Source organism: Brucella sp. NBRC 14130 (genome assembly GCF_040371715.1).
GTDB classification, from domain to species: domain Bacteria; phylum Pseudomonadota; class Alphaproteobacteria; order Rhizobiales; family Rhizobiaceae; genus Brucella; species Brucella intermedia.
This window is the reverse complement of sequence record NZ_BAABTE010000010.1, coordinates 114,895-160,918: the sequence shown is the minus strand read 5'-3', so window position 1 is coordinate 160,918 and position 46,024 is coordinate 114,895. Positions and strand designations below refer to the sequence as shown.

Sequence of the window (46,024 nt, the reverse complement as noted above, 5' to 3'; positions counted from 1 at the left end):
AATCCTGTCAGCGCCTCGTCTGCGGTGCCGGGCTTCTAGATCAGTCAAACCAACCTGTCAACCACTTTTTTCGAAGAAAATCACAAACTTAATCGAAGTTCTTTTCTTCTAACATCAACAAGACTCATTGCCCCGTCAACGCCGCCAGCCTACCAACACCCAGCATCTCTGCCAGACACCTTCAACCAACTCCAAGGACGCATCAGCCTGCCGCTTGCGGCGCCGCCGCCCTCGTTGTGGCGCCATATAGACCCCACCAAACAAAACTGTCAACGACCAATCATAACTTTTTCCAAAAATTCTTTCCACAGGCATCAAAGAAAAAAGGGCCGCTCAAAGCGGCCCTTTTTCAAAAGTATGTAGGAATGCGATATGCTAATCAGGTTCGTATTCGCGCGCACCATCATCCTTGGAGAACAATACGCATGGTCCCTGGGAACCGCGGGGATCATATGCATAGCCTTTAGACGCAAGCGCTTGGGTCATGTCCCGAATGCCAGCCAGTCCATAGAGATGGTCGTGCAATTCAAGGAAGATGCGCTCCACGCCTGTCAAATCCGCGTTTTGCAGCAGATCACGCTCGGCGCCCTCGATATCCATAACGAGGACATTGATGCCGTGGTGAGCGATGAATTCGTCAATATTGGTCGAGGACAGTTCTATGGCATGTTCGTAAGGCCCCTGATTCTCGTCCATGGACGACATCCAGAGATCACGCCGCACATAAAAGCGGAACGAACTGGGCTCACCCGCAGTCAGTATCCCTTGTGACAGCACCACATTACTGAGACCGTTGGCGCCGACAACACGCCGGGCCAGTGCCGCTGTTGCCGGGTTCGCCTCGAAAGCCCAAACCGACACATCGGCTATCCTGGCAATAATGGAGGTGATAATTCCGATGCCTGAACCGAGTTCCAGTACACGATCCCCTGGCTTGACCGCCTTGAAAATCGAACGTGCTTCCTTGGCCTCATAGCTGCCACTTGTCAAAGCCTGCCAGATAACCGGCGAAACTTCGTCAGACGTTATCGGTACGTTAATCCCATGTACTTTCAGCAATTCCTGCGCCCCGGTTCCCCACGGAACGTCTTGTTCGAATGAACGAGCAAAGAGTTCCCACATATTGATGTATTACATCGCAATCTAATTTTGCGCTGCAATCAGCGTATGAGCATAAACTGATTTGTGCCTTTGAAGCCAGTTGCAACGCGATGATATCATCAACGATTGGAAGCCAGACCGACTGTTTTCAAGTCTCGCCGGTGTCCGTGGAGATGTTTGAGCTTCGAAGCGGGCATCGGCTTACCAATGAGATAGCCTTGGACCTGATCGCATCCTAACCGCTTGAGGCATTCAAACTGCTCCTCGGTTTCAATGCCTTCCGCGATCGTCACCATTCTGAGGCTGCGCCCTACGCCGGTTACGAGTTCGACAATCGCAAGTGCGTCGGGCCGTGTGGTCACATCGCTCACGAAAGTACGATCAATTTTGATCTTGTCGAAGGGAAATCCGCTGAGACTGCCAAGCGAAGAATAGCCTGTGCCGAAATCGTCCATGGCGATCTGAATACCCAGTGCTTTCAGTTGGCGCAGCGTGCTCAAGGTCTGTTCGTTCTTGTCCAGCAGCACCGATTCCGTAATCTCAAGTTCGAGCCGGTCCGCGCCAAGCCCGCTTTGGTCCAGCGCATCAATAACGCTCTGAATAAGGTTCAGACTGCGGAACTGAACAGGAGAAAGGTTGACCGCGATCTTGAGGGGCTTGTTCCAATGTGCGGCCTCCAGACAGGCCGTCTTGAGCACCCAGTCCCCCAGTGCATGAATAAAGCCTATTTTTTCGGCGACTGGGATGAATTCGGCTGGTGAAACCGAGCCTCTGACCGGGTGCGTCCAACGAAGCAGGGCCTCATAACCGCATATTTCACGCGTTACGGTGCAGGCCTGCGGCTGATAGTAGACCTCCATCTCACGGTTCTCCAACGCCTTCTGAAGATCGGCTTCGAATGATTTCTTTTCCCGCAAGCGTGTCTGCATCTGGGATTCGAACACACTCGCGTGACCGGGTCCAAGCGCCTTTGCTTCGTAGAGCGCAAGATCGGCGTGTTTGAAAAGCTCTTCCGTATCGGGCTCGCCTTGAGAGATCGCGACGCCGACGCAAGTTCCGATTTTTATTTCCAGTTCGCCCACATGATATGGCTCACTGATGGCCTCCATCAGGCGGTCTGCAAGTTCCAGGGCCTCATCTTCGTGAAGTCCCGTGGAGAGCAAGGCAAACTCATCGCCCCCCAACCGGCAGACCATGTCGCCTCGCGCGCCCAGTTTGGTGAGTCGCCGCGCGACAGCCTGCAACAACGCATCGCCGACATCATGTCCAAGTGTATCGTTGACGTCTTTGAAACCATCAAGGTCCAGAAGAAGAATGACCGCCGACTGGCCTCCGGCATGTGCGGCTTCCAGCCTTTTTTCCAGATCCTGCCGGAACAAAACACGATTGGGCAAACCGGTCAGAGCATCGTGGTGCGCATCATGTTCAAGCCGAAAGTTCTGGGACTGCAGTTCCCCAGTCGCCTGTCGAAGATCGCTCGTCAGGCGCTGCATGCTGCCATGCGCCCTATCAAGAAGCTTGTTGTGGCGAAGCAGAAGGATAACCAGCACCACCCCGCAAATGATGAGGCCCGCCGCCAAACCGGTGTAGATGAGATGCAGTTGACGCACTTCCGCCTGTGCGGCATCGATAAGCCCTACGTCATATTCGACGGCCGTCGAGGCAAGCGCTGTCATCGGTCCATCAAGCATACTCATGGAGTGCAGGACCGTTTTGATACTGTCTATGTCCAACTTATCGAACTGACGATCAAGCGCCTGCAGAACATCGCTCAGTTTCAAAAACAGATCACGACGCTGCGGATCGTCCTGAATGAAGGATCGCAGATTGCCCTGTTGCAGCAATTCCAGTCGACCCAACATAATATCAAGACGAAGCCGTAATTCGTCGCGGCTTTCTTCGTTCATGTTCAGGGCATATCCAGCCAGAACATGCTCGAGCCGCATATATTCGGACACCGTCTGCCCGACGGCCCAGGAATCGTTATAACGGGAGAATTTCTGAAGCGCTGTCTGCCGTTCGGCAATGACATAGGCGATATACGCCGTTGCCACCACGAAACAACAGATAATAACGCCTAGAATTCGTCTCACACTTGCCTCTATTCAACTATCAGCTTGGCAACCTGCCAGGCAGAACGTGTGTAATAGGTCTGAGTTTGAAGTTGTGGGTCGCTGTCATAAGGGTAAATTATAAACAATGGTCCTTTGTCACGAACCGGCATGTAATTCCCATCCCGCTTCATGGCAAGAATAACATTGAATCTCTTGAAGTCCTCCAACGGCAACGAACTAACGTAATCGTTCAAAGCAACTGCGGTCACCTTCGTTCCCTTCGCGCCGACGAGCGACATAAGCTTGTCCATCGACACGCCCTCGAAACGCACGCGACCGTCATACCAAGGATTTGCCGTTTCCACGGTGACCAACCCCATCGCTTCCAGCATGTCCCGATCAAACTGGGCCGTATCGCCAACATTCGTATTCGAGATTTTGCCGGATATGACGAGAATCGGCTTACCGGTCGGCTTCGCCAAGGGTTCAGCAGCTGCCCCGGACAACCAGGCAAGAGGCAAGACCAGGCAGAAAAGGGCTCGGATAAGTTTCATTGCATTCTCCATAATAAACTAAACCATTAAAGAGAATTGCCTAAATCAACGTGAAGATCGCACCAGTTTTGTACCTTTTCATGCTTATCTGCAATAAAAATGAAATATCAAAAGCTCCCCTGACGCAACGTAACTTCAAAGGGTCGCAGTTGGAGAACCATCTTAATATTAGATAGCTTTCATATAACGGTCGCATTTTAACATGCCATGCCCGATAATCAGTTGACGCTGGAGTGTCGATCCATACCAAAACAGGGCAACGTCATGACGCCGCCTGTAGAAATAATCGATATGGATCGTTGATTCAGCCTGCCAGTTTTCCACCTGTCATGGCTTTCGGAACGCCCGTTGTGCTTGGAAAGCTGATGGGCAGGCCGCGCAGGACACGTACGGCCAGAAAAGCAAAACATTCCGCTTCCACGGCATCGCCCCGCCAACCAAGCGTTTCGACTGGAACAAGTTCCACTTTCGCGCGCTCAACCAACATGCGCATCATTGTCGGGTTACGGCGTCCACCCCCACTGACTGCAAGGCGCTGAGGTCGACAGGGGAGAAGGTCCAAAGCCTTGCCTACTGCCGAAGTCGTGAACGCGGTCAGCGTGGCCGCCCCATCTTCCTCATCCAGACCATCAGCCATTGCATCCGTAAAATCGAACCGATCCAGAGATTTAGGATATGGCGCGGCCAGATAGGGGTGTTTGAGCAGTTCTGCGAGCCGTGCCTCGTCCACGCTGCCCTTCGCCGCCAGCGCTCCGTCGCGATCCATTTCCCCCAAGCCCCGTGCTTTCACGAAATCGTTGATGGGCGCATTGGCTGGTCCCGTGTCGAATGCCACAAGCGCATCCCCACCATCCCACCAGGTGATGTTACCGACACCGCCGAGATTGAGAATCGCTGTACTGCCGCTCGGATCCACGCTGCGCAGCAAGGCAGCATGATATATGGCAGCAAGCGGAGCCCCCTGCCCGCCAGCACGGATATCTGCGGTGCGAAAATCATAGGCGACCGTGGTCCCCAGGAGTTCGTTCATAAGCCTTCCGTCGCCGAGTTGCCTCGTGTCTCCGATTCGACCGGCTTGCGGCGCGCGATGCAAAACCGTTTGCCCGTGGAAGCCGACGACACCGATATCCGGCATCGAGAGCCCGCTTTCCTCTACCAATTCGCGGACAGCCGCAGATTGCGCGCGCGTCAGCGCCTCTTCCGCCTCGGCAAAAACCTTGGGCTCCGGCCCTTCGAAATTCCAGATGCGTGCTTCGGCCTGTGCCTGTTCCAACAGGTCGCGAATCCAGCGTGGATAAGGCTTCAGCGCATAAGCTCCGAATTCCGTTACCGTTTCCCCATCTGTTTTCAACAGAGCGACGTCGATGTTTCCGTCAAGAACTGTGCCGGTCATCAGTCCGACGGCCCATATTGGCTGCATAGATGTCTCCTATCCCAATGAGATTGCGTCACCAACGCCCTGACGCAGTGCCAAGATACCGCTGTCGAAATGACGGGTGGGATGAATGCGGTTGGTGAGCAGGGTCCATGCCCGGCCTGCTTCAAAATCGATCCATAAGCCGGTTCCGGTAAAGCCGGTATGGCCAATCGTATCCTTCGAATTGAAGCTGCCGCCCGACCAGCCATCATAAGGCCTTTCCCAGCCATGCGTGCGGGTTGCGGATAATGGCTGACGCATGTGGGCGATCACGTTTCGCGATGCTCCCGTTCCGTCAAGCAGACCAAGCGCGAAATCGAGTATGGATGCGGCAGTACCGAACAGACCGGCATGCGCGGCTCCTTGCAATGCCGAGCAATTATCGTCGTGTACTTCGCCGCAAAGTACACGACTGCGCCATGTGCAGTTTTCCGTCGCTGCACTCATTTCCGGCTCCGCGGAAAAGGCGAAGCCCTCGCCGGGCTCCATCTCGCGAATGGTCTTGCCGTATAGCCTTTCCAACACAAAGCCGAGCAGGATGAAATTGATGTCCGAATAAACCGGTTCGCATTTGCGCCATTCGCGCTGCAGAACGAATGCGCGCAACAGTTCCGGATCACGCCCGTAAGTGTAGATCGGTTCGACGGACGGAAAAGGCGTCTGGTGACCAAGGCATTCACGGAACGTGACCTTGCGCTCCCAGGCGTCATTATCATACTGCCGAAGATCGGGTAGCAAGGTGATCAATGGCGCATCGAGATGAATGACGCCATCCTCAGCCAGCGCAAGAATGCGGGGCGTCGTGAAAATGACCTTTGTCAGCGAAGCAAGATCGAACCACGTATCGATGGTCATTGCCCGTCTGGTCGGGACGATCTGTGCAAAGCCGGTCGCCCTGACAGCGCGGCTGCCAGAAAGATCGACCATCCCAAGAACACCGCCGGGAATGCGATAAGAGTCGCAAGCGTCTTTCACCAGAGCGAACGCTTTTTCAAAGCGAGCCGTAAAGGCGGTATCGGGGCGGGGAATATTTGATTCTGCCATGATAATTATGCCTCGGTCCGGGCCATGTGATCCTGGCCATATGTCTGCCAGTTTGCCGGCTCCGGCTCATAACCCAGCGGGCGCACAAGCGAGGGCACTTGCCGTGTGTCGAGGGCGAAATGTTCGTTGCGCCGATCAATACTGGGAACAGCAGAAATCAGCCGCTTCGTATAAGAGTGTTTCGGCGCAGAAAGGATTGCTGCGGCATCGCCGATTTCCACGATTTGCCCGGCATAGACAACTGCTATGCGATGCGCGATCCGCTCAACCACTGCCATGTCGTGCGATACGAACAAGTAAGCAAGGCCACGCTCCTTCTGGAGGTCGATCAGCAAGTCCAGAACCTTGGCCTGCACAGATACATCCAGCGCGGAAACGGCTTCGTCCAGAACTACGACCGCTGGGTTCAGCATCAGCGCGCGGGCGATACAGAGCCGCTGGCGTTGCCCGCCCGAAAACTCATGCGGGTAGCGCTCCAAGCTGTTGCCGGGGAGCCCGACGCGGTCAAGCAGTTGTAGCATCTTCTGCCGCGTCTCCGGTCCGTCCCGCCCGCCAGCTGCGATAACCGGCTCGGCAAGGATACTGTCTATGCGCAGGCGCGGATTGAGCGATGCGTAGGGGTTTTGAAAAACCATCTGCACTGAAGAGAAATTTCGCGCATTGTTGGTGCTAGCCGCACCAACTTCAAACTTTCCGCGTGAAGCTTTGACAAGCCCGAGAATGGCTCGCGCAGTTGTCGATTTTCCCGAACCGCTCTCCCCCACGATCGCAAGCGTTTCACCGGGAATGAGATCAAGATCGACGTTCTCCACCGCATGAACTGCCCCCAGCCTGCGACCCAGAAAGCCGCCTTTGACCGGAAAACGGACCGTCAATCCTTTCACCGACAGGATCGGTTTTGTTCCCGATAGCGTGGTGCGCACGGTATCGGTTCGCACCGCTTTGCCGCTTTCAAAATGCGGAACGGCCTTCAGGAGATGTTGTGTGTAGGGATGCTGAGGCCGGTCGAGAACAGTGCTCAGCTGTCCCTGTTCAACCGCCTTGCCATGCTGCATCACCATGACCTGGTCGGCCATTCCTGCGACCAGACCAATGTCATGCGTGATGAAGATCATCGCCATGCCGGTTTCTCGCTTCAGCTCTGCGAGCAGCGCCATGATCTGCGCCTGCACGGTAACATCGAGCGCAGTCGTGGGCTCGTCGGCAATCATGAGGCGCGGATTACATGCAAGCGCCGTGGCGATCATCACCCGCTGCAACATGCCACCGGAAAGCTGGTTCGGGCAGTATTTGAGTCGCCGTGCAGCGTCTGGAATACGCACGCGATCCAGCGCGTCCTTGGCAGCGGAAGCTGCCTGTTTTCCTGTGAGCCCGCGATGGAGACGAAATGATTCCTCAATCTGCGTGCCTATCGTCAGCACAGGATTGAGCGATGTCATCGGCTCCTGAAAGATCATACCGATTTCTGCACCGCGGATTTTCGTCAGCTCTGCTTCGTTCGCAGTTACGAGATCGATTGTGCTACCGTTCGCGCGATTCAGCTTGATTGATCCGTCGATGACTTGACCGCCGCCAAAATCCACCAGACGATTGATCGACAGGGCCGTTACAGATTTGCCGGAACCACTTTCGCCGACAATTGCCAGTGTTTCGCCCACAGCGAGATCAAAACTTACGCCACGCACGATCTCGTTGGCTTCCGGATTGCGACCGAATCCAACGCGAAGACTCGAGACAGAAAGCAGCGTGCTCATGCCATCGCCCTCCGCATCTTCGGGTCGAGGATGTCGCGCAGGGCATCACCCAGAAGGTTGAAGCCAAGAATGCCGATCATGATCGTTAGTCCCGGAAAGGCCAGCAGCCATGGCGCGGTCTCCATGAGATTGCGCGCATCGGCCAGCATGAGACCAAGTGACGAAGCGGGTGGCTGTGTACCCAGACCCAGAAAGCTCAGGCCTGCCTCCGTCAGCAGCGACCAGGCGAGCGCCAAGGTGATCTGCACTGTCAAAGGGGCCACCAGATTAAGCAGCAGATGGCGGGAAAGGATATAACGGTTGCTGCTGTGGAACGTACGCGCCGCATCAACGAATTCGCGTGTTTTGATCGACAAGGCCGGGCCGCGTACAACCCGGGTGAAGATCGGGGTGTAAACGATGGCAATGGCGGCGACACTTGTTCCTGTTCCCGGCCCGACAACGGCAATGATGAGAAGCGCAAGCAAGATTGCCGGAAACGCCAGAAGCACATCCATGATGCGCATGACGACACCGTCCCACCAGCGCCCAAACCACGCCGCAGTCAATCCCAGAACAGTCCCCGCAAAAGCGGCAATTCCGACTGCCGAAAAGCCCACCATGAAGGATTGCGCGACACCAGCCATCAGGCGGCTCATGACGTCACGTCCGAAAAGGTCGGTTCCCATCCAGTGGGCAGCACCTGGAGGACGCAGCCTGTCTATCCGATACTGCATCAGCGGATCATGCGGCGTGAAGCCGAAATAGCCGAGACAAGCCACAATCAGATAAACCAGAACGATGAACCCGCCGATACGGCCGCTCGGATGAGCGAAAACAGAACGCAATATCTGCATCAGCTTTCCTCCAGACGAATGCGCGGATCGAGCGCTACATACAGGAGATCAACCAGCAGATTGACGATCATGAAATTGAAGGCAATGAAAAGAATGCTGCCCTGCACCAGAGCATAATCGCGCTGGAGAATGGCGTCGAGCACCATGCGTCCAAGCCCCGGCAGAGCATATATCTGCTCAACCAGCACAGCTCCGCCCAGAAGATAGCCGAACTCCACTCCGCTCAGGGTCACTACTGGTATCAGCGCATTAGGCAATGCGTGCCGCCAGATGACAGAGCGAGCCGATGCTCCCTTGCTGCGAGCCGTGCGAACGTAATCGTCGCTGAGAACGTCCAGCATGGCCGAACGCGATATGCGTGTGACCGATGCCGCAAAAGCAAAGCCGAGCGTCAGGGCCGGCAAGATCATCTGCAGGAAATTCTGCCACGGGTTCACCCAGAAAGGTGTAAATTCGCCCATCGCAGGCAAAACCCCAAACCCCGCCGACAGTATATAAATAAAGAGGAGACCGAGAACGAAGCTCGGAGTCGACTGCCCGATCATTGCGAAAATGCGCACCACCAGATCGGATTTTTTCTCGTTGCGCGTTGCCGCATAAACGCCAGCAGGGAGTCCAACGAGCAAAGCGATAAACATCGACATCAATGCAAGTTGGAGTGTCAGCGGAAAACGCTCAAGGATAACCGTCAAAACCGGCTTTCCGAATGTCACCGAGACACCAAGATTACCTTGCAGCACATCACCCAGCCATCGCCAGTACTGGGTGGTCCAGCTTTGGTCGATACCGAAATATTGCGCCAGCGCCTGCCGCTGTTCCGGGGTCAACAACCCTGCCTCCGTTCCGAGCATGGCAGTGATGGAATCACCCGGCACCAGACGGATCGCAACGAAGACAAGGATCGACACCCCCAGCATGACCAGAGGAAATGTCAGCAGCCGACGTGTCAGATAATTCATGTCAGATTACTCACGGCCTGCCGTTCCGGAAGGCACTTGCAAGCCACGCCTTCGCAGGAAGACGTGGCGGATTTCGTGACATCACTGCCCGATCTGCAGCTTGGTTATGCCGAATAGCGATCCGGTTGCGCGAGGCTCGAAACCGGTAACGTTTTTCTGGTGAGCAACATAAGTGTTAGCCGTATAGAGCCATACCCACGGAGAAACTTCCGTTATGTGCTTATCGAAGTCGGCAAAAATCACCTTGCGCTTTTCAGGGTCCGTTTCGGCTCTCCCCTTCTGCATCAGATCGTCAAGCGTATCGTCGATATACTGCGCGACCTTCTGAAGGTTGCCCGCCTTGGTCCAGTATCGGCCATACATCGTATAGGGATCAGCCGAACCGCCGTTCAACGCCACCGCCATGTCGAAGTCCCCCTTCAGCCACGTATCGACATAGACGTTCAGTTCCATCATCCGGATATCGAGCTTGATGCCGATTTCGGCGAGTTGCGACTGAAGCACCTGCGCCTCGGCCGCAGCGGTCGCAGGCTCTCCATTTGCCGCGATGATCGTTGCCGAGAAACCGTCCGCATAGCCCGCATCCGCCATCAGCTTCTTCGCTTTTTCAACATCGGGCTTATAGCAGAAAAGCGTGCTCGGGTCGCTTGCATAGGCGGGCATTGTCAGCGGGCCCGTCACCTTTCCTTCGCCGAGCAAGGCCGTGTCGAGAACATCCTGCCGGTCAACGGCGCAGGAAATAGCCTGACGCACGGCCAGTTCCGTCATGGGCTTGCGCGACGGGTTCAATTGCAGGACATGATAAGCAAGCGCCGGCGTGCGCACCAGTTCAAGAGCGCTTTCGTTCGGCACCATCGTTGCGACCAGCGGGTCGTTGAGAAGCGCGAAATCGATCTGCTTGGCGCGAAGCGCGGCGAGAATCGCCGTTTCATCTGGCAGAACACTGATGTCGATTCCGTCGACCGCTACCTTACCGCCGGCCCAATTAGGATTGGCTTTCAGTACTTCCTTGGAATTCGGTTCCCAACGTTCAAGGACAAACGGGCCGGATCCAACGGTTTTTGTACCAATATTGCCCGCCTTGATCTCGCTTTCAGGAAGGACCGCCGCATTGATGCTGGCAATGGCCGCCAATAGCGGGACATCTGCCTGCGAGAGTTTGAAGACAACCGTTTCGTTGTCCGGCGTCTCAATAGCGGCGATGGAACCGAAATTGGCACGCGCCACCGCACCCGTCTTTTCGTCCAGGATACGCTCGAAGGATGCCTTCACATCGGCTGGCGTAACCGGTTGGCCATTGTGGAATTTTGCATTCGGGTCGAGCTTGAATGTCAGAACCTTGCCGCCATCGGAAAACTCCCAACTTTTCGCAATGGCAGGCGCGATCTGAAGATCGGAACCGAGACGAACGAGCGGCTCGTAGATGAGTTCAAGCAGCCGAATCGATGAAAACGCCGGCTGCTTATGCGGATCAAGACCGGTGGCATCCTGTGACCAGGCCATGCGAAGCGTCGCGGCAGAAGCCGTAGACAGGCCCAGCCCGCTGAAGCTCCCAATGCTCAATGCCAATGTGGCGGCGCCCGCAATCAGGCTTCTTTTGAAAATCGCTCCCATTTTCTTCCCTCGCAAATCACTGCAATGCTGATGTCCGACCGCTTCCCCGCTTCGGCTCACGCTTTATTGGCATTTATTGCCTGTCTAAGAAATCCCCCAGCATTCTTTAATGCCTTTCTTGCCTCATCCACTGGCATTCCGGTTATCGTGATGAGGATTGCAAGCTTGACGTCATTATCCGTCAGGGCGAGAACGCGTTTTGCCTCCCCCGCCCCGCAACCGGTTGCCTGCATGACAATTCTCGATGCACGTGCGACAAGCTTGTGGTTGGTGGCACTGACGTCCACCATGAGGTTCTCATATGTTTTTCCTATCCGGATCATGCTTGCCGTCGTCAGCATATTGAGCACCAGCTTCTGCGCCGTGCCGGATTTGAGGCGCGTCGAACCAGTCAGTATTTCAGGCCCTACAACTGGCGATATGGCAATTTCAGCCATAGCCGCAATCGTAGAGTTCGGATTGCACGAAAGCGCCACAGTCGTAGCACCAATTGTTGCCGCGTAAGCCAGCCCTCCGATCACATAAGGAGTGCGTCCACTGACCGCGATTCCCACGACGACATCCTTTGAGGCCAGACTCACATTGCGCAGATCTGCCTCCCCCAGCGAGGGATCGTCCTCTGCGCCTTCGATTGCATGTTGCAGCGCATCGGCGCCACCTGCAATCAAGCCCACCACCATTCCTTCCGGTACGCTGAATGTCGGTGGGCATTCCGAGGCATCAAGAACGCCAAGACGTCCGCTCGTTCCAGCGCCCAGATAAATCAGCCGACCGCCACTCCGAAAGGCGTCAACAATTCTGTCGACCGCCTGCGCGACCTGAGGCAGGACTTTCTCGACAGCGGCGGGCACCAGATGATCCTCGTCGTTAATGCGGCGCACGATAGCAAGACTGGCCAGCAGATCGATATCCATCGTGCGCGGATTTCGCTCTTCTGAAACCAGCTTATCCAGTTCAGATAACAACGCCTGTTCTGTCATGCTCTGCCTGCCTGTCGAGCGGCGTTCAAATGCGCCTTTATGGTTAATATACTATGATTGAAAATTCTTTTCGTCAATTCCAATATGGAATATTTTATTCCTTACCTTCACCGAGGCAAGGTCCAATCGGGTACACCACAACTGATATACACTGCCGGATTGCCATTAGCGGAAGGGGGTGAATTCTGCCGATATCGAATCTAATCGCGAGCTATCCGCTGAAGCGTTCCGGCCCCCGCGCCGCATTCCACACATACCGTTGGGCAATTCCGCATAATCGTTTATGCTGGAATTCTGTATTCCAAAGCAAATCGAATTGTCTTACGACCGGGGCAATCGAGTATCGAACCTTCCGGCACCGGAATCGGGAATAATTACATATGTCGATTCTACAAAAGATCAGCGCCAAACTGAACGAACTGACCGTTGCGGATCGAAAGATCGGCCAGTTTATCGTCGACCATCCGGAACAGGTGTTGAAACTTTCTTCCTCCGCGCTCGCGGCGGCGACCGGACGCAGTCAGTCAAGCGTGGTCAAGTTCAGCCAGAAATTCGGATTTGACGGCTATCAGGAACTCAAACTCGCCGTCAGCGAAGCCCGGGCCAAGGAATGGCAGGTTCCAGCAGGCATGGTGCACGGCTCCATCGAAACCGGAGATAGTTACATCACCGTTCTGCAGAAGCTTATCGGCAGCAAGCTGCAGTCGATGCAACGAACGGTTTCCGCCAACAGCGAGCAGGATATCGACGATGCATTGCAAGCGCTGATCAGCGCGCGACGTATTCACCTCGCCGGTGTCGGCGCATCGTCACTCGTGGCGCGCGATTTTTCCTATAAGCTGATGAAACTCGGCCGCAACGTGATGCACGATAGCGACAGCCATATCCAGATGGCCAATGTTTCGACCTTGCACGAGGGCGATGTCCTGTTTGCCCTCTCCTATTCGGGAACGAGCATTGAAACCCTCCGCATCTCAGAAGAAGCCAAAAAATGCGGAGCGACCGTAATCGCTGTTACAGGCCTCCACAGGAATCCGCTTAATGAAATTGCCGATATTCGCTTGTATACCGTTGCGGATGAAGAGCGGGTTCGCTCATCATCGATAACCGCACGCGACGCGCAACTGATTTTGACGGACCTGCTCTTTATCTTGCTGTTTCAGCGACAATCAGATGCCAGCGATTACGTGCATAATAGCGAAGCGGCAGTGTCTTCGCTGAAACTATGAACGACAAGATCAATCGATAATAGCTGCAGCGGCGAGGCTCGCAAAGGCAGCAACGAATGCTACGGCGACAGCACCAACTTTTGTGAAGAGATTGAATGTGTCACCCGGTGTTTCACGATTCGACATGTTGAGATAGACGAGCGCCGCCACGACAATAACAACCGAAAAGCCAAAAGCGGAAACCCACTGCCATACCTCAGGCATGAAACCTCACAGACGCTAACCCAATTTGAAAACTGCGGTTTCTTACCCAAATTTTGTTACCACAGTGTGACCCAGTTAGTGCTTTCTGTTCCAGCGCACAATGTACGGCGCTGCCCCTGATCATCATCTATTTGTGATTAGCCGACACTTCCAGCACTCCCGTGGCCCGTTTCGCAGGCTCGCTCACGGCCCTAGCACCGCCATTTAACTGCAACTGCACAAGCTTCTGGATCAAGGCTGAAGAGATGACTACCGAACGGCAAAAGCCGTGATATATCTGCCGGCGAGCAAACAGCCGTGCGCAGAAACGACAACTTTAAGGTATGCATTATGACTTCGCCATCATCACCACCGCAAATCGAACAGGAAGAGCGTCTCGAACGGCTGGCATCGTTGCAAGGCAAGTTGAGAGAGCGGGGTATCGGCGGGCTTCTGCTCGGGCCGACAGCAAGTTTGCGTTATTATACCGGGCTGGTCTGGCACATCAGCGAACGTTTTCTGGGCGCCCTCGTTACGCCTTCGGAGGTAATTTACATCGTTCCCGGCTTTGAGCGGAGCCGCGTCGAAAGCCTGCCGCATCTGGAAGGAGAAATCCGCATCTGGCAGGAGGAAGAGAACCCAGCCGCGCTGATCGCATCGCTCCTCCCGGCAGGTACTAAACTTGCGGTCGATGACGCCATCCCGCTGTTTTTCTATAATGCTCTCAGGCAAGAGATCCAGCCGGGCCAGCTGCTCGACGGCGGCGAGCTGATCCGGGAACAGCGTATCCGCAAGTCGGTCAAAGAAATTGCGATCATTCAGTATGCGATGAATCTGACGCTTGAAGTCCACCGCCGTGCGCATGCAATGATCAAGCCCGGCATTGCCGCAAGCGAAGTCGTGCGTTTTATCGATGAACAGCACCGCGCACTCGGCGCGAGGGGTGGCTCGACATTCTGTATCGTCTCATTTGGGACTGCGACCTCACTGCCGCACGGCGCGGACGGCGAACAGTTTTATCAGCCGGGTGATGTTATCCTTGTGGACACAGGCTGCCGCATCGATGGCTACCATTCCGATCTCACGCGCACCTATATGCTGGATGAGCCTACAGCAGAGTTTTCGCGCATATGGGCGATCGAACGCGAAGCCCAACAAGCCGTTTTCGACGCGGCGAAGCTCGGCGCTGCTTGCTCAACCCTTGACGATGCAGCGCGCGCTACGCTCGTGAGGCACGGATTGGGACCGGATTATGCCCTGCCCGGCCTTCCCCACCGCGCTGGCCACGGCCTTGGCCTGGAAATTCACGAAGCCCCCTATATCGTCCGCGGGAACTCACTCCCGCTTGCGGAAGGCATGTGCTTCTCCAACGAGCCGATGATCGTGGTCCCCGACCAGTTCGGCGTCCGTCTGGAAGATCATATCCATATGACGGCAACGGGACCAAAATGGTTCACCCAGCCAGCGAAAGGCCCAACGCAACCTTTCGCATAGGCCTGCACTTGCTGTTATCGGATGGCTGGAATACCCGCCCAGCTTTCTGATCTCTTTTCGCCAATACCGATCAGGTCGATGGCCCGCGCCGCGATCTGATCGGCCACCTCGTCGACAGATTGCGGCTTGAAATAAAAGGCCGGAACCGGCGGCATCACAATCGCACCCAATTCCGTTACCGTGCACATATTGCGCAAATGGACCAGATGCAGCGGAGTTTCTCGTGCAATCAGAACCAGCTTGCGTCGTTCCTTCAGATGAACGTCGGCCGCGCGGGTTAACAGGTTGTCGCTGTGTCCCGTTGCGATCGCTGCAAGTGTACGCATGGAGCATGGCGCAATGATCATACCTGCGGTTGCGACCGATCCGCTCGCGATAAGGGCACCTATGTCGCCGACAGAATAACTTCTATTCGCGAGCCTGTGCAGAAGGGCATAACCGTCAGGACCCAACTCGTGGCGCAAGGTCTGCTGAGCGGCGTCCGACACAACCAAATGGGTTTCGACATCACTCAAGGCGGAAAGCTGTTCCAGCAGCTTGAGCGGGATGAGAGCGCCTGATGCACCCGAGATGCCGACAACAATCCGTTTCATCGCGTGGTTTCCTTATCCAGACCCAGTTCGCCCCACATCGCATCCACACGGGCAATCACGTCATCGTTCATCTTCAGCACGGCACCCCATTCCCGCTCGGTTTCAGCCCCGATCTTATTGGTCGCATCAAGTCCAAGTTTCCCACCCAAACCCGAACGAGGCGACGCGAAGTCGAGATAATCCACCGGTGTGTCAGCCAACGTGACGACGTCTCGGCTCGCATCGAAACGCGTGGCGAGCGCCCACATGACATCATCCCAGTTGCGGACATTTATGTCTGGATCGACTGCGATTATAAGTTTCGTGTAGCTGAACTGCGGCAACATGGACCAAAGCCCCATCATCACTCGACGGGCCTGGCCGGGATAGCGCTTGTCGATCGAAACCACCATTGCGCGGTAGGAACATGCTGCCGGAGGCAGCCACAAATCGACGATTTCCGAAAACTGTTTCCGCACAAGCGGCACAAACAGTTCGTTCATCACTTCGCCAAGTCTGGAGGGTTCATCTGGCGGACGACCCGTATAGGTCGAGAGGTAGACGGGATTCTTTCGCATGGTAATCGCCGTCACCTGCATCACTGGAAATTCCTCCACACTATTATAGTAGCCGGTGTGATCGCCATAGGGCCCTTCCGGCGCGGTAGCGGATAAGGAAACTCGTCCTTCCAGGATGATTTCGGCATTGGCGGGAACGCAGAGCGGCACAGTGCGCGCACTGACCACCGAAGTCCTCCGCCCGGCAAGCAGGCCCGAAAAGGCAAGTTCGCTCATTCCTTCAGGCAAAGGCATGACGGCCGAGAGAATTGTCGCGGGATCGGCACCGATGGCCACGGCAACAGGCATATCCTCGCCGCGCCTTTGCCACATGCGATGATGGCGTGCACCGCCCCGATGGGCAAGCCAGCGCATGATGAGCTTGTCGTGTCCAAGCTTCTGCATCCGATAAATCCCGACATTGATATCGGATGGATCGTCCGGCGGCTGCGTGATGACCAGCGGCCAGGTGACAAGTGGGGCGGGTTCGCCGGGCCAACACCACTGGATAGGCAGCAGATCGAGATTGACGGCTTCGCCCTCGAGTACCTCCGCCTGCACCGCCGCATGGCGGACATGCCGGAGGCGCATGTTCAATGCGGCCTTTGCCAAAGGCAGCTTGCTCCATATCTCGCCCGCCGAACGCGGCGGCTTTGGCGCGCGCAGTTCCGCAAGCGTCTCGGCAAGGCCGGAAATTTCTTCGACAGAACGGCCAAGCCCCAACGCGATACGCCGCCTTGAGCCGAAAAGATTGGCTAACAGAGGAATTGAATGCCGACGCCCTTCTGCGTTGACGGGCTGCTCGAAAAGCAGCGCCGGGCCATCATCCTCAAGCACTCGCTTATGGATTTCGGTTATCTCCTGGACGAGCGATACCGGACGCCTGATCCTGACGAGATCATTGCGACGTTCAAGCTCCAATAAGAAGCTTTGCAGGCAGTCGTAATATGGTGGAAAAGATCGGGCCGTTTTCATAACCCATTTTTGAATATCGAATTCTTTCGCCGTCTTTGATCTGAATCAAACTGTCCTTGTATTGAATCGCCTAATTCTGGTTTCACCTTGTAAGGCTCACCGGAGCTGGATGATGATGAAGATACCCTCGGCTGTGGCTGCTCCAGCCCGGCTTGTTCCACCGTTTCTGATCGCCCCGTTCGTCTCGCGCATATTCTTTCACGTGATGCGGGCCCACCCGGGGCTCTTCGAACGTCTCGGGGATTATGCGACGAAGCGTTTCCGTTTTCACCCGTCCGACATTCCGTTTGCTTTTGTGATTGAGCCGGACAAGCCACGCATCACGATCATGCGCGAAGATCAGGCGACATCGGTCGATGCGGGCATAGAAGGACCGCTGGTTATGTTGCTTGCGCTCCTCGAGGGCAAACTTGATGGGGACGCGCTGTTCTTCTCCCGGGACATTACCGTGACAGGCGACATGGAAGCCATGCTCGCGCTTCGCAATGCGCTGGACGACTGCAACATAGATCTTCCATCCGATCTCGGCACCGGCGCCGGGCCATTTGCGCCGATGGTGCGCGGAATCGCAAATTTTGTGCGAAGCAAAGCCTTGGGCAAGGAAACTGACGGATGGAACTGATCTGCCCTGCAGGCACGCCGTCGGCCTTGCGCGAAGCGGTAAGTGCCGGAGCGGATGCCGTCTATTGTGGTTTTCGCGATGAAACGAATGCGCGTAACTTTCCCGGGCTGAACTTCAGCCGCGATGAGCTACGCGACGCAATCCAGTTCGCCCATTCCCGCAAAACGCAGGTTTTCGTTGCTATCAACACGTTCATGCGCGCGGGCGATGAACACATCTGGTATCGCGCCGTGGACGATGCCTCAACACTCGGCGCAGATGCGGTGATCCTCGCCGATTTTGGACTGATGGCCTATACGGCTGATAAACATCCAACGCAGCGGCTTCACGTATCCGTACAAGCTTCCGCTTCCAACGCAGATGCAATCCAGTTTCTCGTTGATGCATTCAAGGCAAGGCGTGTCGTGCTGCCGCGCGTGCTGACAATCCCCGACATTGCGAAACTGGGCCGCAAGATCACTTGCGAAATGGAAGTCTTCGTGTTTGGAGGATTATGCGTCATGGCCGAAGGGCGCTGCTCCCTGTCTTCTTACGCAACGGGCAGATCGCCTAACATGAACGGCGTTTGTTCACCGGCAAGCCATGTCCGCTACCGGCAGGATGGGCAGGAACTCGTTTCCGAACTCGGTGAATATACGATCAATCGTTTCCCGGTGGGCGAACCCACCGGCTATCCGACGCTTTGCAAGGGCCGCTTCAACATTGCAGACGAGCAAGGCTATGCCTTCGAAGACCCCGTTTCGCTCGATGTCATGAACCATATAGACGAGTTGCGGGCGGCAGGAGTCTCCGCGCTCAAGATTGAAGGTCGCCAGCGCGGCAAGGCTTATGTCAGCGAAGTCGTCTCCACGCTGCGTCAAACACTTGCTGCACCTCCCGAAAGCCGTGCAGGCCTGCTATCGCGTCTCAGACTGCTGAGCGAGGGCCAGCAGACGACGTCAGGCGCCTACGACAAACGCTGGAGATAGACATGTCAGGAGCGAGCCTCAGCCTTGGTCCCGTTCTGTTTCTGTGGGACGGCCCTAAATGGCGCGATTTTTACTTTCGCATCGCCGACGAAGCGCCAATTACCAAAGTGACTGTCGGTGAAATCGTCTGTTCCAAGCGGTTCCATTTCCTGACACCTTACATGGACGCTGTGATAGAGCGGCTGCAGCGCGCAGGAAAGATAGTGAGCCTCGGTTCGCTGGCGCTGGTGATGCTTGAACGCGAAGCCAAGCAGGTCCGCCAAACGATCAAGGAAGCAACACTTCCTGTTGAGGCAAATGATCTGTCTGCATTGGGACTGTTGTCCGGTGTGCCGCACATGGTCGGTCCACTGGTCAATGTTTATAACGCGGCAACCGCCAAGGTTCTTGCCGCTCGCGGCGCGCAGTCGATTTGTCTTCCGCCGGAATTACCGATCAGCTCTATCCGGGAGATTGTCAAAGCTGCACCCGATATTGCTTTCGAAATATTCACGTTCGGACGAGTGCCGCTCGCCATTTCAGCCCGTTGCGCGCATGCGCGGTCCAAGGGTCACATAAAGGACAATTGTCAGTTTGTATGCGGTGAAGAACCGGACGGACTTCCCGTCAAAACGCTGGACAGCCAACCCTTCCTGGCTCTCAATGGCGTGCAGACGCTCTCTCATACCTGTCAGTCGCTCATCGAGGATCTGCCCGACCTGCTCCAAGCAGGGATCAGGCGTTTCAGACTGTCACCGCAGGATTGTGATATGGTGGAAGTGGCCCGCATTCATGACGAGGTGCTGAAACAAGTGACCAGTCCGGGCGAAGGAGCCGCGCGCCTGCGAACAATCTATCCCGATGTGCCGCTCTCGAACGGTTTTCTGCACGGAAATATCGGAGCTGCATGGATCAGCCGGCAGCGTTCAGCCGCAGCGCAATAGAGCGGTTCGTGTTCTAACAGAACCGCTCTGACTCATTTGTTTTATCGCATTATCCAACGCATCGAAGCGGGATAAGAAATCAGTCCAGTGAACTGATTTCCCCGCGTAGACGTTTCACAATTTTGCTGGAAATGCTCTAGATCGATGTAACTCGACCTTCGGGCGACCGTGACACCTTCCTCCAAGAGGCAGTTCACAGATGCACGAAAATATCAATCACGCTTCCTGAAAGTCGAAGCGTCAATTGCGAGCTTCTGCAGACGGGCATAGAGGCTTCGTCGCGGCAATTGCAACAGCTCTGCGGCGGCGCCGACGTCGCCGCTGAACCGGTCCAGCGTCGCCCGAATGACACTTTCTTCAAAACGATCCATCTGCTCCGACAGTGATGGCGGGTTGGGTTCCGCGACGGGATCGTGGCGCAGTCCCAACACGACTTGCTTGGCATAGTTGCGCAACTCGCGGACATTTCCTGTCCATTCGTCTGAATTCAGCCTCGCTTCCATCGCCGCATCGATGGCGGGTCGCAACCGGCCAAATCGAGCTGCCGCTTCATCAAGAAAATAGGAGAAAAGCAAACCGATGTCCTTCCGCCGCTCACGCAGCGGAGGAATACGGAGCCTGACCGTTTCAAGGCGATAGAACAAGTCGGAACGAAAGCGACCCGAGGCCACAGCTTCTTCGAGATTTCCTTTTGCAGCCGCGATGATCCTCAGATTCACGGCACGCGGCTCCCCGGAAAGCGAGGGCAGTTCACGCTCCTCGACAACACGAAGCAGCTTACCCTGAACAGCTGGCGACATGCTGTCTATCTCATCGAGAAACAAGGAGCCCCGATCTGCATCGGCTATCCTTCCGCGCTGGATGCGACTGCCGAACAGGACTTCGTCCGCTATGGGATCCGGCAAAGCCGCGCAATCGATGGCAACGAAACCGCGTGCGTGGCGCGCGCTCCAGCGGTGCAGAAGGCGGGCCACCAGTTCCTTGCCTGTACCGGTTTCGCCTTCGATCAACACGTCGACATCGACGCTGGCAAGCTGGCGGATCGTATCGCGCAGCCGCATCATCACCGGCGTTTCGCCAAGCAAGGGATAATCCTGTTCGGCATCTGCCGCCGCCCGGCGAAGGCGACGATTTTCCAGTACCAGACGGCGCATTTCCAGCGCGCGCCGCACGCTCGATATCAGATGATCGGCGGCGAACGGTTTGGCAATGAAATCGAAAGCTCCCTTTTTGAGAGATGCCACAGCCATTCCAATGTCGCCATGCCCGGTCATTAAAATGACCGGCAGTTCCGGGTCACGCGCCAGCAACGCTTCCATCACAGCATGCCCGTCAACGCGCGGCATGCGAATATCGGTCACAACGATGCCTGGATAATCGGGCGTCAGACTGCTCAACGCCGACTGTCCGTCACCATGCGCCTCTATATATAGACCTGCGATCTCGAATGAATCGGCCAATGCCGTACGAAATGCCGCATCGTCATCTACCAACATGACCCGCAATGGCTCACTTTCCGTCACGGTGCCCCTCCTTTCCTGCACGCCTCAAAGTGGCAGCAAAAGCCGCGCCGCCAAGCTGCGATGGAATGACGTGCAATGTTCCTTCCATTTCAGTCATGAGGTCTCTTGCAATACCCAGGCCCAGGCCCAGCCCATCCGCTTTTCCGGTTACAAAGGGGCTGAAGATCTCATCGGCCAGCTTCGGTTCAATCCCCTTGCCGTTATCGTCCACGACAAGGGAAATTTGGTCCCCTTCCTCGCGGATGCTGAATGCAACTCGAGGATTTTGGCTGGTCGCTACCGCATCCAATGCATTCTGCAGCAGGTTCACCAGCACCTGCTCGGATCGTATGCGGCAGGCGAGTATCACCATGTCGGATCGCTCAGGTATATCCAGTCGGACATTGGCGTTGCGGAACCTGTCTCCCATAAGCAGCATTGTGCCATCCACCAGTTCATTCAACGGAAGTGGGCGAACGATGCCGCTCCGCCGGCGGGCAAACCGACGCATCTCCTGTGTGATGGAACCTATACGAGCCGTGAGCTCCACCGACGTACTAAGGTTGCTGGCAACCTTGTCGAGCTTCCCATTGGCAAGATGATGCTGCGCGTTTTCCGCAAGCGTCCGAATGGTCGCGACCGGCTGATTGATCTCATGCACCAGTCCTGCGGTGATTGATCCGAGTGAAGCAAGGCGGTTTGCCTGGGCAAGCTCCTCCCGGGCATCGCGAAAACGCTTGTCGGCCAATTCACGTTCCGCCATTTCGGCACTTAATGCCGCGGTACGTTCCTCAACCGCACTCTCAAGTTCTGTACGATAAGCAGCAGCACGCGCAGCGCGGCTTGTCCGCCAATAAATCGCACCGGCTATTATGACGAAAACGAGCATCGCCGCCACAGTCACCAGACGGGCAAGATCATTTGCGGCCCGCAACGCTGGTCCCGTTGGTTCTATATGGACCAGTTTCAGCGCCGTTCCCGCAATCGGCTCATCGACAGCGACTGAATATCCGCCGGAAGGCTCGATCATCATTCCTTCCGGCGCAAAGCTATAATTGCTCGGTTTCATATCCGCCGCATTGAACTGCCCGCTTTCGATGATCTGCGCGCGTTCTGTGGTTGTTATCGGCTGAAACGAACGAAGGTCTTCGAATTTATCCGTCGAGGCGAGTATGATGCCCCGGGGATCGACAACGAAGGTTTGCCCAGGATCGTTGGACCAGGTTTGAACCAGTCTATGAAACTCGAACTTTATCACGACCACACCGACCGGATCAGCCTGATCGCCAATGCGCTGTGCGAGGAACAGACCAAAGCGCCCGCTCAGGTCGCCTATGGCATAATATTCAGCCGAACCCGCCGCCATCGCACCCTTGAAATAAGGGCGGAAATCGTAGTTTCGCCCTACGAAGCTCTCTGGTGTATTGGCGTTCGAGGACGCGATAACAGTACCGTCACGCGCTATGACATATATGATTGGTGAGCCAATCTGGTGTGCAACAAGTTCGAGTTTCTGATTGAGACGGGCTGTGGCATCCCGCGAGCCACCGGCGAGCACATCGCGCAGATCGCTATATTCCTTTAAAACGACAGGCAGCAGCCGGAACTTCGCAAGTTCGCTGTCAATCAGTCGGGTCTGCTGGCGCGCTATAAGTGTTGCGTCCTCGCGAAGACGATCAAGCGCCCCGCGCTCCGCCCACAGCCCGGCGAAAAACCACACGCCGAGTGACAGCAGGAAAGCGAGGGTCACCAAAGCGAGTTTCGCGATCTTTGATGACAGCTTCATTTGTGCCGATTTATGCAAACTTGAGCAAGGAGTCACGCAGAATCTTGCACACAATTTCCTGCGAACTATGCCGAGAATTGATAAACTTCATTTTGTTTCAACGGCTTAAAAATTTTAACTCCTCTGTCTGGTGATGTTTTCTGCGCTGCAGCATGTTAGCGCCACTTCGAAATAGGGAGTTTCGAAGGGAGGAGTTAGCCGTGAACCACTTCAACATAGCACCAGCACCGCAATTGATTTCCGGCGTCGCTCTTACCGGCCGGATCACTGCTATTGCCTGCTCGACGCTGAAGCGGAGTGCGGACTGAGATTATTCACCAGCGCTACACAAGTCTTCTCCCACAATCCCAAAAGGAAGTGCAGAGACGAGTTGAAGCGATGGAAAAACACCCCGAAACCGTTTCGTCGATCCGGTTAGCAAACAAGGGGTGAAATTCAAAAATCGAGAGATTTGAAGGAGCAACCATGGTCTCAATTACAAACGAACGGAGTGAAGTGCAAAGCACCAACAGCCGCCTGAAATCCATCATCGGCGGCTCGACCGGCAATCTGGTCGAATGGTTCGACTGGTATGTCTATGCAGCATTTGCGCTCTATTTTGCACCGCACTTCTTCCCGTCCGATAACCAGACCGCCCAACTCATGAGCGCGGCCGCAGTCTTTGCGGTCGGTTTCGTCATGCGCCCTATCGGCGCTTGGATCATGGGTATTTATGCCGATCGCAAGGGCCGCAAGGCAGGTCTGGCGCTATCCGTGACGCTCATGTGTGCCGGTTCGCTGATTATCGCGCTGACGCCGGACTACCAGACCATCGGGCTTGCAGCTCCCGCCCTCCTCGTGCTCGCCCGTTTGATGCAGGGCCTCTCGGTCGGCGGCGAATACGGCGCAAGCGCCACCTACCTGTCGGAAATGGCAGGCAAGGATCGCCGTGGCTTCTTCTCTTCGTTCCAGTATGTGACGCTCATTTCGGGGCAGCTTCTGGCAATCCTGCTTCTGATCGTGCTTCAGTCTACGATGGAAACCCCTGCGCTCGAATCCTGGGGCTGGCGTATTCCGTTCTTCATCGGCGCACTGCTTGCCGTTGTCGTGTTCTGGCTGCGTCGCGGCCTGGCGGAAACCGAGAGCTTCAAGAATGCAAAGACCAAGGACGCACCGAAATCCGGTTTCTGGACGCTTATCAAGCACCATCCGAAGGAAACCGCCCTCGTCATGCTTCTGACCGCTGGCGGCACGCTCGCCTTCTACGCATACTCGATTTACATGCAGAAGTTTCTGGTGAACACTTCCGGGTTCAGCCGTGAAGTGGCAAGCCAGATCAACGCCGTCACATTGTTCGTCTTCATGTGCCTGCAGCCCATCGCTGGCGCTTTGTCGGACAAGATCGGCCGCAAGCCGCTGATGATCGCTTTCGGCGCAGCCGGTGTTCTTTTCACCTATCCGATCTTCACGACACTGGAACAGACCCGCGATCCGATCACGGCCGGTGTGCTGGTCATGGGTGCGCTCATCATCGTCACCGGCTACACTTCCATCAACGCTGTGGTGAAGGCGGAGCTTTTCCCGGCGCATATTCGCGCGCTCGGCGTCGCCCTGCCCTATGCGCTCGCCAACACCCTCTTCGGTGGCACCGCCGAATACGTCGCGCTGAGCTTCAAGAATGGCGGTTGGGAACGTGGCTTTTACTGGTATGTCACCATCATGATCGGCATTTCCCTGATTGTGTACCTGCGCATGCGCGATACCAGCAAGGACAGCATGATCAAGGAAGACTGACACAGCCTCCCAAGCGAAGAGATGCCGGGCCCAGTGCCCGGCATTTTTTTATTTCTCCTGCTGTACCGTCCGAAACCGGCCCGGGCTCTGCCCCATCCATTTATGAAATGCGCGATAAAAGGCGCTCGGTTCGCTGTAGCCAAGTTCGGCGGCTACCTCCGCTACACTGAGGCTGTTTTCCTGCAGAAGCCTTTCGGCAGTCACGAAGCGCAACTCGTCCTTGATCGTGCCGAAACTCTGCCCCTCTCCCCGCAGCCTGCGCCGCAAGGTCGGTACGGACATGCCAAGTCCCCTTGCCAACTCTTCCAGGGACGGCCAGTATGCCATTGGCAAGACGTTCAGTTGCGCCCGCACTCTTGCAGAGAGATCGTTATCATGACGATAGCGGATCAGAATATTGGCAGGAGCTTCGCGCAGAAAACTTTCCAGCGCCACATCGCTCCGAATGATTGGCAGCGACAGATAGGTTGATGAGAAAACCAGTCGCGTGACCGGCTGGTCAAAGAGAACCGGCGCTCCGAAAAATTTATGATAATCCTGACGGTGGACAGGCGCAGGGCAGGCAAAGTCGAGCGTCCGCAGGGGAATACGCCGTCCGATCAGCCAGCAGGCCATTCCATCAGGATCAGCCAATAGGCCCGATAGGCAAAGGCCGGCCTCGGAGGTCCGGCATCGGTCAGAACAACATGGGCCATGCCGTCGCGGATCCGCAATTCACCCTGCGGATCATCCAATACCACATTGAGAAACTGCAAGGCCCGCCGCAAGGCACGTTCCAGCGTGCCTGCATGCAAAACCGCGTGACAAAGGAGGTTGAAACTGCCGGGGCGCATCGGCCTTGCAGCCAGCCCGAAAAATTCATCATTGATCGTTTCGGCAATCAGCCACCACAAGCGACCGTATTCGACATTGGTGACAGGCTCAGTCACTCTTTCCGACAAGCCGATTTGGGCCATCAGGGGAGCTACATCTATCCCCCGAACGCGCACGCTTTCGAGCGCATCCTCGACAAAGCCCGGCGCGATATTGTGGCGCTCCATGGTCTCCCCATATTGCAAAATCGATCACACATTAATGCATCTAATGTCATTGTTTGCAATGCATGAAGAGTTAACCTTCGGGAATGGTTGGCCACGAGGAGGTGGCGGTCAGGGAGGTTATACTGGATGACTGAAACGTCCGTTTCAGCGCGGCTGGCGCGTTATGAGGATGCCGTTGCGCAATTTCGCATCGAAGATGCTATCGCAAAGCTTCACGGCAATCCGGAAACCGGCATCAATGCCTGTGTTGAATGCTGCGACCGGCATATCGGTGATAATCGCGTCGCCTTGCGTGCCATTGCGACAAATGGCGAACTTTCTGAATTCACCTTCGAGAACCTGCGCGATATGGCCGCTCGTGCGGGCAATGTACTGAAAGATGCAGGTGTCGGCGCTGGCGATGTCGTTGCAGGTCTGTTGCCGCGCACGCCAGAACTCATCGCAACCATTCTCGGCGCGTGGCGTATCGGCGCTGTCTATCAGCCGCTTTTCACCGCCTTCGGTCCCAAAGCGATTGAACATCGTCTGAAAACCAGCGGCGCAAAACTGGTCGTCACAAACACGGCCAATCGCGCCAAGCTTGCAGAAGTCGAAAACTGCCCCAAGGTCGCTACCGTTCTCGCATCTGGTGAAAGCCTGCCCGCCGGTGACATCGATTTTCGTCAAGCGACCGCGTCCGCTTCGGTTGACTGCCTCCCGGTACTTCGCACAGGCAGCGATCTGTTCATGATGATGTCGACCTCCGGTACGGCGGGCCTACCGAAAGGCGTGCCAGTCCCGCTTTATGCGCTGCTGGCATTCGGCGCCTATATGCGCGACGCCATCGGCCTGCGTTCCGACGATATTTTCTGGAATATTGCCGATCCGGGCTGGGCATATGGACTTTATTATGCCGTGACAGGACCATTGCAGCTAGGCATCGCAACCACGCTGTACGAAGGCGGCTTCACCGCTAAAAGCACCTACGATATCATTGAGCGTCTCGGTGTTACGAGCCTTGCCGGTTCACCGACCGCCTTCAGACTGCTGATGGCGGAAGGACCGGAAGCAGCTAAACGCGTCAAGGGTCGCCTGCGCGTCGTATCGAGCGCCGGAGAGCCACTCAACCCGGAGGTTATTCGCTGGTTCGACGCATATCTCGGCGCACCGATCTATGATCATTACGGCCAGACGGAACTGGGTATGGTGGTCAATAATCATCACGGCCTTGAACACGCGGTCCGGCACGGGTCGGCTGGTTACGCCATGCCCGGCTATCGTGTGGCCGTTCTGGATGAACAAAGCAACGAACTCGGCCCTAACCAGCCCGGTATTCTTGCCATTGATATAGCAAAATCGCCGCTTCTCTGGTTTTCCGGCTATTACAAGCAGGAAACGCCAGCCATTGCAGGCGGTTACTATCGCACTGGCGACACCGTGGAATTCGAGCCGGATGGTTCGATCAGTTTCATCGGCCGAGCTGACGACGTTATAACATCATCCGGTTACCGCATCGGACCGTTCGATGTGGAAAGCGCCCTTCTCGAACATGGAGCTGTCAATGAAGCGGCGGTCGTGGGCGTGCCGGACCCGCAACGCACGGAAATTGTGAAGGCATTTGTTATCCTTGCGCCGGGTTTCGAAGGTACGCAGGAACTGAAAGATGAACTGGCATTGCACGTGAAGACGCGGCTTTCCGCCCATGCCTATCCACGTGAAATCGACTTTCTAAGCGAACTTCCCAAGACACCGAGTGGAAAAATACAGCGTTTCCTTCTGCGCAAGGCGGAAATCGACAAACAGCAACAGACGAAGGCCTGAGGACAAGAATATGCAGATTAAGGATCGGGTATTCCTTATTACCGGTGCAAGCTCCGGCCTCGGCGCCGCGGTTGCGAAAATGGCCGTCGATGCTGGTAGCAAGGTTATGCTTCTAGATGTGAATGCGGAAGCAGGCGAATCGCAGGCCAAGGCTCTTGGCGCGGCAGCAAAGTTCCACCGCACGGATGTCACCAGCGACGAGGATGGCAAAGCAGCTATAGCAGCCGCACTGGAAGCGTTCGGACGCGTTGATGTGCTCGTCAATTGCGCCGGTGTCGCGCCCGGCGAAAAGGTCCTCGGACGCGACGGGGCGCATCGACTGGAGAGCTTCACGCGCGCAATTTCGATCAATCTGATCGGCACGTTCAATATGCTGCGCCTTGCCGCGGAAGCCATAGCAAAGAACGACCCCGGTGAAGGCGGAGAGCGCGGCGTCATCATAAACACCGCATCGGTTGCAGCCTTTGACGGCCAGATCGGTCAGGCTGCCTATTCCGCTTCCAAGGGCGGCGTTGCTGCGATGACCTTGCCGGTCGCCCGCGAACTTGCGCGTCACGGCATTCGGGTCATGACCATCGCACCGGGAATTTTCGCCACGCCGATGATGGCTGGCATGCCGCAGGAAGTGCAGGATGCCCTCGGCGCATCCGTGCCCTTCCCGCCTCGGCTGGGGCGTCCGGAAGAATATGCGGCTCTAGCCCGCCATATCGTGGAAAACCAGATGCTCAACGGTGAAGTCATCCGCCTGGATGGTGCACTTCGCATGGCAGCAAAATAAAGCCATTCCAGGAAAAGTGGAAACCGGCTTTCCGTCCGGAATTGCGTACGGAAAAAACCAACGAGGAACGATCATGTCCAACAGCGATCCCATTGTCATTGTCGGTGCTTCCCGTACTCCCATGGGCGGCTTTCAGGGCGAGTTTACCAGCGCTCAGGCTACAGACCTCGGTGCCGCGGCCATTCGTGGCGCACTTGCAGGAGCGGGACTTGCACCGGAAGCGGTCGAAGACGTCTATATGGGCTGCGTTCTGCCCGCCGGTCAGGGGCAGGCTCCGGCGCGTCAGGCTTCGATCAAAGCCGGAATACCCGTTTCCACTGGCGCGACGACCATCAACAAGATGTGCGGCTCCGGCATGAAGGCGACCATGCTCGCCCATGATCTTCTACTCGCGGGTTCCGCCAATGTGATCGTCTCAGGCGGCATGGAAAGCATGACCAATGCCCCCTATCTGCTGCCCAAGGCACGTGGCGGGTATCGTATGGGACACGGCCAGATTCTCGACCATATGTTCCTTGATGGGCTTGAAGACGCATATGACAAAGGCCGTCTCATGGGCACCTTTGCCGAAGATTGCGCGGAAGCCTATCAATTCACCCGTGAAGCTCAGGATGAATTCGCCATTGCCTCACTGACGCGTGCGCAGAATGCTATCAAGGATGGGCTTTTCGCCGCCGAAATCACGCCCGTCACCGTGAAGGCTGGGCGCAGCGAAGTTGAAGTTTCGATTGACGAGCAGCCCGGCAAGGCGAAACTGGACAAGATACCGACCCTTCGCCCGGCATTTCGCGACGGTGGCACTGTGACGGCCGCCAATTCCTCCTCGATTTCGGATGGGGCAGCTGCACTCGTTCTCATGCGCGCATCGGAGGCGGAAAAGCGCGGGCTCACCCCGCGCGCCGTTCTGGTCGGCCATGCCACCCATGCCGACAAGCCGAACTTTTATCCAACAGCCCCCATCGGCGCGATAAGCAAGCTTTCCGAGAAGATCGGCTGGAACCTGAGTGATGTCGATCTTTTTGAGATCAACGAGGCCTTTGCAGTTGTCGCCATGGCTGCCATGCGCGATCTCGATCTTCCGCACGACAAGGTCAATATTCATGGTGGCGCCTGCGCCCTTGGCCATCCAATCGGCGCGTCGGGTGCCCGCATTCTTGTGACCCTGCTTTCAGCCCTCGAAACCCATGGCCTGAAGCGCGGCGTGGCTGGCATCTGTTTGGGCGGTGGCGAGGCCACCGCCGTAGGCATTGAGAGGATTGTCTGATGCTCTTGAACGATACGCAGGAGCATATTCGCGAAGCTGCCCGGCAGTTCGCACAGGAACGGCTTGCGCCGGGTGCTGCCGCACGCGACAGGGAGCACGCCTTTCCGCGCGCAGAACTGACCGAAATGGGAGAGCTTGGCTTTCTCGGAATGCTGGTGCCGGAAGAATGGGGCGGCTCCGATCTCGGAACGGTTGCCTATGCGCTGGCGCTGGAAGAGATTGCGGCCGGCGATGGGGCATGTTCGACCATCGTTTCGGTCCATTCATCGGTCGGCTGCGTTCCCATCCTCCGTTTCGGCACCGAAGAGCAGAAACAGCGGTTTCTGCCCAAAATGGCGTCTGGCGAATGGATTGGCGGGTTCGCATTGACCGAACCCCAAGCCGGTTCCGATGCCTCCGCGCTCAAAACCCGTGCACGCCGCGATGGTGATCATTATGTGATCGATGGCTCCAAACAGTTCATCACGTCGGGCAAGAACGGCAGCGTAGTGATCGTGTTTGCCGTTACCGATCCATCGGCTGGCAAGAAAGGCATCTCGGCTTTCATTGTGCCGACCGATACACCGGGTTATGAGGTCGTTTCAGTCGAACACAAGCTCGGCCAGCATTCATCTGATACATGTGCGCTCGCTTTCACAAACATGCCCATTCCGGTGGAAAACCGGCTGGGTGAAGAGGGCCAGGGCTACAAGATAGCGCTTGCCAATCTGGAAGGCGGGCGTATCGGTATCGCCGCACAGTCAGTCGGGATGGCCCGCGCCGCATTTGAGGCCGCGCGTGCTTATGCCAGGGAACGCGTTACATTCGGCAAGCCCATCATCGAGCATCAAGCGGTTGCGTTCCGGCTCGCGGATATGGCGACAAAAATTGAGGCGGCCCGGCAGATGGTGCTGCATGCAGCCGCATTGCGTGAAGCAGGCAAACCCTGTTTGACGGAAGCGTCGATGGCCAAACTTGTCGCTTCGGAAATGGCCGAACAGGTCTGCTCCGCCGCGATCCAGATTCACGGCGGTTACGGGTATCTGGCTGATTATCCGGTTGAGCGCATTTATCGTGATGTTCGCGTATGCCAGATTTACGAGGGCACGAGCGACGTACAACGTCTCGTTATTGCACGGGGATTGTGATCGTCTCCCTGCAATAACGTTTGCAAGTCACGATGAAAATCGGCCAAAGAGCGCATGCGGATAAGCGTGTATCCGCGCCGCATTGTGAGGCCCGATGACTGTTCGCCCGATTGTAACCTATCCGGATAAACGGCTGCGTGCCGTAGCCGATCCTGTCACCCTGTTCGACAGCGCTTTGCAGGAACTGGGAACCGATCTCCTCGACACGATGCGAGCAGCCCCGGGCATCGGGATTACCGCGCCGCATATCGGTATTGCAATGCGTTTGGTGGTTCTGGAACTGCCTGAAGCAGGCCCGAAATTCTATGTGAACCCGCAAATCCTCTGGGCTTCAGAGGAAAAGATCCATCATCAGGAAGGTAGCGTTTCCATGCCGGGCGTTGTCGATGAGGTCGAACGCCACGCCCGCATCAAAATCCGCTATCAGGACCTCGACGGGAACGAGCAAACCGAGGAATCGGAAGGCCTGCTCGCCGTTTGCCACCAGCATGAAATAGACCAGCTTGACGGTATTTTCTGGATCCAGCGCCTTTCGCGATTGCGCCGCGACCGCCTCGTCAAACGTTATGAGAAATCGCAGCGCCAGCGATAGTTAGCGCTGCGAAATAGATCAATAGAGCAAACGCGCACGAATGGTGCCGGGAATTTCGCGAATGGCCTGCAAGACCGTTTCGCTGGCGTCGCCGACGCCGTCAGCTTCCATAACAAGATAACCCACTTCGCCGTCGGTCTGCAGAAACTGGCTGGCGATATTGATGTTATGTGTCGAGAAAACATTCACGAGGCTGTTGAGAATGCCCGGGCGGTTTTCATGCACGTGCATGAAACGCGTACCCGTCGGGCGCGGCGGCAACTGCACTTGCGGGAAGTTGACGGCACCCAAGGTAGAGCCGACATCGGAATATTCGACCAGTTTTCGGGTGACTTCCAAACCGATACGTTCCTGCGCTTCTTCCGTCGATCCGCCGATATGCGGCGTAAGAATGACGTTTTCCAGTCCCTGAATGGGCGAAACGAATTTGTCGTTGTTGGAGGCTGGTTCAACCGGGAACACGTCAATGGCAGCACCGGCGAGGTGGCCTTCCTGCAGGACTTTCGCCAGAGCCTCCAGATCGACAACCGTACCGCGAGCATTATTGATGAGGAAAGCACCCTTTTTCATCTTCCGCAGTTTCGCTTCGGTAATCAGCTTCGAAGTCGATTTGTTCGACGGCACGTGCAGGCTGACGACGTCCGAAATCTTCAACAGCTCATCAAGGCTCGCAGCCGGTTTGACATTGCCATATTGCAGCTTGTCGGAAGTGTCGAAATAGCGGACCGTCATGCCGAGGCTCTCGGCCAGATTGCCGACCTGCGAACCGATATTGCCGTAGCCGACAATACCCAGCGTCTTGCCACGCACTTCGCGGCTGCCGGTTGCGGTCTTGTCCCAACCGCCTGCATGCGCAGAGACCGAACGCGGGAAGATTCGACGCATCAGCATGATGATTTCGCCAATCACCAGCTCCGCTACCGAACGGGTGTTCGAAAATGGTGCATTGAAGACCGGAATGCCGCGCTTGCGGGCTGCTTTCAGTTCAACCTGGTTGGTCCCGACGGAGAAACAACCGACTGCGATCAAGCGGTTAGCCGCAGCAAAAATCTCTTCGGTCAACTGCGTGCGGGAACGAATACCGACAATATGCGCTGACGAAATCGCTTCGATCAGATCGGCCTTATCCAGCGCCTTCGGCAAATGCGTGACATTGGTGTAACCGGAGGCTTTGAAGTAATCGACGGCCGTCTGGTTAATGCCTTCCAGCAGAAGAACATTGATGCGGTCGCGAGCGAGGGAGAGACGTTCAGTCATTTTGGGGATTTCCAGGCTGTAACAGCGAATAGTCGGTTTACGACATGAATGAACGCAAAGCCGTCGTCAACAGGATGAACTGAAAGATTTTACCCCGATTGCAGATTCACGAAGAAAGTGAACGGAGCATCGCCTTTCCGGAACGCCGAAGAGGCCTATCTGATAGGACATGACAAGCGGGACAAGGGCGGCATTTCCCTGTCCCTGATGGCGTCGGACTTCATCGTAACAACCGGAGGAATGCTCTCTATGAGTGAAATGATCACTCTCGACACCCATGAAGCCATTCGCGACTGGGTGGCTGCTCGCAACGGAAATCCGGCATTTGTCAGCACCTCCATAGATCCCGATGCTGCGCCGGTCTTGCGAATTGTTTTTGAGCCAGAGTTTGTCGCCGATGTCGAACGCCCGCTGGACGCGGGCGGTCTTGAAATCGTCGAATGGGAAGATTGGTTTCGCCTGTTCGACCGGGAAAAACTGGTGATGCTTGTGGCGCACTCGAAGCCGGGAAAACTCGACTTTTACTACCAGATTCTTCCGGGCTGACCGTTTTCCCAGACCATTACCGAGTACATAAGGCGGACCAGTTTCAAACTGGCCCGCCGGACCGAGCATTCAGCCCTTCAGTTTCCGACCGATGGTTTTTGCAACCAGCGCCAGCGAAATGGCTCCCGCGTCCGGATGACCGATACTCTTGTCGGCCAGCGGCCTTGCACGGCCGAGTTTCGGGGCAAGAGGCGCCGTCGCTTCGGCTGCTGTCTTTGCTATATCGGCAGCTTTATTCCATGCATCCGCCAGCGGAACACCTGCTGCAAACTCATTTTCGAGCGTCTCCACAAAAGGCACGAAAGCATCCACCAGTGTCTTGTCGCCGGGTTTGGCCCGGCCAAGCGTGGTGACGGCATCGAGCGCGCGCCTCCCGCCGCGAACGACTGCACCATCATCAATGCCGCCATTGTCGGACAGTTCTGTGCTCCATGAGCGTAGCAGAAGCCCCCATAGCGCTCCGGATGTTCCTCCGGCTCGATCTGCCCAAGCGTCACCGGCTACAGCCAAAACGCTTGCGGACCCGGCTCCAGCTTTCACGGCTTGATCCGCAGCGTCTTTTGCAGCCGCGGAGCCGCGTCGCATCCCCTGCCCGTGATCGCCGTCGCCGGCAAAAGCATCAATGCGGCCCAGCTCTTCTTCGGCTTCAACCAGTGCGTCACCGACGGCCTGCAGAATAGCTTGAATGCAGGCGCCTCCTGCTCGTCCTGCCTCATCTGCCTGAGCAAAAACCGGGGCTGCATCCTCATTGGCGATAATATCGTCAGCGGGTTCGACTGCAATGGCTGCGCCGCGACGAAGAACCGGGGTATCGCAAGCTGCCGTCCAATAGCGCTCGAGTTCTTCATCGAGCCACAGGAGTGTCAGTGAGCACCCTTGCATATCGAGACTGGTAACAAATTCACCCGCTTCCGGCGCCACAATATCAAGACCGGATTTTTCCAGAAGCGACGCGATCGCCGTCCACAAGACAAACAGCTCTTCATATTTAGTCGCACCGAGGCCGTTCAGGATAACGCCAACCCTTCGCATTCCTTCCGGACGCTCCGCCAGAAGCTTCTCCACCAACAGGCTTGCCAGACCGGAGGCAGGCAGGATCGCCTCTTCCTTGATTCCCGGTTCGCCATGAATGCCGAGACCAAGCGCCATCTGGCCTTCCGGTACGGTGAAGAGCGGATGTGGAGCGCCAGGCAATGTGCAGCCTTTGAAGGCAACGCCAAAGGAGACAGTGTTCGCGTTGGCATGACGCGACAGCCGTTCAACCTCATCCAGCGACAGACCGGCTTCAGCAGCCGCGCCAGCAATCTTGAACACGACCAGATCGCCAGCAATACCCCGCCGCTTTTCGTGCATATCCGCCGGAGCACTGGCCACATCGTCCGTTACCGGCACGATGCGTACGTCGATCCCTTCGGCACGCAGGCGCTCGGCGGCAACGCCGAAATTGAGGACATCGCCTGCATAATTACCAAAGCCCAGAAGAATACCACCGCCCTTATGCGCCTGACGGCAGACGCGGGCCACTGCCGCTGTCGAGGGTGAGGCAAATACGTCGCCAGCAACAGCTGCATCGGCTAGACCCGGCCCCACATATCCGGCAAACGCCGGGTAATGGCCGGAGCCGCCACCCACAACCACAGCGACCTTGCCTTGAGGCACCTTTGTCGAGCGAACAACGCCGCCCCGCACGTGGCGAACATAGCGGTTATAGATACTGGCAAACCCGGCAAGAGCGGTCGAGGCAAACTCCTCCGGCGCGTCGAAAATCGTCGTCATTGAAACAGTCCTTGGTCTGGGTCATTAGCCGCGTGGCAGGATGCGGCGCAGATAGTCACGATTTGTAGCCGAAACGGAAAGCCCGTCGCCACCATAATGTTCGCATAAAAACGGGCTGGCAAATCCGTGATCCAGCGCCATTCCGATCGCGGCGCGATAATTGATGATACCGCTTTCGAGCGGAGCCGGATGCGTGACGATTACGCCTGATGCGGGATCTTCAGTGCGGGTGTAGTTCTTGACGTGCCAGAACTTTGCGTAAGGCGCCACCTTCTCCATCATCTGCTGCCAATGCTCGACCGGACGGTGTAGACGAATGAGATTGCCCAGATCAGCGTTGATCCCGACATTGTCGAGACCGACTTCCTCGACAAAACGAACCGAACTGTCCGCAGTGCCAAGATAAGTATCCTCATACATTTCAAGCGAAAGCTCTATATCGAGCTCCTCCGCATGGTGTCCGAGTTCGCGAATTCGCTCCACGGCCTTTTTCCAGACAGCCGGGTCATTCGGGTTCTTCGCCCCGTCAACCGTCCAGAACCACAATGCCTGTTTCTGTGCATTCGTCAGCGGTTCAAACAATCCGAAGGAAACGCTGCCCGCGCCGATCTCCTTCGCGGTGTCGATAACCCGATGCCCATAGGCCAGATATTCATCGCCGCGCTGGGCGTCGATCACACTGCGCCGTGAGGTCGAAATTGCAGGAATGGTGAGGCCTAGCGATTTGGCAACAATCATGAATTCAGCGAGGCGCGCAGGCGACAAATCAGCGAGCCGCAGCCAGCTGTCTGTCGGGTCAAGTTCCGTAAAACCTGCGTCCGCAACATCGGACAAGGTGCAAGCCCAATCTTCCGCCGACTGATCCTGCACCGAACTGCCATCCGGCAGCATATTGGGATACTGGATCATCGCCGCTGCAATTGGCCAGGTTTCGCGTGTCCATTTGGAAGTTGTCTGTTTCAACTTGCATTCCTGTTCTTTTGCATCATCCATCGGGATCAGGCCACATTGCCATTGCCGGAGGGAACCTGGGGCTTGCGGTTCCGCAGCCTGCCGATTGCCCAGAATAGGGCTGGGGAGACCAGCAGGAAGACGCCGAGCGTCATCAACGAGGCAACCAGGCCATTCGACCAGAATATCGAGAGCTGACCGCCGGACATCATCATCGATTGGCGGAATGCATCTTCTGCCTTGTCGCCGAGAACCATGGCGAGAACCAAAGGCGCCAGCGGATAATCGAGCTTCTTGAAAATATAGCCCAGCACACCGAATGCGATCACCAGCCAGACATCGGTCATCGAGTTGGCGACCTGATAAGCGCCGGAGAAAATGACCGCCACAATGATCGGACCAATGATCGAGAACGGCACGCGCAGAATAGATGCGTAGAGCGGCACGGTTGCAATCACCAGAATGACGGCGACAATGTTGCCGAGATACATGGAGGCAATCAGACCCCAGACAAAGTCCGGACGATCCGTGAACAATGTCGGACCCGGAGTGAGCCCCCAGATCATCAGCCCACCCATCATCACGGCAGCGGTTGCCGAACCCGGCACGCCCAGTGCCAGCATGGGGAGAAGCGCGGATGTGCCAGCAGAATGGTCTGCGGTTTCCGGCGCGACGATCCCGCGAGGATCGCCTTTGCCGAACTTCGATTTGTCCCGTGCGGAACGGCGAGCCACCCCGTAGCTCATGAAGGATGCGGCGGTTGGTCCTGCGGGGGTTATACCCATCCAGATACCGATCAGCGTGGAACGAGCGAGCGTAAACCAATAGCGCGGCATTTCGAGAAGAGTGCGCCCGATCTCGCCAAGACGCACCCGTGCCTTGATCCCATCAAAGCGTAACCCCTCCTCCGTCGTCAGCAACAATTCACCGATCCCGAACAAGCCCATCACTGCGATCAAGAAAGAGATACCCTTGATAAGTTCCGGTATGTCGAATGTCAGGCGCAGATTGCCGGAGATCGTGTCCATGCCCACCGAAGCAAAAGCAAAACCGATCATCATGGAAACGAGCGTCTTGAACGGCGATTGAGCGCCCATGGATATGAAACTGGCAAAAGCCAGAAAATACACAGCGAAATATTCCGGGGATGAAAACCGCAGGGCGAAATTGGCGACCCAGCTTGAGAGCAGTGTAATCATCACCACGCCAGCCAGTGCGCCGATCCCGGCTGAGACGAATGCCAGCGTCAATGCGCGGCTCGCATGTCCGGCCTTCGCCATCGGATAGCCGTCGAAAGTGGTGGCTACGGACGAAGGCTCCCCCGGAATGTTGAACAGAATGGACGTTGTCGACCCACCGAACAATGCCCCCCAATACATGCACGAAAGCAGAATAATCGCGGAGATCGGGTCCATCGTGAATGTCAGCGGCAAAAGCAGGGAAACGCCATTGGGCGCGCCCAATCCCGGCAGGACACCGACCAGAATTCCAAGCGTCACCCCCAGCATCATCAGCAGAACATGATTGAAACTGAGTATGTGGGCGAAGCCATCCATCAGGAGACTGAAGTTTTCCATGTCTTTCCTCCAAAGACATCGGACTTTCCGGGATCAATAAATCCCGAAGAAAGCCTCGACCGGACCCTTAAGGAGTGGAACCTTGAAGCCGATTTCAAAAATGACGAAAAAGAAGAGGGAAACGGCAATGCCGGCTGGCAATGAAGCCCACCACTTGTAGCGCCCCTGAAACATCATCGCTCCAGCGATGTAGAGTGCGGTGCCGATATAAAGACCGAGAATCGTCGATAGGGCTGCGAAGGCAACCAGCGGCACAGCGAAACCGAGAACCGGTTTCAGCCGGGAGAGTTCAACGAAGATTTCTCCGCTACCGCGATGTTTTACAAATGCCACAACGAGATTAACCGCACTTCCGAACAGGATAAGCAGGCCGATATAGAACGGAAAGTAACCGGCATCCGGCCCCATTTCCGTCCAGCCTGTGCCAGCCTGCTGCGACCCGTAACAAACCGCGGCCCCCAGCGCGCCCGTGAGGAGAGCCACGCCCGCCTCAACGGAGAAGCGGGAAATTCCGCCTTCGCCATTCTCACTCATGTGATGAGCTCCTTCGATGGAAGATGCAGGCGCCAGCGGTGCCTGCACAAATGCCCAAAACGTCAGTTGGCCAGCCAGCCTTCGCGCTTGAGCACCGCCGTTACCGCCGTTTCATCATTCTTGATAAAGGAGGAAAGGTCGTTTCCGCTCATATAGGCGGCAGATTGTGAACTATCTGCAAGGTACTTCGCCCATTCAGGTGTTTCGGAAACCTTCTTGAGTACCCCTGCATAGTAGTCGACGACTTCCTGATCGACACCGGCTGGCAGCCACACCGTGCGCGGCATGGAGTAATTTTCGATTGCGATCCCGGCTTCCATGCAGGTCGGAATGTCGCTCCATCCCATATCGCCAGCCACCTTTCCCTCCCCCTTGAGCCTTTCGCTCTTGAAGACACAAAGGGGCTTTACCATTCCGGCCTGCCATTGACCGAGATTTTCGCTCGGATTGTTGACATTGGCGGCGATGTGCTCCCCTGCGAGCTGGACGGCCGCTTCACCACCGCTTTTGAACGGAATGTAGCCGAGTTTCGAGCCGGTGGCATCGTTGATCATGGATGTAAGAATCTGGTCAACGTCCTTGGACTGGCTTCCACCAACCTTCATACCCGCGTCATCCCTCGCCTTGGCGATAAACTCTGCGGCGGTCTTGAAATCAGATTTTCCGCTGACCCAAAGAATGAACTCGTCTGCGGCAAGGGCTGAAACGGGTATCAAATCGTCCGATTTGTAAGGAACCTTGGCGCGCACCGGCAAAAGATAGGCGTTGTTGGTGCCGAAAGCGAGCTTATACGGATCACCCTTGTAACCAGCAGTATAGACAAAGCCTTCGGCTCCGCCCGCACTCCCCTTGTTCGTGACGACGATTGGCGCGCTCATCAGGTCATACTTGCCGATGATCGACTGGATTGTGCGCGCGAAAATATCAGTCCCCCCTCCCGGTCCGGCGGTTACGACAAATTCCACAGGACGCGTCGGCTCGAATGCGTGCACAGACGAGGCAACTACCGCCGCCCCTGCGGCGAGGCATGCAATGCGCAAAGACTTCTTCATGGTCTATCCTCCCAGTTAAACGGCATGGGCCTCCCCCCATGCCGATAGCATCAAAATGTCAGCAATCAGGCAGCGCTCGGAAGCGCTTTGGCTCTTTTCGCCATCCGTGCGGCAAGCAGGATCGCTTCGCGCGTAGCTCCCACATCCGCAATCCCTTTCCCGGCAATATCATAGGCTGTGCCGTGGGCAGGCGTGCAAAGCGGAAATGGCAATCCGCCCATCATCGTCACGCCTTTGTCGAAGCCCATCAGCTTCATCGCAATCTGCCCCTGGTCGTGATACATTGTCAGCACCGCCTGGAAGCCATCCTTGAGAGCACGCAGGAACACCGTGTCCGCCGGAAAGGGCCCATCCACATCGAACCCCTTGGCCTTGGCAGCCTTTACCGCCGGCTCAATGATGTCGATTTCTTCCATCCCAAAGCTGCCTCCGTCACCGGCATGCGGATTGAGCCCGGCTACTGCAATCTTCGGGTTGTCATATCCCGCCTTTTTCAGGCAGGCCCAAGCCAGTCCGAGCTCAGCCAGAATTCCTTCGACAGTCAGGGTCGAGGCTACGTCCTTGAGCGGAATATGCGACGTTACGCGCGCATTCCAAACCTTCTCCAGAACGTTGAATTCACGTACCTTGCCCGTGAAGTTCAGAACATCGGCAACAAAGCGGATTTCGTCGTCGTAGCCTGGATATGCAAACCGCATGGCCTGCTTGTTGAAAGGCGTGAAGCAAACGGCCTGTGCGTGACCTGCCTCGGCAAACTTCAATGCGGTGCGGAAGTTGTGGGTCGCAAAAGTTCCTCCAACCAGTGTGGCCTCGCCACGCACGACATCCTTCGGATCGAGATTCTCCAAGTCGACGAAGACATGCTTGCCCACCAGCATGCCAGGCGCATTTTCGATATTGGCATCCTGCAGATCAAGTTCGACACCTGCGACGCGCGCGCCTTCATTTAGAATACGACGATCCCCGAAGACGATGAGATGCGCTTCTTTCTTGACATCCGGCAGGGCCAGAAGACGTGCCATCAGCTCGGGACTGATACCGGCTGGATCCCCCATTGCAAGCGCAATCACGCTCGGTTCAGCGCCAGTGGCAGTCATTAGCATCCTCCTCGTCTGCATTCTGTATGCAGCATGCATATGCCAGTCTTAGTGGGGACGCAAGCATTTTGTATTCTGTATGCAGCATTTTATATTGACGGTTGAGAGCAGGCCAGCCATCTTCGCGTCAGATGGTGAGATGGGATTCGAGCTCACTCTTTGAGAAAAAGGTCGATGGACGAAATTCAGAAAACCGAGCAGTCCGATAACGGCTCACAGGCGTTCCGCCGCACTGCTTTGCACGATATGCTCGTCAACCATCTGCGCGATATGATCATCGAAGGGCAGCTGGAACCGGGCACCCGCCTGCATGAAGGTCAGCTTGGCGAACAGCTGGGGGTGTCGCGCACGCCACTGCGCGAGGCGATCAAGTATCTCGCCAGCGAAGGTCTGGTGGAACTTGTTCCAAGCCGCGGCGCCGTTGTGAAACGGTTCAGTGCGGCCGATGTAAAGGACATGCTTACAGTCCTGCGCGCCTTGGAAGAGCTTGCTGGAAAACTTGCCTGCGAACTGGCGACCGACCGGGAAATCGGAGAGGTTCGAGCACTGCATGATGAAATGATCGAGCGTTACAAGCACGCTGACCGCCTGCAATATTACAAGCTCAACCAGCAGATACATCTGGCCATTGTCCGTCTTGCCAGAAATCCAACGCTTGCGGATATTCACCAGATGCTGCAGACGCGGTTGAAGCGCATCCGCTTTGTGAGGCATGAGGGCGCGGAGAAATGGGCCGCAGCCGTCTCCGAGCATGAAGAAATGATCACGGCTCTCGAAGCCCGCGATGCGGAACGGCTCTCCGAGGTTCTGGGGCGCCATTTGACGAAAGCCTGGGAGCGCGTCCGCGACACGATGTAGAATGAGCAGGCGGCCAATCTTACCCGCCTGCTACCGGCGGAATTCCGGTTCCGTCGAAAACCGATAAATCTGTCCTCCCGCGCTCTACCTCGCGACGAGATTATTTACGCTGGCCCAGTTGAACCAGCGCTGCAGATGTAAGCAGTCGCTTCGTCCTACCCGTAGATTGCGGTATGAATCTCACCATCTGTACCGCACCATGCGCGATACATGCCCGGACTGTTGAACGGCAGACTGACATTGCCTTTACGGTCTACCGCAACTAGACCACCAGAACCGCCGATTTCGCCAAGTTCACGGACAACGGTGCCAGCCGCTTCGTCGAGTGATTGCCCTGCCCAGCGCATCCGTGCATCAATTTCATGGCCCACCGCCCAGCGGATGAAATATTCTCCGTGACCCGTGGCGGAAAGCGCAACCGTCTGATCGTCCGCCCAGGTTCCCGCACCGATGACCGGGCTGTCGCCAACGCGTCCCGGCGTCTTCGCAGTCATACCGCCCGTGGAGGTAGCAGCAGCCAGATGTCCGAAGCTATCCAGTGCGACAGCGCCTACCGTGCCGTGCTTGCGGGCTGGATCGCCATCGTCGGCTGCGCCGCTGCGACGACGTTCCATTTCGTCATGCAATGCCTTGCGGCGTTGTTCTGTCGAAAACCATTCGGGAGTCATCATTTCCAGGCCAGCCGCTTCGCAAAAACGCTTTGCTCCTTCCCCCGCCAAAAATACGTGTTCGGTCTTTTCCATGACCGCACGCGCCGCAAGAACAGGATTGCGCGGGCCGCAAATTCCAGAAATTGCCCCGCAAGCGCGCGTAGCGCCATCCATGATGGCTGCATCCATCTCGTGCGTTTCGTCTGCGGTGAAAACAGCTCCTCGCCCGGCGTTAAAAAGCGGATTTTCTTCCAGAGCCATTACAGATGCCGTCACAGCATCGATAGCTTTGCCACCCTTATGCAGGACGTCCAATCCGGCCTGCAGGCATTCACGCAATCCGGCATGATAGGCCGCTTCCTTCTCCGCCGTCATATTGGCCTTGAGAATGGTTCCAGCGCCGCCATGCAACGCGATTACGGGGACGAATTTGGACATCTTATCTCACTGTTGAAGAGGGTGTCTAAGTCGGGACAGGTTGCAGAGCCTAACGATCTATCGAAAAGTATCCGCCCGTTTCGACTGGTTCATGTCGCTTTGCGTGTTTTCGAGTTCCTTCGGAAGAGGTAAGCTCGAGCAGCGCAGATGCATCTCACGAACGAACAATTTTCTGCGCTTCTCGTCGTTCTCTTTTATGGCTGCCGCAATGCCGAGCCCGTAGGGACCGATAAGCAGTCCCGGAGCCAAATCGGAAGCCTTCGTTTCTCTCGCCTCATAGTTCACAGCCTCAGCACGGATTTCTTCGCACTGGGGTGACTGCCATTTGGGGTCCTGAGATGAGAGGGTGGCTGCATAATTCTGCGGCGATGTCGTGCACCCAGAGGCTGCCAGTGAAAGCAGGCAAACGACCCCTATCCCTGAATGTTTGATTACCATTTCAATCCATTTCCGTGCACGATGAGTTTCAACGACGATGCGAGCGCTCTAATCCGAAACATGGCCATTTCCTGCGAGTATTGCATCCGCAGCCAACCCACCTGCCATGCGATAATCGTCCGACCACTCTTCATCATCAAACACGCAGAGCGCAATCGTCGCGCATCGCTGCCTTTCCCGGAGGATGGCAAGCGCGATTGCGTCAACAGGCGCTATTCTTTCGTTGGCCTCTGAAACTTCGAGCCACAAATTTCTGGCCGCATCTACAATGTCACGGGGAAATTCCATGCCCTCTGCCTTTTAACGTGGTCCAATGCGGAGCAATTTCGGCTCTTCGAATCACAAGCTCGTACTTGCCGTTTCTATATCGTTTCATAGTTCAACGTGTCAGACACTTCTCAACAACGCCGCATTGAAAGAACAAAAAGCACCATTCGGCGGAAACAGTTCCATCCAGTGCCGGCTGCAATACCCCGGCTACTTACCGGCCCCATCAGAAAGCCTGTTTGCCCTATAGGTCAGACTTCCCGGTTCAGCAGCCTCTACATCAATCCGGATATTTCTGATTTCGATGGCATGTTGGTCAGCCGGGAAATCCGACATTTGCCCCGTATCCGGGGTTTGCAAATCATTGGCGGTGTACCCGCGGACTTCAAAACGCATCCTGCCATCGACAACGCCACGATAAACGATATCAAAAATAGTGCCGGACTCGTTGGGATCGTATGCGTCAGGATTCGGAATCTCCAACCCTCTTGCATAATCGCGCGGAGGGATGATGGGATCGCCGCTTAGAACAAACTGGGTCTGACCAAAGGTGTCGGTTGCCGGTGCGGGATGGTGCGATGTCTCTTCAGTGCCCGCTGAGACCTCTGCACCTGCGGCTTGTTGCGCATGCAATTCGGCCGGAAAATTCAGAATACAGCCAGCGACCAAGTATATTGCAAGCCATCGGCTTATCTTTGAACGTTTAACCATCGGCTCTTCTTTTTCTTGAATCGCAAGTTACCCCGCTGTTTTGACCGAAACGCAACATGCAGGCAATCCCGCATGTCAACTGCTGTTCGCGCTGAGGGCATGGTCGTAACCGTCACGATTTTATGACTGCAATCCTAAGCACCTTAGGTTAGGGTCAGCCCGGGAAGATCACCGTCCGAAACCTCAATCGAGAGGCATGGCATGACCGTTGAAGCCAGATCTGTTCGCATCATTCGGACAGTTGTTGAAACGCTGCGCCCACAGTTCAATGTGGAGTTATGGGACGGTACGCGCATAGGCGCATTCGATGGTCCGTCACTGGTGATCAACGATCCGACGATCGTTCGGCAGCTCCTTCTCAAACCGAATTACGATTCGCTGATCGAGATATGGACCTCAGGTCGGGTCGATATCAGTAATGGTACAATCTTCGATCTCGCCAAAGCCAAAACCGACGGGAGCGTGAAGAACAGGCTGAAGGAGTTGCCAAAATGGCAACTACTCAAGGATCTCCCGGCTCTTCTTTTTGCTGGTAAACCCAATAGACGCGATGTTCTTGACGGCAAGGAGCCTTTTGTCAGCGGATCGAACAAGGAGGCAATCACGCATCACTACGACGTCTCCAACGAGTTTTACCGTTTATTCCTCGATGAGCGAATGGTTTACACCTGCGGCTACTTCACGGACTGGGCTAATGATATCGACCAGGCACAGAAGGACAAGCTGGAGCTCATCTGCCGAAAACTGCGATTGAAACCGGGGGACCGGCTTCTTGATATCGGGTGCGGTTGGGGCGCTCTCCTGATTTATGCTGTGCAGAATTTTGGTGTCATCGGCACCGGCGTTTCGTTATCGGAAGCCCAAACGGCGCTGGCGCGAGAAAGGATCAAGCTGGCAGGACTTGAAGACAGGATTACCATCCACGTCAAATCCTATGCAGAGCTTGACGGTCAGTTCGACAAGATTTCATCTGTGGGAATGTTCGAACATGTTGGTATCGCCAATTACGACAGCTATTTCAGCGCCGTCCATCGACTTCTGCGCCCCGGCGGGCTTTACATGCATCACGCAATCACCCGGCGCATGAAAAAGGACAAGAAATCCTTCAAACGTAAAAGCGCAGAGCATAAGGCTCTGGTGAAGTATATTTTCCCTGGTGGGGAACTCGACCATCTTGGCATGACAGTAGAAAACCTCGAAGGGCACGGGTTTGAAGTCCACGACGTCGAAAATCTCCGCGAACATTATGGCATGACGTGTCGGTTATGGTGCGAACGCCTCTATAACAATTTCGATAAGGCCGTCGCTGAAATAGGTTATCCGAAAGCGCGCCTATGGCTGCTCTATCTTGCGGGATGTTCGCTGGCATTTGAGCGAGGAACCGTCCAGATCAACCAGACTCTGGCCTCGAAGCGCAAACGCGGTATTTCCGCTGTGCCTCAGACCAGAGCGGATATTTATGCGGGGTTCGAAAAATCTGACAGCTGAGAGGCTGCGAATACCCCTCCCTATCCTTCGCGAAGGCTCTATTCCTTTTTGTAAAGTGTACGCGACCGTTCAAGATGTCGAAGCATGGCAGCTTCAGCGCGGTCTGCATCCTTGACGGACAGACAATCCAATATCTCCTCGTGTTCCACGAGCGTATATTTCTCTTTGCCGGTCCAGATAAGCATATGAGTGTGATACTCCTTCAGCCAGGCAAGCATGGCTTCGCTCACGGCCACTAGAATGGGATTGCCGGAAATCCTGGCTATCCGGACATGAAACTCCATATCGGCTGCGATAAAGGCGTCTGCGTCACCGAGCGATTCCCGCTGCCGTTCGATGATCTGTCGCAGTTCAGCGATATCAGTCTCGGTAATTTTCTGCGCGGTCTCGCGGACGATGCCGCGCTCGAAGAAAATGCGCGCGCTCTTCAAATCTTCCAGCGTGTCCATTGACTGCGCAAGCATGATCTTTGCGGTTGGATCCACCTGCTGGAAAATCGATCTTGCAGTCAGCTTCAACACCTTGGCACGCTCGCCGTGTGAAATGCTCACCAGTCCCATTTTGGCGAGCGACTGCATTGCCTCGCGAATTGCAGGGCGACCGACACCGAAACGTTCCATCAGCACGCGTTCCGACGGCATCTCGTCTCCCGGCTCCAGCTCGCCGGAAGTAATCATGTTTTCGAGCCGATCAAAAACTTCGTCGGACAATTTGCGACGAACAATAGGTTCGAATGGCTGGTTCATTACATCTCACCCCTCAGGCGCTTTTCCTTCTTATGCATCTTCGACTGTCCGGAGAAAAGCTGTTTGCCCACAGCAGTCCGAGCGCCGCACAATTTTTCACTTGCGCATAATGGAATACTCATTATACCAGTTGACCTGTA

41 protein-coding genes and 1 pseudogene are annotated in these 46,024 nt (G+C 56.0%); 14 read left to right on the top strand and 28 right to left on the bottom strand.

The genetic code is table 11. The annotated features are described in order from the left end of the window. Window positions 1–375: 375 nt before the first annotated feature. The 10 genes from ABWW28_RS19745 to murQ all read right to left on the bottom strand — a co-directional run bounded on the left by ABWW28_RS19745 (window position 376) and on the right by murQ (window position 12,313). Entirely contained in the window at window positions 376–1,122 is a 747-nt protein-coding gene (locus ABWW28_RS19745) for an FkbM family methyltransferase (protein WP_176588622.1), read from the bottom strand. A gap of 98 nt (window positions 1,123–1,220) precedes the next feature. Beyond that, window positions 1,221–3,194, bottom strand: coding sequence for a putative bifunctional diguanylate cyclase/phosphodiesterase (locus ABWW28_RS19740; protein WP_176588621.1), 1,974 nt, complete (start codon window positions 3,192–3,194; stop codon window positions 1,221–1,223). Window positions 3,195–3,202: 8 nt separating this feature from the next. Then, a complete protein-coding gene (locus ABWW28_RS19735; RefSeq protein ID WP_006472448.1) occupies window positions 3,203–3,709 on the bottom strand; it encodes a putative pterin-binding protein in 507 nt (168 codons plus the stop codon). A gap of 304 nt (window positions 3,710–4,013) precedes the next feature. After that, the gene (locus tag ABWW28_RS19730; protein ID WP_176588620.1) at window positions 4,014–5,129 is read right to left on the bottom strand and encodes an anhydro-N-acetylmuramic acid kinase; all 1,116 of its coding nucleotides are present in this window, start codon (window positions 5,127–5,129) and stop codon (window positions 4,014–4,016) included. A 9-nt stretch (window positions 5,130–5,138) separates the two neighbouring features. Then, on the bottom strand, window positions 5,139–6,170 hold the full coding sequence (locus ABWW28_RS19725; RefSeq protein WP_176588619.1) for a serine hydrolase domain-containing protein: 1,032 nt from the start codon (window positions 6,168–6,170) through the stop codon (window positions 5,139–5,141). Window positions 6,171–6,175: 5 nt separating this feature from the next. After that, entirely contained in the window at window positions 6,176–7,924 is a 1,749-nt protein-coding gene (locus ABWW28_RS19720) for an ABC transporter ATP-binding protein (protein WP_176588618.1), read from the bottom strand. Next, window positions 7,921–8,760, bottom strand: a complete 840-nt coding sequence (locus tag ABWW28_RS19715) for an ABC transporter permease (RefSeq protein ID WP_112672754.1) — start codon at window positions 8,758–8,760, stop codon at window positions 7,921–7,923. Before ABWW28_RS19715 ends, ABWW28_RS19720 begins: the two co-directional genes overlap by 4 nt. Then, on the bottom strand, window positions 8,760–9,719 hold the full coding sequence (locus ABWW28_RS19710; RefSeq protein WP_176588617.1) for an ABC transporter permease: 960 nt from the start codon (window positions 9,717–9,719) through the stop codon (window positions 8,760–8,762). The genes ABWW28_RS19715 and ABWW28_RS19710 overlap by 1 nt, the downstream gene beginning before the upstream one ends. 81 nt (window positions 9,720–9,800) lie before the next feature. Next, window positions 9,801–11,333 carry an ABC transporter substrate-binding protein gene (locus ABWW28_RS19705; protein ID WP_112672758.1) on the bottom strand — a complete coding sequence of 511 codons (1,533 nt, stop codon included), beginning with the start codon at window positions 11,331–11,333 and terminating at the stop codon, window positions 9,801–9,803. A gap of 56 nt (window positions 11,334–11,389) precedes the next feature. Continuing rightward, window positions 11,390–12,313 carry an N-acetylmuramic acid 6-phosphate etherase gene (gene murQ, locus ABWW28_RS19700; RefSeq protein ID WP_112672760.1) on the bottom strand — a complete coding sequence of 308 codons (924 nt, stop codon included), beginning with the start codon at window positions 12,311–12,313 and terminating at the stop codon, window positions 11,390–11,392. A 380-nt stretch (window positions 12,314–12,693) separates the two neighbouring features. Between murQ and ABWW28_RS19695 the strand changes: the two genes are divergently transcribed. Beyond that, window positions 12,694–13,542, top strand: a complete 849-nt coding sequence (locus tag ABWW28_RS19695) for a MurR/RpiR family transcriptional regulator (RefSeq protein WP_176588616.1) — start codon at window positions 12,694–12,696, stop codon at window positions 13,540–13,542. A gap of 9 nt (window positions 13,543–13,551) precedes the next feature. On the opposite strand, the gene ABWW28_RS19690 is transcribed toward ABWW28_RS19695, so the two are convergent. Beyond that, complete coding sequence (locus ABWW28_RS19690; protein WP_151570941.1) at window positions 13,552–13,746, bottom strand: hypothetical protein; 195 nt, start codon at window positions 13,744–13,746, stop codon at window positions 13,552–13,554. A 330-nt stretch (window positions 13,747–14,076) separates the two neighbouring features. Between ABWW28_RS19690 and ABWW28_RS19685 the strand changes: the two genes are divergently transcribed. Next, window positions 14,077–15,219 carry a M24 family metallopeptidase gene (locus ABWW28_RS19685; RefSeq protein WP_176588615.1) on the top strand — a complete coding sequence of 381 codons (1,143 nt, stop codon included), beginning with the start codon at window positions 14,077–14,079 and terminating at the stop codon, window positions 15,217–15,219. 14 nt (window positions 15,220–15,233) lie between these two features. On the opposite strand, the gene ABWW28_RS19680 is transcribed toward ABWW28_RS19685, so the two are convergent. Further along, complete coding sequence (locus ABWW28_RS19680) at window positions 15,234–15,812, bottom strand: UbiX family flavin prenyltransferase (RefSeq protein WP_176588614.1); 579 nt, start codon at window positions 15,810–15,812, stop codon at window positions 15,234–15,236. Then, the gene (locus ABWW28_RS19675) at window positions 15,809–17,323 is read right to left on the bottom strand and encodes a UbiD family decarboxylase (protein WP_176588613.1); all 1,515 of its coding nucleotides are present in this window, start codon (window positions 17,321–17,323) and stop codon (window positions 15,809–15,811) included. The genes ABWW28_RS19680 and ABWW28_RS19675 overlap by 4 nt, the downstream gene beginning before the upstream one ends. Window positions 17,324–17,435: 112 nt before the next feature. Here ABWW28_RS19675 and ubiT point away from each other — a divergent pair, with 112 nt between their 5' ends. Genes ubiT through ABWW28_RS19660 form a run of 3 tightly spaced genes read left to right on the top strand, consistent with a single transcriptional unit; the run spans window position 17,436 to window position 19,836 of the window. Then, the gene (ubiT, locus tag ABWW28_RS19670) at window positions 17,436–17,945 is read left to right on the top strand and encodes a ubiquinone anaerobic biosynthesis accessory factor UbiT (RefSeq protein ID WP_176588612.1); all 510 of its coding nucleotides are present in this window, start codon (window positions 17,436–17,438) and stop codon (window positions 17,943–17,945) included. Beyond that, window positions 17,936–18,913 (top strand): ubiquinone anaerobic biosynthesis protein UbiU, encoded by a 978-nt coding sequence (gene ubiU / locus ABWW28_RS19665; protein ID WP_176588611.1) that lies wholly within the window; start codon window positions 17,936–17,938, stop codon window positions 18,911–18,913. The genes ubiT and ubiU overlap by 10 nt, the downstream gene beginning before the upstream one ends. 2 nt (window positions 18,914–18,915) lie before the next feature. After that, entirely contained in the window at window positions 18,916–19,836 is a 921-nt protein-coding gene (locus ABWW28_RS19660; protein ID WP_176588610.1) for a U32 family peptidase, read from the top strand. Window positions 19,837–20,048: 212 nt separating this feature from the next. Here ABWW28_RS19660 and ABWW28_RS19655 read toward each other — a convergent pair whose 3' ends face one another. Both ABWW28_RS19655 and ABWW28_RS19650 read right to left on the bottom strand, forming a co-directional pair. Further along, entirely contained in the window at window positions 20,049–21,359 is a 1,311-nt protein-coding gene (locus ABWW28_RS19655; RefSeq protein ID WP_176588609.1) for a sigma-54-dependent transcriptional regulator, read from the bottom strand. Continuing rightward, complete coding sequence (locus ABWW28_RS19650; protein ID WP_176588608.1) at window positions 21,346–23,124, bottom strand: sensor histidine kinase; 1,779 nt, start codon at window positions 23,122–23,124, stop codon at window positions 21,346–21,348. Before ABWW28_RS19650 ends, ABWW28_RS19655 begins: the two co-directional genes overlap by 14 nt. Before the next feature lie 465 nt (window positions 23,125–23,589). Between ABWW28_RS19650 and ABWW28_RS19645 the strand changes: the two genes are divergently transcribed. Continuing rightward, a complete protein-coding gene (locus ABWW28_RS19645; RefSeq protein ID WP_176588607.1) occupies window positions 23,590–24,897 on the top strand; it encodes an MFS transporter in 1,308 nt (435 codons plus the stop codon). Between the two features lie 48 nt (window positions 24,898–24,945). Here the strand turns inward: ABWW28_RS19645 and ABWW28_RS19640 are convergent. Continuing rightward, window positions 24,946–25,937 (bottom strand): annotated as a pseudogene (locus ABWW28_RS19640) (AraC family transcriptional regulator). Between the two features lie 126 nt (window positions 25,938–26,063). Between ABWW28_RS19640 and ABWW28_RS19635 the strand changes: the two are divergent. The 5 genes from ABWW28_RS19635 (at window position 26,064) to ABWW28_RS19615 (ending at window position 31,498) form a co-directional block, all read left to right on the top strand. Next, window positions 26,064–27,737, top strand: a complete 1,674-nt coding sequence (locus ABWW28_RS19635; protein WP_313013812.1) for an acyl-CoA synthetase — start codon at window positions 26,064–26,066, stop codon at window positions 27,735–27,737. A gap of 10 nt (window positions 27,738–27,747) precedes the next feature. Next, window positions 27,748–28,515, top strand: coding sequence for a 3-hydroxyacyl-CoA dehydrogenase (locus ABWW28_RS19630; protein ID WP_021585741.1), 768 nt, complete (start codon window positions 27,748–27,750; stop codon window positions 28,513–28,515). 73 nt (window positions 28,516–28,588) lie between these two features. Further along, window positions 28,589–29,779: an acetyl-CoA C-acyltransferase gene (locus tag ABWW28_RS19625; protein ID WP_176588605.1), complete on the top strand. Its 1,191-nt coding sequence runs from the start codon at window positions 28,589–28,591 to the stop codon at window positions 29,777–29,779. After that, complete coding sequence (locus ABWW28_RS19620) at window positions 29,779–30,906, top strand: acyl-CoA dehydrogenase family protein (protein WP_176588604.1); 1,128 nt, start codon at window positions 29,779–29,781, stop codon at window positions 30,904–30,906. The genes ABWW28_RS19625 and ABWW28_RS19620 overlap by 1 nt, the downstream gene beginning before the upstream one ends. Window positions 30,907–31,000: 94 nt before the next feature. Next, window positions 31,001–31,498 (top strand): peptide deformylase, encoded by a 498-nt coding sequence (locus ABWW28_RS19615; protein ID WP_113475420.1) that lies wholly within the window; start codon window positions 31,001–31,003, stop codon window positions 31,496–31,498. Between the two features lie 18 nt (window positions 31,499–31,516). Here the strand turns inward: ABWW28_RS19615 and serA are convergent, their stop codons facing one another. Further along, window positions 31,517–32,755 (bottom strand): phosphoglycerate dehydrogenase, encoded by a 1,239-nt coding sequence (gene serA, locus ABWW28_RS19610; RefSeq protein WP_006472096.1) that lies wholly within the window; start codon window positions 32,753–32,755, stop codon window positions 31,517–31,519. Window positions 32,756–32,872: 117 nt separating this feature from the next. On the opposite strand from serA, the gene ABWW28_RS19605 reads away from it, so the two are divergent. Further along, a complete protein-coding gene (locus ABWW28_RS19605; protein ID WP_247886277.1) occupies window positions 32,873–33,301 on the top strand; it encodes a hypothetical protein in 429 nt (142 codons plus the stop codon). A gap of 69 nt (window positions 33,302–33,370) precedes the next feature. On the opposite strand, the gene ABWW28_RS19600 is transcribed toward ABWW28_RS19605, so the two are convergent. The 6 genes from ABWW28_RS19600 to ABWW28_RS19575 all read right to left on the bottom strand — a co-directional run bounded on the left by ABWW28_RS19600 (window position 33,371) and on the right by ABWW28_RS19575 (window position 40,288). After that, window positions 33,371–35,077, bottom strand: coding sequence for a dihydroxyacetone kinase family protein (locus tag ABWW28_RS19600; protein ID WP_176588603.1), 1,707 nt, complete (start codon window positions 35,075–35,077; stop codon window positions 33,371–33,373). 24 nt (window positions 35,078–35,101) lie between these two features. After that, entirely contained in the window at window positions 35,102–36,070 is a 969-nt protein-coding gene (locus ABWW28_RS19595) for a sugar phosphate isomerase/epimerase family protein (RefSeq protein WP_176588602.1), read from the bottom strand. 5 nt (window positions 36,071–36,075) lie between these two features. Next, window positions 36,076–37,605 carry a tripartite tricarboxylate transporter permease gene (locus ABWW28_RS19590; protein WP_176588601.1) on the bottom strand — a complete coding sequence of 510 codons (1,530 nt, stop codon included), beginning with the start codon at window positions 37,603–37,605 and terminating at the stop codon, window positions 36,076–36,078. 33 nt (window positions 37,606–37,638) lie between these two features. Beyond that, complete coding sequence (locus ABWW28_RS19585; protein WP_176588600.1) at window positions 37,639–38,139, bottom strand: tripartite tricarboxylate transporter TctB family protein; 501 nt, start codon at window positions 38,137–38,139, stop codon at window positions 37,639–37,641. A 62-nt stretch (window positions 38,140–38,201) separates the two neighbouring features. After that, window positions 38,202–39,191: a tripartite tricarboxylate transporter substrate binding protein gene (locus ABWW28_RS19580; RefSeq protein WP_176588599.1), complete on the bottom strand. Its 990-nt coding sequence runs from the start codon at window positions 39,189–39,191 to the stop codon at window positions 38,202–38,204. 65 nt (window positions 39,192–39,256) lie between these two features. Continuing rightward, a complete protein-coding gene (locus ABWW28_RS19575) occupies window positions 39,257–40,288 on the bottom strand; it encodes a 4-hydroxythreonine-4-phosphate dehydrogenase PdxA (RefSeq protein ID WP_176588598.1) in 1,032 nt (343 codons plus the stop codon). A gap of 174 nt (window positions 40,289–40,462) precedes the next feature. Here ABWW28_RS19575 and ABWW28_RS19570 point away from each other — a divergent pair, with 174 nt between their 5' ends. Continuing rightward, window positions 40,463–41,146 carry a GntR family transcriptional regulator gene (locus tag ABWW28_RS19570; RefSeq protein WP_176588597.1) on the top strand — a complete coding sequence of 228 codons (684 nt, stop codon included), beginning with the start codon at window positions 40,463–40,465 and terminating at the stop codon, window positions 41,144–41,146. 155 nt (window positions 41,147–41,301) lie between these two features. Here the strand turns inward: ABWW28_RS19570 and ABWW28_RS19565 are convergent, their stop codons facing one another. The 4 genes from ABWW28_RS19565 to ABWW28_RS19550 form a co-directional block, all read right to left on the bottom strand. Further along, entirely contained in the window at window positions 41,302–42,234 is a 933-nt protein-coding gene (locus tag ABWW28_RS19565; RefSeq protein WP_176588596.1) for an isoaspartyl peptidase/L-asparaginase family protein, read from the bottom strand. Window positions 42,235–42,291: 57 nt separating this feature from the next. After that, window positions 42,292–42,672 (bottom strand): hypothetical protein, encoded by a 381-nt coding sequence (locus tag ABWW28_RS19560; RefSeq protein ID WP_176588595.1) that lies wholly within the window; start codon window positions 42,670–42,672, stop codon window positions 42,292–42,294. A gap of 48 nt (window positions 42,673–42,720) precedes the next feature. Further along, window positions 42,721–42,960 carry a hypothetical protein gene (locus tag ABWW28_RS19555; protein WP_006470113.1) on the bottom strand — a complete coding sequence of 80 codons (240 nt, stop codon included), beginning with the start codon at window positions 42,958–42,960 and terminating at the stop codon, window positions 42,721–42,723. A gap of 189 nt (window positions 42,961–43,149) precedes the next feature. Further along, window positions 43,150–43,650, bottom strand: a complete 501-nt coding sequence (locus ABWW28_RS19550; protein ID WP_176588594.1) for a hypothetical protein — start codon at window positions 43,648–43,650, stop codon at window positions 43,150–43,152. Between the two features lie 201 nt (window positions 43,651–43,851). Here ABWW28_RS19550 and ABWW28_RS19545 point away from each other — a divergent pair, with 201 nt between their 5' ends. Then, window positions 43,852–45,138, top strand: coding sequence for an SAM-dependent methyltransferase (locus tag ABWW28_RS19545; RefSeq protein WP_176588593.1), 1,287 nt, complete (start codon window positions 43,852–43,854; stop codon window positions 45,136–45,138). 38 nt (window positions 45,139–45,176) lie between these two features. Here ABWW28_RS19545 and ABWW28_RS19540 read toward each other — a convergent pair whose 3' ends face one another. Further along, window positions 45,177–45,884 carry a transcriptional regulator NanR gene (locus tag ABWW28_RS19540; RefSeq protein WP_006470110.1) on the bottom strand — a complete coding sequence of 236 codons (708 nt, stop codon included), beginning with the start codon at window positions 45,882–45,884 and terminating at the stop codon, window positions 45,177–45,179. Between the last annotated feature and the right edge of the window lie 140 nt (window positions 45,885–46,024).

Bases quoted from the DNA above. Each gene is read 5' to 3' on its own strand.
- ABWW28_RS19745 (WP_176588622.1), bottom strand. From the start codon at position 1,122: ATGTGGGAACTCTTTGCTCGTTCATTCGAACAAGACGTTCCGTGGGGA.
- ABWW28_RS19735 (WP_006472448.1), bottom strand. From the start codon at position 3,709: ATGAAACTTATCCGAGCCCTTTTCTGCCTGGTCTTGCCTCTTGCCTGG.
- ABWW28_RS19730 (WP_176588620.1), bottom strand. From the start codon at position 5,129: ATGCAGCCAATATGGGCCGTCGGACTGATGACCGGCACAGTTCTTGAC.
- ABWW28_RS19725 (WP_176588619.1), bottom strand. From the start codon at position 6,170: ATGGCAGAATCAAATATTCCCCGCCCCGATACCGCCTTTACGGCTCGC.
- ABWW28_RS19720 (WP_176588618.1), bottom strand. From the start codon at position 7,924: ATGAGCACGCTGCTTTCTGTCTCGAGTCTTCGCGTTGGATTCGGTCGC.
- ABWW28_RS19715 (WP_112672754.1), bottom strand. From the start codon at position 8,760: ATGCAGATATTGCGTTCTGTTTTCGCTCATCCGAGCGGCCGTATCGGC.
- ABWW28_RS19710 (WP_176588617.1), bottom strand. From the start codon at position 9,719: ATGAATTATCTGACACGTCGGCTGCTGACATTTCCTCTGGTCATGCTG.
- ABWW28_RS19705 (WP_112672758.1), bottom strand. From the start codon at position 11,333: ATGGGAGCGATTTTCAAAAGAAGCCTGATTGCGGGCGCCGCCACATTG.
- murQ (WP_112672760.1), bottom strand. From the start codon at position 12,313: ATGACAGAACAGGCGTTGTTATCTGAACTGGATAAGCTGGTTTCAGAA.
- ABWW28_RS19695 (WP_176588616.1), top strand. From the start codon at position 12,694: ATGTCGATTCTACAAAAGATCAGCGCCAAACTGAACGAACTGACCGTT.
- ABWW28_RS19690 (WP_151570941.1), bottom strand. From the start codon at position 13,746: ATGCCTGAGGTATGGCAGTGGGTTTCCGCTTTTGGCTTTTCGGTTGTT.
- ABWW28_RS19685 (WP_176588615.1), top strand. From the start codon at position 14,077: ATGACTTCGCCATCATCACCACCGCAAATCGAACAGGAAGAGCGTCTC.
- ABWW28_RS19680 (WP_176588614.1), bottom strand. From the start codon at position 15,812: ATGAAACGGATTGTTGTCGGCATCTCGGGTGCATCAGGCGCTCTCATC.
- ABWW28_RS19675 (WP_176588613.1), bottom strand. From the start codon at position 17,323: ATGAAAACGGCCCGATCTTTTCCACCATATTACGACTGCCTGCAAAGC.
- ubiT (WP_176588612.1), top strand. From the start codon at position 17,436: ATGATGAAGATACCCTCGGCTGTGGCTGCTCCAGCCCGGCTTGTTCCA.
- ubiU (WP_176588611.1), top strand. From the start codon at position 17,936: ATGGAACTGATCTGCCCTGCAGGCACGCCGTCGGCCTTGCGCGAAGCG.
- ABWW28_RS19660 (WP_176588610.1), top strand. From the start codon at position 18,916: ATGTCAGGAGCGAGCCTCAGCCTTGGTCCCGTTCTGTTTCTGTGGGAC.
- ABWW28_RS19650 (WP_176588608.1), bottom strand. From the start codon at position 23,124: ATGAAGCTGTCATCAAAGATCGCGAAACTCGCTTTGGTGACCCTCGCT.
- ABWW28_RS19645 (WP_176588607.1), top strand. From the start codon at position 23,590: ATGGTCTCAATTACAAACGAACGGAGTGAAGTGCAAAGCACCAACAGC.
- ABWW28_RS19635 (WP_313013812.1), top strand. From the start codon at position 26,064: ATGACTGAAACGTCCGTTTCAGCGCGGCTGGCGCGTTATGAGGATGCC.
- ABWW28_RS19630 (WP_021585741.1), top strand. From the start codon at position 27,748: ATGCAGATTAAGGATCGGGTATTCCTTATTACCGGTGCAAGCTCCGGC.
- ABWW28_RS19625 (WP_176588605.1), top strand. From the start codon at position 28,589: ATGTCCAACAGCGATCCCATTGTCATTGTCGGTGCTTCCCGTACTCCC.
- ABWW28_RS19620 (WP_176588604.1), top strand. From the start codon at position 29,779: ATGCTCTTGAACGATACGCAGGAGCATATTCGCGAAGCTGCCCGGCAG.
- ABWW28_RS19615 (WP_113475420.1), top strand. From the start codon at position 31,001: ATGACTGTTCGCCCGATTGTAACCTATCCGGATAAACGGCTGCGTGCC.
- serA (WP_006472096.1), bottom strand. From the start codon at position 32,755: ATGACTGAACGTCTCTCCCTCGCTCGCGACCGCATCAATGTTCTTCTG.
- ABWW28_RS19600 (WP_176588603.1), bottom strand. From the start codon at position 35,077: ATGACGACGATTTTCGACGCGCCGGAGGAGTTTGCCTCGACCGCTCTT.
- ABWW28_RS19595 (WP_176588602.1), bottom strand. From the start codon at position 36,070: ATGGATGATGCAAAAGAACAGGAATGCAAGTTGAAACAGACAACTTCC.
- ABWW28_RS19590 (WP_176588601.1), bottom strand. From the start codon at position 37,605: ATGGAAAACTTCAGTCTCCTGATGGATGGCTTCGCCCACATACTCAGT.
- ABWW28_RS19585 (WP_176588600.1), bottom strand. From the start codon at position 38,139: ATGAGTGAGAATGGCGAAGGCGGAATTTCCCGCTTCTCCGTTGAGGCG.
- ABWW28_RS19580 (WP_176588599.1), bottom strand. From the start codon at position 39,191: ATGAAGAAGTCTTTGCGCATTGCATGCCTCGCCGCAGGGGCGGCGGTA.
- ABWW28_RS19575 (WP_176588598.1), bottom strand. From the start codon at position 40,288: ATGACTGCCACTGGCGCTGAACCGAGCGTGATTGCGCTTGCAATGGGG.
- ABWW28_RS19570 (WP_176588597.1), top strand. From the start codon at position 40,463: ATGGACGAAATTCAGAAAACCGAGCAGTCCGATAACGGCTCACAGGCG.
- ABWW28_RS19565 (WP_176588596.1), bottom strand. From the start codon at position 42,234: ATGTCCAAATTCGTCCCCGTAATCGCGTTGCATGGCGGCGCTGGAACC.
- ABWW28_RS19560 (WP_176588595.1), bottom strand. From the start codon at position 42,672: ATGGTAATCAAACATTCAGGGATAGGGGTCGTTTGCCTGCTTTCACTG.
- ABWW28_RS19555 (WP_006470113.1), bottom strand. From the start codon at position 42,960: ATGGAATTTCCCCGTGACATTGTAGATGCGGCCAGAAATTTGTGGCTC.
- ABWW28_RS19550 (WP_176588594.1), bottom strand. From the start codon at position 43,650: ATGGTTAAACGTTCAAAGATAAGCCGATGGCTTGCAATATACTTGGTC.
- ABWW28_RS19545 (WP_176588593.1), top strand. From the start codon at position 43,852: ATGACCGTTGAAGCCAGATCTGTTCGCATCATTCGGACAGTTGTTGAA.
- ABWW28_RS19540 (WP_006470110.1), bottom strand. From the start codon at position 45,884: ATGAACCAGCCATTCGAACCTATTGTTCGTCGCAAATTGTCCGACGAA.